Source organism: Actinoallomurus rhizosphaericola (assembly GCF_024055675.1).
GTDB classification, from domain to species: domain Bacteria; phylum Actinomycetota; class Actinomycetes; order Streptosporangiales; family Streptosporangiaceae; genus Actinoallomurus; species Actinoallomurus soli.
Genome location: NZ_JAMXMW010000008.1, coordinates 286,937 through 344,607, shown reverse-complemented (window position 1 = coordinate 344,607; position 57,671 = coordinate 286,937). Strand labels below are relative to the sequence as shown.

General features: G+C 68.6%; 44 protein-coding genes, 1 tRNA gene and 4 pseudogenes (2 of these 49 running past the window's edge). 25 read left to right on the top strand and 24 right to left on the bottom strand.

The features are described 5' to 3' along the window. Positions 1 to 679, top strand: the 3' portion of a protein-coding gene (locus tag NE234_RS20400; protein ID WP_252782056.1) for an aldo/keto reductase family protein. It extends 317 nt beyond the left edge of the window; 679 of the gene's 996 nt are visible here — the last part of the coding sequence; its start codon lies off the left edge, out of view; it ends in the stop codon at positions 677 to 679. A 297-nt stretch (positions 680 to 976) separates the two neighbouring features. Next, entirely contained in the window at positions 977 to 1,870 is an 894-nt protein-coding gene (locus NE234_RS20395; RefSeq protein WP_252782055.1) for a helix-turn-helix domain-containing protein, read from the top strand. A 55-nt stretch (positions 1,871 to 1,925) separates the two neighbouring features. On the opposite strand, the gene NE234_RS44415 is transcribed toward NE234_RS20395, so the two are convergent. The 6 genes and pseudogenes from NE234_RS44415 to NE234_RS20370 form a co-directional block, all read right to left on the bottom strand. Further along, the gene (locus NE234_RS44415) at positions 1,926 to 2,057 is read right to left on the bottom strand and encodes a hypothetical protein (RefSeq protein WP_256529039.1); all 132 of its coding nucleotides are present in this window, start codon (positions 2,055 to 2,057) and stop codon (positions 1,926 to 1,928) included. A gap of 487 nt (positions 2,058 to 2,544) precedes the next feature. After that, a complete protein-coding gene (locus NE234_RS20390) occupies positions 2,545 to 2,904 on the bottom strand; it encodes a GNAT family N-acetyltransferase (protein WP_252782054.1) in 360 nt (119 codons plus the stop codon). A 128-nt stretch (positions 2,905 to 3,032) separates the two neighbouring features. Next, a pseudogene (locus tag NE234_RS46255) lies at positions 3,033 to 3,179 on the bottom strand (IS701 family transposase); the annotation flags it as partial. A gap of 171 nt (positions 3,180 to 3,350) precedes the next feature. Beyond that, positions 3,351 to 4,007 (bottom strand): annotated as a pseudogene (locus tag NE234_RS20380) (IS701 family transposase); the annotation flags it as partial. A 277-nt stretch (positions 4,008 to 4,284) separates the two neighbouring features. After that, positions 4,285 to 5,094: pseudogene (locus tag NE234_RS20375) on the bottom strand (serine/threonine-protein kinase); the annotation flags it as partial. A 174-nt stretch (positions 5,095 to 5,268) separates the two neighbouring features. Beyond that, a pseudogene (locus tag NE234_RS20370) lies at positions 5,269 to 5,379 on the bottom strand (hypothetical protein); the annotation flags it as partial. A 192-nt stretch (positions 5,380 to 5,571) separates the two neighbouring features. On the opposite strand from NE234_RS20370, the gene NE234_RS20365 reads away from it, so the two are divergent. After that, positions 5,572 to 5,640 (top strand) — tRNA-Lys (locus NE234_RS20365). 298 nt (positions 5,641 to 5,938) lie between these two features. Here the strand turns inward: NE234_RS20365 and NE234_RS20360 are convergent. Then, a complete protein-coding gene (locus NE234_RS20360) occupies positions 5,939 to 6,844 on the bottom strand; it encodes a LysR family transcriptional regulator (RefSeq protein WP_252782052.1) in 906 nt (301 codons plus the stop codon). Positions 6,845 to 6,919: 75 nt separating this feature from the next. On the opposite strand from NE234_RS20360, the gene NE234_RS20355 reads away from it, so the two are divergent. Further along, positions 6,920 to 7,960 (top strand): DMT family transporter, encoded by a 1,041-nt coding sequence (locus NE234_RS20355; protein WP_252782051.1) that lies wholly within the window; start codon positions 6,920 to 6,922, stop codon positions 7,958 to 7,960. A 433-nt stretch (positions 7,961 to 8,393) separates the two neighbouring features. On the opposite strand, the gene NE234_RS20350 is transcribed toward NE234_RS20355, so the two are convergent. The 4 genes from NE234_RS20350 to NE234_RS20335 all read right to left on the bottom strand — a co-directional run bounded on the left by NE234_RS20350 (position 8,394) and on the right by NE234_RS20335 (position 23,416). Then, complete coding sequence (locus tag NE234_RS20350; RefSeq protein ID WP_252782050.1) at positions 8,394 to 9,245, bottom strand: hypothetical protein; 852 nt, start codon at positions 9,243 to 9,245, stop codon at positions 8,394 to 8,396. A gap of 217 nt (positions 9,246 to 9,462) precedes the next feature. Continuing rightward, a complete protein-coding gene (locus NE234_RS20345; RefSeq protein ID WP_252782049.1) occupies positions 9,463 to 18,183 on the bottom strand; it encodes a golvesin C-terminal-like domain-containing protein in 8,721 nt (2,906 codons plus the stop codon). A 1,659-nt stretch (positions 18,184 to 19,842) separates the two neighbouring features. After that, the gene (locus NE234_RS20340; protein ID WP_252782048.1) at positions 19,843 to 20,997 is read right to left on the bottom strand and encodes a glutathione-independent formaldehyde dehydrogenase; all 1,155 of its coding nucleotides are present in this window, start codon (positions 20,995 to 20,997) and stop codon (positions 19,843 to 19,845) included. A 286-nt stretch (positions 20,998 to 21,283) separates the two neighbouring features. Further along, entirely contained in the window at positions 21,284 to 23,416 is a 2,133-nt protein-coding gene (locus NE234_RS20335; protein WP_252782047.1) for an FUSC family protein, read from the bottom strand. Positions 23,417 to 23,853: 437 nt separating this feature from the next. Here NE234_RS20335 and NE234_RS20330 point away from each other — a divergent pair, with 437 nt between their 5' ends. After that, the gene (locus NE234_RS20330; protein ID WP_252782046.1) at positions 23,854 to 24,729 is read left to right on the top strand and encodes a Gfo/Idh/MocA family protein; all 876 of its coding nucleotides are present in this window, start codon (positions 23,854 to 23,856) and stop codon (positions 24,727 to 24,729) included. 29 nt (positions 24,730 to 24,758) lie between these two features. On the opposite strand, the gene NE234_RS20325 is transcribed toward NE234_RS20330, so the two are convergent. Together NE234_RS20325 and NE234_RS20320 are read right to left on the bottom strand one after the other, a co-directional pair. Then, on the bottom strand, positions 24,759 to 25,535 hold the full coding sequence (locus tag NE234_RS20325; RefSeq protein WP_252782045.1) for a DUF2267 domain-containing protein: 777 nt from the start codon (positions 25,533 to 25,535) through the stop codon (positions 24,759 to 24,761). Between the two features lie 83 nt (positions 25,536 to 25,618). Continuing rightward, on the bottom strand, positions 25,619 to 26,134 hold the full coding sequence (locus NE234_RS20320) for an Hsp20/alpha crystallin family protein (protein WP_252782044.1): 516 nt from the start codon (positions 26,132 to 26,134) through the stop codon (positions 25,619 to 25,621). Positions 26,135 to 26,557: 423 nt separating this feature from the next. Here NE234_RS20320 and NE234_RS20315 point away from each other — a divergent pair, with 423 nt between their 5' ends. Continuing rightward, on the top strand, positions 26,558 to 27,925 hold the full coding sequence (locus NE234_RS20315) for an NAD-dependent succinate-semialdehyde dehydrogenase (RefSeq protein WP_252782043.1): 1,368 nt from the start codon (positions 26,558 to 26,560) through the stop codon (positions 27,923 to 27,925). A 65-nt stretch (positions 27,926 to 27,990) separates the two neighbouring features. Beyond that, positions 27,991 to 28,134 (top strand): hypothetical protein, encoded by a 144-nt coding sequence (locus NE234_RS20310; RefSeq protein WP_252782042.1) that lies wholly within the window; start codon positions 27,991 to 27,993, stop codon positions 28,132 to 28,134. Positions 28,135 to 28,324: 190 nt separating this feature from the next. Here NE234_RS20310 and NE234_RS20305 read toward each other — a convergent pair whose 3' ends face one another. After that, on the bottom strand, positions 28,325 to 28,690 hold the full coding sequence (locus tag NE234_RS20305) for a hypothetical protein (protein ID WP_252782041.1): 366 nt from the start codon (positions 28,688 to 28,690) through the stop codon (positions 28,325 to 28,327). Between the two features lie 185 nt (positions 28,691 to 28,875). On the opposite strand from NE234_RS20305, the gene NE234_RS20300 reads away from it, so the two are divergent. The 9 genes from NE234_RS20300 (at position 28,876) to NE234_RS20260 (ending at position 38,770) form a co-directional block, all read left to right on the top strand. Further along, positions 28,876 to 29,460 carry a DsbA family protein gene (locus NE234_RS20300; RefSeq protein ID WP_252782040.1) on the top strand — a complete coding sequence of 195 codons (585 nt, stop codon included), beginning with the start codon at positions 28,876 to 28,878 and terminating at the stop codon, positions 29,458 to 29,460. Between the two features lie 305 nt (positions 29,461 to 29,765). Further along, positions 29,766 to 30,215: a DUF1931 family protein gene (locus tag NE234_RS20295; protein WP_252782039.1), complete on the top strand. Its 450-nt coding sequence runs from the start codon at positions 29,766 to 29,768 to the stop codon at positions 30,213 to 30,215. 297 nt (positions 30,216 to 30,512) lie between these two features. Beyond that, positions 30,513 to 32,438 carry a molecular chaperone DnaK gene (gene dnaK, locus NE234_RS20290; protein WP_252782038.1) on the top strand — a complete coding sequence of 642 codons (1,926 nt, stop codon included), beginning with the start codon at positions 30,513 to 30,515 and terminating at the stop codon, positions 32,436 to 32,438. Further along, positions 32,431 to 32,928 carry a nucleotide exchange factor GrpE gene (locus tag NE234_RS20285; RefSeq protein ID WP_252782037.1) on the top strand — a complete coding sequence of 166 codons (498 nt, stop codon included), beginning with the start codon at positions 32,431 to 32,433 and terminating at the stop codon, positions 32,926 to 32,928. The genes dnaK and NE234_RS20285 overlap by 8 nt, the downstream gene beginning before the upstream one ends. Continuing rightward, complete coding sequence (locus NE234_RS20280; protein ID WP_252782036.1) at positions 32,912 to 33,874, top strand: DnaJ C-terminal domain-containing protein; 963 nt, start codon at positions 32,912 to 32,914, stop codon at positions 33,872 to 33,874. The genes NE234_RS20285 and NE234_RS20280 overlap by 17 nt, the downstream gene beginning before the upstream one ends. Further along, positions 33,871 to 34,185, top strand: coding sequence for a chaperone modulator CbpM (locus NE234_RS20275; RefSeq protein ID WP_252782035.1), 315 nt, complete (start codon positions 33,871 to 33,873; stop codon positions 34,183 to 34,185). The genes NE234_RS20280 and NE234_RS20275 overlap by 4 nt, the downstream gene beginning before the upstream one ends. Next, positions 34,176 to 36,761, top strand: coding sequence for an ATP-dependent chaperone ClpB (clpB, locus tag NE234_RS20270; RefSeq protein WP_252782034.1), 2,586 nt, complete (start codon positions 34,176 to 34,178; stop codon positions 36,759 to 36,761). Before NE234_RS20275 ends, clpB begins: the two co-directional genes overlap by 10 nt. Before the next feature lie 10 nt (positions 36,762 to 36,771). Then, entirely contained in the window at positions 36,772 to 37,197 is a 426-nt protein-coding gene (gene trxA, locus NE234_RS20265; RefSeq protein WP_252782033.1) for a thioredoxin, read from the top strand. Then, complete coding sequence (locus tag NE234_RS20260; RefSeq protein WP_252782032.1) at positions 37,181 to 38,770, top strand: FAD-dependent oxidoreductase; 1,590 nt, start codon at positions 37,181 to 37,183, stop codon at positions 38,768 to 38,770. The genes trxA and NE234_RS20260 overlap by 17 nt, the downstream gene beginning before the upstream one ends. Positions 38,771 to 38,820: 50 nt before the next feature. Here NE234_RS20260 and NE234_RS20255 read toward each other — a convergent pair whose 3' ends face one another. The 3 genes from NE234_RS20255 to NE234_RS20245 form a co-directional block, all read right to left on the bottom strand. Further along, positions 38,821 to 39,183, bottom strand: coding sequence for a DUF5335 family protein (locus NE234_RS20255; RefSeq protein WP_252782031.1), 363 nt, complete (start codon positions 39,181 to 39,183; stop codon positions 38,821 to 38,823). 20 nt (positions 39,184 to 39,203) lie between these two features. Beyond that, positions 39,204 to 39,689, bottom strand: coding sequence for a general stress protein (locus NE234_RS20250; protein WP_252782030.1), 486 nt, complete (start codon positions 39,687 to 39,689; stop codon positions 39,204 to 39,206). 103 nt (positions 39,690 to 39,792) lie between these two features. After that, positions 39,793 to 39,969, bottom strand: coding sequence for a hypothetical protein (locus tag NE234_RS20245; RefSeq protein WP_252782029.1), 177 nt, complete (start codon positions 39,967 to 39,969; stop codon positions 39,793 to 39,795). 145 nt (positions 39,970 to 40,114) lie between these two features. On the opposite strand from NE234_RS20245, the gene NE234_RS20240 reads away from it, so the two are divergent. Further along, positions 40,115 to 40,969 (top strand): LLM class F420-dependent oxidoreductase, encoded by an 855-nt coding sequence (locus tag NE234_RS20240; RefSeq protein ID WP_252782028.1) that lies wholly within the window; start codon positions 40,115 to 40,117, stop codon positions 40,967 to 40,969. 10 nt (positions 40,970 to 40,979) lie between these two features. Here NE234_RS20240 and NE234_RS20235 read toward each other — a convergent pair whose 3' ends face one another. The 3 genes from NE234_RS20235 to NE234_RS20225 are packed head-to-tail and all read right to left on the bottom strand — an operon-like array spanning position 40,980 to position 44,616. Further along, positions 40,980 to 41,330 carry a hypothetical protein gene (locus NE234_RS20235; protein ID WP_252782027.1) on the bottom strand — a complete coding sequence of 117 codons (351 nt, stop codon included), beginning with the start codon at positions 41,328 to 41,330 and terminating at the stop codon, positions 40,980 to 40,982. Positions 41,331 to 41,338: 8 nt separating this feature from the next. Continuing rightward, a complete protein-coding gene (locus NE234_RS20230) occupies positions 41,339 to 44,209 on the bottom strand; it encodes a LuxR C-terminal-related transcriptional regulator (protein WP_252782026.1) in 2,871 nt (956 codons plus the stop codon). After that, positions 44,209 to 44,616 carry a DUF2267 domain-containing protein gene (locus tag NE234_RS20225; RefSeq protein WP_252782025.1) on the bottom strand — a complete coding sequence of 136 codons (408 nt, stop codon included), beginning with the start codon at positions 44,614 to 44,616 and terminating at the stop codon, positions 44,209 to 44,211. The genes NE234_RS20230 and NE234_RS20225 overlap by 1 nt, the downstream gene beginning before the upstream one ends. A 405-nt stretch (positions 44,617 to 45,021) precedes the next feature. Here NE234_RS20225 and NE234_RS20220 point away from each other — a divergent pair, with 405 nt between their 5' ends. Then, entirely contained in the window at positions 45,022 to 45,846 is an 825-nt protein-coding gene (locus NE234_RS20220; protein WP_252782024.1) for a MarR family winged helix-turn-helix transcriptional regulator, read from the top strand. A gap of 318 nt (positions 45,847 to 46,164) precedes the next feature. Here the strand turns inward: NE234_RS20220 and NE234_RS20215 are convergent, their stop codons facing one another. Genes NE234_RS20215 through NE234_RS20205 form a run of 3 tightly spaced genes read right to left on the bottom strand, consistent with a single transcriptional unit; the run spans position 46,165 to position 49,444 of the window. Further along, positions 46,165 to 46,938: an ABC transporter permease gene (locus tag NE234_RS20215; protein WP_252782023.1), complete on the bottom strand. Its 774-nt coding sequence runs from the start codon at positions 46,936 to 46,938 to the stop codon at positions 46,165 to 46,167. Then, on the bottom strand, positions 46,935 to 48,512 hold the full coding sequence (locus NE234_RS20210) for an ABC transporter permease subunit (protein ID WP_252782022.1): 1,578 nt from the start codon (positions 48,510 to 48,512) through the stop codon (positions 46,935 to 46,937). Before NE234_RS20210 ends, NE234_RS20215 begins: the two co-directional genes overlap by 4 nt. Continuing rightward, positions 48,509 to 49,444 carry an ABC transporter ATP-binding protein gene (locus tag NE234_RS20205; RefSeq protein ID WP_252782021.1) on the bottom strand — a complete coding sequence of 312 codons (936 nt, stop codon included), beginning with the start codon at positions 49,442 to 49,444 and terminating at the stop codon, positions 48,509 to 48,511. Before NE234_RS20205 ends, NE234_RS20210 begins: the two co-directional genes overlap by 4 nt. A gap of 187 nt (positions 49,445 to 49,631) precedes the next feature. Between NE234_RS20205 and NE234_RS20200 the strand changes: the two genes are divergently transcribed. The 7 genes from NE234_RS20200 to NE234_RS20170 all read left to right on the top strand — a co-directional run bounded on the left by NE234_RS20200 (position 49,632) and on the right by NE234_RS20170 (position 56,325). Next, a complete protein-coding gene (locus NE234_RS20200) occupies positions 49,632 to 50,294 on the top strand; it encodes a response regulator transcription factor (RefSeq protein ID WP_252782020.1) in 663 nt (220 codons plus the stop codon). Continuing rightward, positions 50,294 to 51,394, top strand: a complete 1,101-nt coding sequence (locus NE234_RS20195) for a sensor histidine kinase (RefSeq protein ID WP_252782019.1) — start codon at positions 50,294 to 50,296, stop codon at positions 51,392 to 51,394. Before NE234_RS20200 ends, NE234_RS20195 begins: the two co-directional genes overlap by 1 nt. 428 nt (positions 51,395 to 51,822) lie before the next feature. Continuing rightward, the gene (locus NE234_RS20190) at positions 51,823 to 52,281 is read left to right on the top strand and encodes an ATP-binding cassette domain-containing protein (RefSeq protein WP_252782018.1); all 459 of its coding nucleotides are present in this window, start codon (positions 51,823 to 51,825) and stop codon (positions 52,279 to 52,281) included. Positions 52,282 to 52,301: 20 nt separating this feature from the next. Further along, positions 52,302 to 52,913, top strand: a complete 612-nt coding sequence (locus NE234_RS20185; protein ID WP_252782017.1) for a hypothetical protein — start codon at positions 52,302 to 52,304, stop codon at positions 52,911 to 52,913. Positions 52,914 to 53,116: 203 nt separating this feature from the next. After that, positions 53,117 to 53,923 carry a COG4705 family protein gene (locus NE234_RS20180; protein ID WP_252782016.1) on the top strand — a complete coding sequence of 269 codons (807 nt, stop codon included), beginning with the start codon at positions 53,117 to 53,119 and terminating at the stop codon, positions 53,921 to 53,923. A 285-nt stretch (positions 53,924 to 54,208) separates the two neighbouring features. Beyond that, complete coding sequence (locus NE234_RS20175) at positions 54,209 to 54,886, top strand: response regulator transcription factor (RefSeq protein WP_252782015.1); 678 nt, start codon at positions 54,209 to 54,211, stop codon at positions 54,884 to 54,886. Continuing rightward, entirely contained in the window at positions 54,883 to 56,325 is a 1,443-nt protein-coding gene (locus NE234_RS20170; protein WP_252782014.1) for a sensor histidine kinase, read from the top strand. The genes NE234_RS20175 and NE234_RS20170 overlap by 4 nt, the downstream gene beginning before the upstream one ends. A 132-nt stretch (positions 56,326 to 56,457) precedes the next feature. Here NE234_RS20170 and NE234_RS20165 read toward each other — a convergent pair whose 3' ends face one another. After that, positions 56,458 to 57,671, bottom strand: the 3' portion of a protein-coding gene (locus NE234_RS20165; RefSeq protein ID WP_252782013.1) for a glycoside hydrolase family 99-like domain-containing protein. 424 nt of this gene lie beyond the right edge of the window; 1,214 of the gene's 1,638 nt are visible here — the last part of the coding sequence; its start codon lies beyond the right edge, outside the window — the gene reads right to left on this strand; it ends in the stop codon at positions 56,458 to 56,460.

Genomic DNA, 57,671 nt, shown 5'->3' with positions numbered 1-57,671 from the left:
CCGGCTGCGCACCGACTACGTCGACCTCTACCAAGCCCATCGCTTCGACACGAACGTGCCGATCGAAGAGACCATCGAGGCGCTGCAGAAGGTCGTCGCCGACGGCAAAGCCCGCTACCTCGGATTCAGCGAGTGGACCCCCGAGCAGATCCAGGCGGCGATCGACATCGCCGGGCCGGAACTGTTCGTGTCCTCCCAGCCGCAGTACTCGATGCTGTGGCAGGCCCCCGAAGCCGAGGTGTTTCCCTTGTGCGCGACGAACGGCATCTCCCAGATCGTCTGGTCTCCCCTGGCCCAGGGAGTCCTTACCGGCAAGTACCGATCCGGCCGGCCGCTGCCGCCGGATTCACGCTTCGCCAACGACGCGATGAACGTCTCGATGGACCTCGTGTACCGCGACGACGCCCTCGACGCAGTGCAGCGCCTCGCACCCATCGCCGAACAGGCCGCGATGTCCTTGCCGACCCTGGCGCTGGCTTGGGTGCTGCGCCGCCCCGAGGTGGCCTCCGCGATCACCGGCGCATCCCGGCCCGAACAGGTCCACGCCAACGCCGCTGCCGCGGGCGTCGAGCTAAGCCAGGACATCCTCGACGCCATCGACCTGGCCCTAGGTGACGCCCCGACCACCGGCCAGACCCTCGGCGTCTACGCGACCGAAGGTGTGACCTACCGCAACTGACACAACCGTCTCGGCGGAAAGCATCTGACCATGCGTGACATCGACGGTACGTCGGTACTGCTCACGCCATCCTCCCACGCACTGCGTGGCGTCCCTGGCGCGGACGACAGGCGGGCTACGCTGCAACCAACCCCGATCGGCGCACCGGCGCCGCCCTTGCGTCCTCGTGGCTGGGCTCGAAGGCAGCGATCGCCCGTGCACCTTGCAGTTGACCAAGGCTGCTCGGACACCGGTCCGGCCCAAGGTGGTCCTCGCGCGGCGAGGCTTGACCGTTCGTGGCCTCCTATCCTGAAGGGCGTGACGACCAGCGACAACCCGCTCGGGGACTTCCTCCGCGCCCGGCGCGAGCTCATCGATCCCGCGGATCTTGACTTGCCCGACTACGGCCGACGGCGTGTCAAGGGTCTGCGACGTGAGGAACTCGCGCTTCTCGCCGGCGTGAGCAGCCACTATTACGCCCGTCTGGAGCAGGGGCGCGACCGGCACCCATCCGACCACGTCCTGGACGCTTTGGCCCGCGTGCTCGGGCTCAACGACGAAGCCGCCGGCCACTTGCGCCGCTTGGCGCAACCCGTACCGCCGCGCCGCAGGCGGTCGCGCCGAGTCGAGAAGATCCGTCCCGGACTGACGCATCTGTTGCATCTGTGGGCCGGCCAACCAGCCGTGGTGGTGGGCCGCTACCGCGACGTTCTAGCCGCCACCGACCTGGCTCAAGTGGTCAACTCCGGCTTCATCCCAGGCCGTAACCTGCTGCGCCATACCTTCCTCGACCCGGAGGCCCGCGAGATCTACCTCGACTGGGAACAGATCGCCGAGGGAGCGGTCGCGGGCCTGCGCGCCTCGGCCGGCACTGAGCTGGACGACCCGCGGCTCACCGATCTCGTCGGTGAGCTGTCGCTGAAAAGCGAGGACTTTCGTCATATGTGGGCGCGCCACGACGTCCATGAACGAACACGTGGCGCCAAGCGATTCAACACCCCGTTCGTCGGTGAGATCACGCTGGACTACGAAAGCTTCAGCGTGAACGGCGCTTGTGGCCAGACGCTATTTGTGTTCTTCTCTCAGCCGGACAGCGTCAACGAGCAAGCCTTGACGCTCTTGGCTGGTATCGCCCGGCAACGCACGGTCGGCGGCCCGACCGAGGCCGCTACCGCCCACTCCAACGGTGTCGATGACTCGGCACCGGCATAGGCCACAAGTCGTCCACGACGACGGCCTCGAACCGTCAGCGCCACGCGATCGGTGCTCAACCAGCGAACAGCCAGCTGAACACTCTGGGTCGCCCCGGTCCGGCGCGGCCACCGGGGAACAGCCAGTCGGCGTCGGGGTTGGCGGCGGTGTTCATGTTGGCGCGGGTGACGGTCAGTTCCAGGAGCATCGGCGAAGGGCTCGGGTACCGGGGTGGGCGGGTTGCCCAGGCGTAGGAACACCTGGCCGTCGCGGCTGTGAACGTCCCGGATGGTGAGGCGGACCAGGCGGGCGACGGGCTGGGCATACAGCAGCACGAGGCAGGCCGCGACGCGGGTGCGCAGCGTGATGGACTCATCGGTCAGGAAGCGGCGTAGCAGGACCAGGCGGCGGTCCTGGCTGATGGGGGCGCGGTCGTTGCGCGCGGTGGGTGGCAGGTCCAGGCGGGGCATGTGGCCGCCGCCCATGGCCCACTCGGCGAAGGCGCGCAGCCGTATCGGGTCGCGGTGGTCGGTGTGCGGCCCCTGAGACTGGTGACCTCGCATAATCGATCGGCGCGTATTCGGCCGCTGGCTTGCTGGGCGGTGACGGTCGGTGGGGGCGCTCAAGGCGGCAGCGGTCCGGTTCCAAGCGTTGAGGATCTTGCCGTGGTGGAGGCCGTCTATGAGCAGGTGGTTTTAGCGCATGCCTCGAAGGTCGCGCGCCCAATCGGCTTTGGTCAGCGCGTACTCGACCATGCCGTGCTCGAAGCCTTCGACGGCGTCCAGCCCGTCGCGGTGGAAGGTGCGCACGAGTGTCAGGCCGGCCTTCTCCATCATGCGCCGCGAGCCGAGATTGACCGTCATCGTCTCGGCGACCACCCGTTCCACCCCCAACTCGGTGAAACCCTTGCGGATCAGCGTGCGCGATCCCTCGGTGGCGTAACCCTTGCTCCAGGCCGACCTGCGTAGCCGGTAGCCGAGCTCGATCTCGCCGTTCCCCGGCGCCCCGGTTCTGGCGGGTACGCGCGCCGGTCGCACGGTGCCTGTGGTCGTCACCCGCGGCGGAAGCACCACGACCGGTCATCGCGCGCGGCAGCGGCGTCGCGCGCCGACATCGCCGTGACGATCTTGTGAACCGCCTGCGCGCAGCCCGTGCGAACGGTGTTGCGTCGGCCTGATCGAGTGCCGTTCTTGCGTTCCACCGGCGCCAGCAGCCCCGTCACATACGCCCGCGCCTGCCGGCGCGGTTCCACCCGCCCGAACCGGCCCGCGACTCGTGCGAACAGCGCGTCCAGCCCCGACACCCGCACCTGCAGATCGTCAGCAGTCACCACATCCGCCACGCTTTACGCAAGGAATCACGAAATCAGGCTGTAGCAGTCTGACTTCGTGATTCTTGAGCCAGCGGCGCCAGTAATGACTGCTGCGGGCTCGGGTCTGGTGCTGGCGGCGGTGGCGTGACCAGGAGAGAGTGAAGTCCAGTGGGCGGGTGACGCCGCTGGTCAGGTGTGCCAGGAGACGACGGATCTCCGCTGGTGTGAGGCGGACCAGGCCGTTAGTGCTTTTGGGGCGTGGGCGGCGGTGACGGCCAGGTAGGCGTGGGCGAGCATGGCCAGGGTGATGTGGCGGTGCCAGGCGTCGTAGCGGCGGACCTGGTAGTGGTCGAGGCCGGTTTCGTTCTTGGCGGTCTGGAAGCACTCCTCGATGGCCCAGCGGGCCCCGGCGACGCGGATGAGTTCGTCGACGGTGGTGCCGACGGGGCCGTGGCACAGGTAGTAGGCAATCTCCAACTCACCCTTGGTGTTGGGCGTCAGAGCCCGTCGGGCGAGGAGCCATCGCTGGTAGCCGGGTTCGGCGTCGACGTGCACGGTGGCCAGTGCCCAGTCATACAGCCGTGGGCCCTTGGAGCCATCGCTGCAGGACAGGCGCTTCCAGGCCTCGGGTGGGGCGTCGGCGACCAGGGAGTCGGCGCGGGTGTCCCCGCCGGCGAGGCCCTTGGCGACGACCTGACTTTTGGGCACCGCGACCACGTAGTTCACGCCGCGTTGCTCCAGGAAGTGCCGGAATTTGTAGTCCATTCCGTAGGCTTCGTCGGCCGTCGCCCACGAGATGGGCGTCCCCGCGTCCAGGGCCCTGGCGAGCATCTGCCGGGCCAGGACCGTTGGCTTTCCTTGCGTCTTCGCTGATCGCGAAGAAGAGCAGGCCGAAAAGGCTCGAGCCGACGGACGCGAGGGCCAGCAGCGCGAGCAATGCCTTCCAGAAGAGGCGGGATCTGCCGGACTCGTGGAAGACGGCCCGGAAGGTGTGGGCGCTCTCGGCCGCCGGTTTATCGAGCCTGGGCGGCGCGGAGGGCGGAGTCGGTTCTTCGATCATGTCGGTGATCGTTGCGGGTAGCCAACCGGGGTCGGCGAGATGGTCGTTGGACAGGTCATCGAGGACCTCGTGTGCGGTGGGCCGTTCGGCTGGGTCCTTGGCCAGGCAGCGGCTGATCAGCGGCCTGATGTCCGGCGGGACCGCGGTGAGGTCCGGTTGTTCGTGGATGACCTGGTGCATGGCGGCAGAGTCGTCTGCCGCGTAGAACGGGCTCTTCCCTGTGGCGGCGAACACCAGGACGCACCCGAGAGAGAACACGTCGCTGGCCGGCCCGATCTGCGCCGAATCGCCGCGAGCCTGCTCCGGCGACATATACGCCGGGGTGCCGACGCGCTGGCCGGCCGCCGTGACCGACGTACGGTCCAGAGCGCGGGCGATCCCGAAGTCGATCATGCGTGGGCCGTTGGCCGCGAGCAGCACGTTCGCCGGTTTCAGGTCGCGATGTACCAGATCGCAGAGGTGGATCACCGCCAGCCCTTTGGCCAGACCGGCGCCGAGCCGCCGGACCGTCGCGAGCGGCAGCGCGCCATGCTCCTCCACGGCCTGACGCAACGAGGGTCCGGGCACGTATTCGGTGGCCATCCAGGGAGTCGCCGCGTCCGGATCCGCGTCGATCACCGCGGCGGTGAAGAATCTGCCGACTCGTTTCGCCGACTCGATCTCGGTGGCGAAGCGCTTACGGAAAGCCGGGTCGGTGCCGTACTGCGGGGAGATGACCTTCACTGCGACGGGCCGGTCACCGGACCAGCCGAGGAACACGGTGCCCATGCCGCCCTGGCCGAGGCGTCTGGTGAGGCGGTATGGACCAACCGTGCGCGGGTCATCGGGTAGAAGGTCGCCGAGGGTCACTCGCGCAGCCCCATCCCCGTCCATGTTCATTTCGCGCTCCGTAGCCCACCTGACCGTCGTCCCCACAAGAATGACGCTCAGCGTGCCCAGCCGGTTTCCCACCGCAGCAGCGGACACCTGGGCTCGGGCAGGTTCAGCGGTGGAACCCACCCGACCCCAGGTCGTCTCTCTAGTCGGTCCGCCGGTGAAGATCGCACCCTAGCTCCGCAGCTTGGCGGTGCAGTGCAGATCCGTGACGGGCAACTTTCCGTCGGCGAGGAACGCGACGGTGGCGGTGTCGGCGCACGTCGAGCCCACGTTGTAGACGTAGTGGCCGCCGTTGTAGCAGGGCTATGGTCGACGACCGCATCGGTGGGCGATCAAAGATCAAATAACGCGTTACCGAGGCCGTGGTTGCTCGGTGGTTGCTCGGATGCCATGAAACGGCCCGTCAGCCAGCGGCATGACCCGGCACCAGAACCGGCAGAGTCCCGGACGGACCGGCACAGACTGGCAGCCAGAGCGCCGATCTGACACGAGAGCAGCGGACTCTTAATCCGCGGGTTCGGGGTTCAAGTCCCTGGCGGCGCACCCGTCCTGACCCTGGGCGTTCTCGGTTCCACCGGGAGCGCCCAGTGTCTGTTTTAGGGCGGTCTGGCGACCACGTGTGCTCCATGTGTGCTCGCGTGCCGTGATCTTGGTAAATCCACCCGCGGGCGCCACCGGACCGCCGGGGTACGACCGCCAGCCAACTGCCGACGAACACGCACACCTTCAACACCAGCCGTGACCTGCGCGCGACGTCATGCGGCTCTTCGCGCCGAGGGTTCGCATTGCGGCCCTGTGTTGAGTGGTCCAGTGTGTCCTCCGGCGCGGTGCCCGGTCGACATCAGGCGTGCAGGGTGCTGCCGACCTCGGCCAGTGCCTCGATGGTGACCCGCACGGAGGGGCGTACCGCGGCCTCCGGACGCCACACCGCGTAGATCCTGCGGGTGAGGCTCGGTTCGACGGGCAAGGCCACCACGTCCTTCGGGAGGTGACCCAGGCCCAGGCTGGGGACCATCGCGAGGCCCACGCCGGCGGAGACCAGGGCGATCTGGGTGGGGTGTTCGGCCACCATGTGCACGATGCGTGGTTCCGCGCCCTGCTCCCGCATGGTGTGCATGAGCCATTCGTGGCAGGTCGAGCGCTGAGGTCGGCTGATCCAGGATGCGTCGGCCAACTCGCTCACACGTACGGCGGTACGGTCCGCCAGGGCGTGATCCGCGGGCAGCGCCACACATGCCGTGTCCACCATGAGCAGGCGCCTTCGCAGGTTACCGGTCCAGGAGATCGGCATGTGCTCCCAGTCCTGGGCTATACCGACATCCAGCTCGCCGCGCTCCACCTGCGCCAGAGGGGAATCATGGTCCAACTCCCGCACACGGACCTCCAGTTGCGGTGCCCGCTCGGACAGGATGCGCAAGGCCCGCGGCACCACGCCGCGTGCCGCAGTGGGGAAGGCGCCCAGGGACAGCCGGCCCACGGGATGGTCGTTGCGCGACTGGAGCTCGGCCTCGGTCTCGTCGACCAGGGCCAGGATGTGTCGCGCGCGCTCCGCCAGCAACCGTGCGTTGGGCGTGAGTTCCACTCCGCGGCCCGTCCGGGTGACCAGTTGGTGGCCGGTCTCCTGCTCAAGTTTGCGCAGGTGCTGCGACACGGCCGAGGGCGTCAGGTGCAGCACCGCTGCTGCCCCACTGACCGAGCCAAGGGCGGCCACGGCCTGCAGACTGCGAAGTCGATCCAGGTTCAGCACGTTGAACGCACGCTACAAACAGAGCTCACAAAACCTCGCTTGTCCTGGGCTTCTCTCGATCGCAAAGTGGTGGCCATGGACTCAGTCTCCTCCACGACCGAGAGCGCGACCGACAGCGGTGACGGGGTTTCGCCCTCACCTGCAGCGCCTCCCGGTCACCGCCCCAACGGCCGTTTCGGAACCGGCACTCCATCCTCGCCAGCCGAAGCGGCCGAGGGTTCGCCCTCCCGTTCCCGCCGCAGCCTCGACTGGCGCATCCGCTTTCTGCTGCTGGCCCTGGTCTGGGGCCTCAGCTTTCTCTTCGTCAAGGTCAGCGGAGAGGCTTTCGCGCCGCTCCAAGTCGCCCTGGGACGGGTGGCGCTTGGAGCCTTGGCGCTGCTGATGGTGCTCGCGGTCAAACGTGATGCGCTGCCCCGTAGGCCGGTCCTGTGGTTGCATCTCGCTGCCGCGGGCTTCCTGCTCAACGCCCTGCCGTTCACGCTCTTCGCCTACTCGGAGGAGCGCATCACCTCCGCGCTCGCCGGGATCTGCAACGCCACGACACCGCTGTTCACGCTGCTCGTGGCAATCAGCGCACTACCGAACGAGCGGCCCAACAGGAACCGGCTGGCGGGCATGGCCATCGGCTTTCTGGGCGTCCTCGTGGTCTTCGGCGTCTGGAACGGCGCCGACGTCGGCGATCCGGTGGGCGCGGGCCTCGCACTGACGGCCGCGCTGAGCATGGGCGCCGGCTGGGTGTACGTCCGTCGTTTCCTCACGGACTCCGGACACTCCAGCGTCTCCCTGTCCGCGGCTCAGCTGACGGCCGGGGCCGTCGAACTGGGCCTGGTCACACCGTTCCTCACCTCGCTGCCCCGCCAGTTCCCGCTCGCTCAGTCCCTGTCGCTCCTCACCCTCGGCACGGTGGGTACGGGCGTAGCCTTCTTGATCCAGTACGGGCTGGTGCGTGACGCGGGTGCCACGGTGGCGTCCATGGTGACGTACCTCGTGCCCATCATCTCTACCGTCGCCGGCGTCCTCGTGCTGGGCGAAATGCTGAACTGGCACCAGCCGGTAGGCGCTGTGGTTATTCTCGCCGGCGCCGCACTGTCACAGCGCCCCGTTTCTTCGCAGTAATCGCATTGAAGAGCTCCGCCGGGACCCGCGCTTCCATGCCCAAATTAATCAACGTGAGATTTCCATGGGCAGCCTCCGAAACGGTAACCCAAAGCAAGAACTTGGACAACGGAAACCCTGCCGGCATCCATTCATCCAGAAACGTCTTCACTTTCATGAACGAACGGATCATCACCCGTCAGATCCACCCCCCAATTACATGCGCCCTGATTCTCCACCAAAAACACCGGTTTACCATTGTATTCGTGCAGGCGCCCGAGAGGAAAAAAACGGTTATAGCGACAGATCAGGGCCGACCATCGACTCGTCACATGACGCGGAGGCATCGGGATTGGCTCTTGTCACTTACGCCGTTGGTGTCCCTATCAGTGGCCTCTGCCATACTCCCTGGCGCTGGTCCGGAGAAGCATACGATGTTCGGCAAATTAATGCGCTACATTCGATAACGGCCGGCGTCTTCGAATATCAGACGTGCTCGTTCTGGCGCGTCTCTGCGACTCGGGTTTCCGGACGGGAGGACCGGCGCAAGGACTTCGAAGACCCGGCGTACAGCCACGTCGTTATATTGGTCATACGACAAGGTGGACTGAAGGATCGCACTCCCATCCGGCAGGTTTTCGATCCGGCAGAAGACGTCGGAGTCGTTCAGCCGTTCAGCTCCGTTGAGGCGTCGCACGATGTCGGCCGGGCAAATCGTCACCCAGCCGTAACCGCGCAAGAATCTGCGCGCCTCCCGCATCGAGACCCGCCGTGGCCGGTTGAGCGCTACATCAAGCGTCGTCTCTCCGTAACCACGGTAATCGTTACCGACCACACCGGACGCAGGACTGACGCGATTCAGCGAGTAGGCGAGAAAGTCAACCCACCGGCGGCAGTATGCCGGATTCGCGAGGTCCTCATCACGCGCAGTGATGTCCGCCGTGAACGCCATCCATTTTCCAGATGGATTGAGATGATCCACCGAAAGAGAACCCAGAAACTTCGAATTCTTTGCGCTACCCCGAAAGATGCTTAGAGTAGTGGAAAACGGCCGTTCACTAAGACTCGAGAGCATCCTCTCCCAATTGGCGCGCGAGTACGGTTGACTCCGCGCCGAATCATCTACCGTCGACGCTCGGGTGATGGTGGCATAAATATCGGATCCCCCTTCGTCCAATTTTTCCAGGAGTTCTGGGCAGATGAACTTGAAGCCGAACGTCAACCAATCACGAGATGCTTCAATCAATTCCTCGTCGCCGGCGCAATCAAAGGACACGTCAGCTCGCAGAAAATTAGAAGACGTCATGTCAAATTCTCCGAATTGATAGCGCGATCTCCGAGTCCGCGTCGTTACCATCAGTATAGCCCGGACCAGGACTAAGGTGTCGTCCACTGGATTCGGGTCCAGGACCGAGCTCGCGACGTCAAAGGATGCTTTCGATCGATCCCGCCCGGTCGAATAAGCGACGACATGCCCGGGTGGCACTAATTGGCCGACCCGGGCAGGTCTGAGTATCAGCAGATCACCACTCGGGCAACGGGACACGGAAGCCCGGGATACGGAAGCCCGGCGCGCGAGGCACCCCTTCCCCAGGGCCCCCCGGGTACGGGTACGGTTGCGCTCCGGTAAGGCATGCAGGGTCCGGATCCCAACCACACGGCCCTGGAGCGGGATTAGGGACCGTCGCGGGCGCACGTTGCTCCGCAACGACAGGGTCCAATACCTGCCTCTTCTTGCTCTTCTCCGATCCATAGAAGCGCATGCCCGGATACTCCGCCTCATCCCAGACACGCTGCCACCCCTCTTTGGAAGGGATGGCTCCAAAACCTAGCCGCCCTCCGGCCTGAACGGCGCGCGGGTCACCGACCTTCTCGAAATAGTCATCGAGCTTGCTGATGTAGCGGGCGAGATCCTTCGGCCCATCCGTCTTTCCATAATTTTCGGTTCCGGGCTTCACCTCCCATATCAGCACACGATTCTGACCCCAGAATATGACATCGGCGGCACCATCATTTCCAGCGATCTTACCGCTAGCACCCTCAATTTTGTTGGCAAGCCTCCCACCTGTTCCGATATCGACGGTGACATACCCCGGTATTCCTTCTTTCGCCGCCCACGCTTGGGCGTGATATGCCGTTTGGCAGACGGCCGCATTGTGGCCGCTCAGCTCACCGAGGTTCGCACAGGCCGTCGAAACATTCGATTTACCGCCGTTGCGGACGACGGTCGTCCCGGCCGCCTCATTCTGATAGGCCTGCTCGCCGCGTTGAACACAGGCGGATTCTGCGGCGTCGTCGGTCGGGCGACAACCGAAGGGGTCGTGACCATCGGACTCGATACTGTTCACCGGATTTCCAGCACCGAACGCATAGCGGTTTCCGGTGAAGGGGTCGGTCGCCAGGTTCAGGTCGTCGAGGGCGCCGTTATAGGTATCGCGTGTGAGGAATTGGTTGAGGCCGGGGTCGTAGTCGCGGAATCCCATGTCGTAGGTGCCGGAGCCGGCATCCCAGCGTTTGGCCTCATACCGGTAGGCGTTGTATGGCTCCTTCGTCGGGTCCTGCGGATCCGGCTTGTCGATGCCGGTGGTCTGGGCGTCGTCGTTTTGGCCGTATGCGGTGTAGCCGTAGGTGGCCTTGGTGTCGCCGCCTGAGTCGGTGATGTCCTCGACGTCGGTGTGGTCGTTGTAGCCGTAGTAGGCGTCTTCCTTAGACCCGTCGGTGTTGGTCTTGACCTGGGACAGGCGTTCGCCCCATGGGGAGTACTGGTAGGACTTGGTGATCTCGCCGGCGACGTCCTCATTCAGGACCTGGTCAGTCAGGCCCAGGTAGCTGTAGTTGGTGGTCTTCTCGTTCACGCCCCCGGGATCGGTGGTCTTGGAGGTGGTGCGGTCGAGTGGGTCGTAGGTGTACTTGGTGGCGGTCAGGGAGCCGACGGAGTTCTGCTGCTCGTGCTGGGCGATGCGGTCGAAGCCGTCGTAGGTGTTGCGTTCGATCACCCTGCCGGCGCTGGTGACAGTGTCCAGGCGGCCGAAGGGGTCGTAGTTGTAATCGGCGGTGGAGCCACCGGTCGCCGAGGTGAGCAGGCGGTTGCGGTCGTAGTTGTAGGTCGTCGTGGTGCCCTTGACGGTCTGGGAGACGACGTTGTTGTTCGCATCGTGGACATAGGTCTCAGTTGAGGTGACGTCCCCGGCCTTGCTGACCTTCGCGATCCGATCCAGCGGATCGTAGTCCCAGGTGGTGGTGGTGTTGATGTACGCCATGTGGTTGTCGGCGTTCATCGTCTTGGCGGCGTCTTGGGTCTTGTCGCCGTTCGGGTCGTAGCTGTAGGTGTGCTCGGAGACGATCGTCCCGTTGGGTTTCTTCTCCACCTGGTGCTGGAGCGAGCCGTCGAGGTAGTAGTCGTCATCGACGGTGTTGCCGTTGTTCTTGGTCTCGATGTCGCGCTGGCCGCGGTCGGTGTAGGTGAAGGTGGTCACCTTCGGAGACGTGTCCGACGCGGAGGCCTTGTCGGTGGTCTTGGAGACCAGGTCCCGGACGTCGTAGTCGTAAGCGGCGGACTCATCGTCGTGGCCGCGGGTGGCCGGTTCGCCGTTCTCGTTGTAGGTGTAGGTGGTGGTGTGCTTGACCGTGCCGGCGGACTTCTCTTCGACCTTGGAGACCTGGTTCAGCCCGTCGTAGGTGACGGTGTAGTCGTCGATCTTTGTACCGGGGCTGTTGTCGGTGATGTCGGTCAGGTTGCCGTTCGGGTCGTAGGCGTAGGCGAAGTCGGTCTTCTCGTTGTCCGTCTCTCCGGTGTTGTCGCGCACGAGCTTGACCGCGTCGGCGAGAACGGTGCCGTTGGCGTTGTCCGAGAGGGTGATCTGCTGGCCCGTGCCGTCGCGTTCGAAGGTGTAGGAGCCGAGGGAGACCCAGGTGCCGCCGCCGGTGGACTGGTTCACGGTCTTCGCCGTCGTCCCGCCCGAACCGTCGTGGACGGTGTAGGAGGCGTTGGTCGCGGCCCCGGAGACGCCGTCGGGGTATTTCGCGTAGACCTGGTAGGTGCCGTCTTGGGGGATGGTCAGGTTCCAGACGAATGAGTCGGCCCCTGTCCCGGCGGGGTGGGTGGCGTAGTCATAGCCCTGGAACCCGGTCCCGGCCGAGGCCGACGTCCAGCCCGTGCCGGTGAAGCCGGCGTTCTGGATGTCGGAGTCATCGACGAGGGCGACCTGCAGACCGACTGGAACCCCGTCATCGCTGCGGCCCTTGAGTTTGCCGTCGGGGTAGTAGCTCCAACCCATCGTCCGCGACGACGATCCGCCGGCCGAGGTGAGGTTCCGGGAGATCTGCTGGCCCAAGTCGTTGTAGCCGTAGGTGGTGACGATGTCCCACGGGTCCGTGGAGGTCCTGGTCCAGCCGTTGTCGAAGTAGGTGTAGGTCGTGTCGTTGCGGACCGTCTGGCCGTTCGACGGCGGCGCGGACACCTTCGACAGGCGGCCGGCGTCGTCGTATTCGTAGATGGTCTTGTCGGCGTGGTTGTAGCGGGCGTCGTTCGGGTCGTAGGGGGTGAGCTTCTCCTTGACCCGGTTCAGCTCGTCATAGTTCGTCTGCTGGACGAAGTCATCGGCCACACCGGTGGTCGCCACACCGCGTGGTGTGATGACCTTGGTTCGGTTGCCGACCTGGTCGTATTCGTACTGGGTGATGTTGTCGACACCGGCCGCGTGGGGGACCTTGACCTGGGTCGGCTTGCCGCGGGCGTCCAGGGTGATGGTGGTCTTGGTGTTGTCCTGGTCGTAGGTGGCCACCGTCAGGCCGTCGCGGTCGTAGTCGGTGGAGGTGGTCTTCCCGGCGGCGTCGGTGACGGTCTTGACCCGATGGTTCAGGTCGTAGCCGTACTTGGTGGTGTAGTCGGTGGTGTCGGCGGTGGCGTTCTTGCGGGGGTCGATGATGGTGGTGACGTTGCCGACGTCATCGTAGGAGTAGGTGAGCTTGTCACCCTTCGCGTTGGTGACCGAGGTCTGCTCGTAGATCTCGTCGTAGCCGAAGTTGGTGACGTAGTCGGTGTCGTCGGTGGTGGTGAGTGTGCCCTTCGGCTGGGTGACCTTGGTGACGTTGCCGGCCTTGTCGTACTCATATGCCGTTGTCCGCGCCGGACCGGTGTCGGTGTCCTTCGGCACGTCGACCGTCGCGGCCTGATCGGCGTTGTCGTAGACGGCGGTGCTCACCGCCCCATTCGGTGCCGTCGACTGCACGACGTTGTCATTGGCGTCATACACCGGAGCCGGTGTGGTGATGTACACCGGAGGTGTCGCGGACTGGTCCTTGGCGACGGTCTTGTCCAGTGGGCGGCCGAAGACGTCGTAGTTCTGGGTGGTGTCATGGCCAAGCGGGTCGGTGACCTTCTTGACCGCACCGCGGACGTCGTAGACGTACTTAGTGGACTTGGTCAGCGGGTCGGTGATGGTCTGCGGGTAGCCGTTGTCGTCGTAGTCCAGGTACTGGGTGGCGTGGCCGTTGGCGTCGGTGGCCTTGCTCAGCTGCCCGTAGCCGTCGTAGGCGTTGGTGCTGGTGTAGTCCCCGGCGGTGGAGGTGGCGTTGCCGTCGGGGTCGGTGACCGACGTCAGGTTCCCCAGCGTGTCGTAGCCGAAGGTGTACAGCCGCCCTTCAGGGCTCTGCTTGGAAGTCAGGTCGGCGAAGTGGCCGCCCAGCCCGGTCTGGTAGCCGAACGTTGTGCCCGGGGTGCCGTTCTTGTTCGCCTCGGCGTCCTTCTGGCTGGTGGGGTAGCCCGTCAGCGGGTCGTACGTCCAGGTCGAGACCGCGCCGTTGTCTTCTTCCAGGCGGGTGACGTTGTTGTCGGCGTCCCAGCCGAGCTTGGTCACCTGGTTCTTGGCGTTGGTCAGCTGGGTGGGGCGTCCGTACCCGTCCATCAGGTACGTGGAGGCGTGGGTTTCGGGGTCGGTGACGGTGGCCTGAATGTTGGACCCGGAGGTGCCGTCGGGGTCGGTGTAGGCGAACCCGGTGTCGTAGCCGAGCCGGTCGGTGACGGTCTTCAAATTCCAGTGGAACTTCGGGTCATCCCCGGTCTGCGGGTAGTAGTAGTCCAGCTTGGTGTCGTGACCTCGCGGGTCGGTGACCTTCACGAGCTTGACGTTCTTGTTCCCCTGGGTGGCGTCGTAGGTGAAGCGGAACGTCTTGGCCTGCGGGTCGCCGGCGCCGTCGACCATCTTGGCCATCAGGCCCTGGGTGGTGTAGGTGAAGGTGATCGTGCGGCCGGAGATGTCGGTGACCGACTTGACGTGGTCGATGATGTGCGGGTTCGACAGCTTCGTGTCGGCGACCTCATTGCCCGCGTCGTCGATGTAGTTGTAGTCGTCGCCCTTGGCGTAGTAGGTGAGGGTGAGGGACTGCCGGCCGGCCGGGTCGGTGATGTAGGTCAGGAACTTGATCGGTTTGTTGTTCGATTTGCGGGCCGCGTAGGTGTAGGTCTGGGTGTTGCCGTTCTTGTCGACGATCGCCGACAGGTAGCCGTCGCAGTCGTAGAAGAACTGCGTACGATCCGGGCGGGTCATCACCCAGGCGCGGGATTCTTCGGTCTTGTTGTCGCAGACGACCTGGCGTTGCAGGTAGTAGTGCACGCCGGCTGGGGCCTTCCACTCCCCTGCCCCGCCGTTGGCGGATGCGTCCCAGGTGAAGGTGTGGCTGGTGCCGTCCCCGTCGGTCATCGTGACCGTGGTCGGATCGGGGTTGGGGTGGAAGTCCAGCGGCGACCCGAGCCGGGCCGGGGCGGCGGCCTGCAGCGACCAGCCGGACCCCATCGACGAATCAGAGGTGTCCTGGGAGTTGTAGGCCATCCGGACGAAGGTGGAGATCCCGCGGCCGGGGTTGTTGATCGGGTTGTAGGACCAGACCGCGTTCCCGGCGTACAGGTTGTCCATCACGGTGCCGCCGGCACCGGTGTTCTTGCCCGCGTACTGGTAGAACTTCTCCAACCCCAGCTGATCCGAGGTCGGGTCCTCCACCGCGACCGCCTGATCCAGGGACCCGATGCCATCGGAGGCCGACAGCCACTGCCCGCTGGTCTTGTCGTACAGGTCCCAGTGCAGGACGTAATCGGTCCGCTTGTTCCCCGAATCCGACTGGATGGGGGTCTTCAGCTGCGCGGCGACGGTGACGGTATCGCCGGGGACGACGTCCTTGGGCAGCGCCGTCTGCAGTTGGTTGCCGCCGTTGGTGACGTCGGTGCCGTCGGGGAGCGTCCAGCGGTAGGACAGGACGTAGTCGGCCTTGGTCCACGTCGTGGCGGTGGTGTCGGACAGGTCGACGTTGATCGTGTACTGGTCGCCGGGGATCATCCGCGACGGCGTGTACGGGGCGTAGTACGTCGAGTCGGTGCCGGTGTCGAGATAGGTGACGAACAACTGCGGCCGCAGATCCGGCTCATCCGCCTCACGCGACAGGAATGTGGCGTGTTCGGCTGGGCTGGTGTCATTCGCCAGCCGGAACAACACCCCATGATTCGATGACGGCGTGGAAACCCAGGACTGGGTGAGCGAGGTGATGGGGAAGGTCCGTCGGGCCGGGTCGTTGGTGATCGGGCCGAAGCTTCCCGCGACCGTGCTGTTGTAGTCCCCGCCCGCCGTCGTCCACGCCGTCGTCGACGTCGCGTTCTTCCACGTCGCGCTGGTCTCGCTGAAATCACGGGTCAGGCCGTGCACGTCGTAGGTGGCTTGGGCGTTGCCGGTCATCCCGGCCGACCACAACGCCACCCGGCCGTCGACGACCTTCGCGCTGGTGGGGATGTCGGTCATCGCCGGGAACTTGATGACCGAATGCGTCACCCCGTAGGTGCCCGAGTCGTTGCCCACCGACAGCCACGCCTGCCCGGCCAGCTTGTCCTCATTCGTCGTCGACTGCGTCGACGACAGCGTCGTATCCGCGGACGCCGGGTAGACCTTCACGGTGCGGCCGGCCTTGGGCAGCCGCACGATCTGCGTCGGCCCGGGGATGACCTGCCCGTCTTTGGTCTTGACCGCGACCATGTAGTAGTACAGGTTCCCGTACGGATCACTCGAGTCCGCCGGTGTCGGCGTCGCGGTGGTGTCGCTGAAGGCGGTGGTGTTCTTGTCCACCGGCGCCACCAGGGTCGCCGCCGACGGGGTGAAGTCCTGGTAGATGCTGCGGTGCACCTGGTACTCGACGATGTCATCCGCACTGCTGCTGGACGGGTCGGTGTAGGCCGGCCAGGTCAAATCCGCACCCGTCGCGTGAATCGTCGTGGGTTCGTTGACCGCCACGCCGTTGCGGCCGTAGGTGATGACCAGCTTCGGGTACTGCGCCGTCTCACCGTTGTAGGCGTAGACGCTGCCCTCATACCGCGGCCCGCCCATCCCGAGCGTCGCCTCATCGGCGGCCTTGAGCACGAACCCGTAGTTGGGATTGGTGCCATCCACCCACGACTGCACGATGTTACGGACCGCGAAGGAGTGCCAGTGACTGCCCTGATCCCCCGCCGGGCGAACCACGCTGCCGTTCTTGGTCCACCGCACCGCGTCCGCGATCACCGAGGTCGACGACGACGCCGGGCCATCGCCCAGGACCACCTTCCCCGCCGACCCGGCCGCGAACGGGTGCGTGCCCAGAGACGCCCACACCCCATTCGTCCCCGACTGCTGATTCACCGCGTATGAAGCGGTCTTGCCACCGTCGTAGGTCACCGTGTACGGCGCGTTCGTCGCTCGGTCGTTCGCCGCCACATAATGCGTCTCGACCTGGTAGTCGCCGTCTTCGGCCAGCGTCGGCCACCAGGTATAGGTGTCCCCGGCGACGTCGTCCTTGTTGTACAGGTAGTCACCGTTGTAGCCGTACTGCGCCAGCGTGCTCGTCGAGGCCGGCCAGGAACCCCTCGCCGCCGTGTGCCCCGACACGCCATTGTCGACGTAGACCCGGTAATAACCCAGCTCACCGACGTTGTTACTCGCGCTGCTCCACGTCGCGGTCGTCTCATCCCACGGCGCGGTGGCCCGGTGCGCCTCGACCGTGACGGCGGAGCTGTTGCTGGTGTGGGTCTGGTCGTAATACATCTGCAGATCTGCCGACAGGACGTGCGTGCCGGCCGGAATCCCGGTCATCGGGAACTTCACCAAAGACCGCGCCACACCCCCCGGCGTGGTCCCCACCGACAACCGCCAGGAGCTCTCATAGTTCGACGCCGGCGTGTCGGACTCGATCATCACGTCCTGGGAGTCTTCGGGCAGCGGCTGCAACACGACCGTCGGATCGATCACCACCGGGTAGACACGCTTCGGATCGTTCAGCCACTTCTGGTCGGCGGTCACGGTGATGTGCAGCAGACCGGCCTTGCCGTCCCAGCGCATCGACTGCGACACCTTCGGGCTCCACGCCTTCCCGTACGGGGAAGAGGCATCGTTGCGCGCGTCGGTCATGAACGGCGTGGGCATCACCAGCACCGGAGGCCCATCGAACCCACCCCGGTAGAACGCGATCGCCCCATCCGGCCGCTGCCAGGCCCGCAACCCCGCCGCCTGCACCGCGAACGACCACGACGCCACCCCCGACGGGGCCTTCGCCAAAACGATGCTCTCCTTCAACGCGTTCGGCTGCACCGCGTAGGTCAGATCCGCACCAGCGGCCGCACCCGCGTAGGTGACCGTGTTGCGATCCGCCTTCGGCATGACCGAACCCGCGCCCTCGGGGCCGAACGTCAACGACGCACCGCCACCAGCGTCGAACCGCACCAGCCGCCCGGCCTTCGAACCGAACAGGCTGCGGAAACTGTTGGTGGCGTTGCCGTAGGAGAACCCGCTCGCATCACTCTTGATGACCTTCGTGTCGATCGGCTTCCACCCATGACCGGCCCGGTAGTTCACCGGCTGCGCAGAGATCTCCGCCTGAACCGAACCGTCCGACAGCTTGTAGTAACGGGCATTGGCGGTCCGCCGGCCCGTCAACTCCCCCACCCGCTTGGCCGGCGGCACCTTCTGCCCCTTGGGCACCGGATCCCGGCGCGGCACCCCACCGACCTTCAAATCCCGCTGCTTGGGCGCCTTCTTGCCCTCGTGCAGGCCCCACAGCCGATCCCACCAGTTCCGCTTACTCGCCGGCTTCCAATCCCCACCCGCCTGCGCCCCCGGCGGGCGTGCCGTCTCCGCCCGCGCCGGCAACGCCGGGGCCAACGCCACCACCAGCGCGAGGACCAGCACCCGCGCCAGCCAGTTCCACCGCTTCGTCCACAGCAACCGGCTCACCGAAGAACTCCACTCTCGCCAGGGCAGGCGAAAACAGGCACGCCAAAATGACGCACCGGAATCCGAACACGGAATAGGGTGAAAATTGAGAAGGGCTGACAGGTCAAAGGAGATGGCGGTGCTTCAACGCCGCCGGTTCACGTCGGACCACGCGCAGGCGGAACAACCCTGACCACCAGACCCTCCCAACGACCGAGCCGCGCGGGACAGGCCAGGCGGCGATCAACAAACGAGCGGATCATCACCCGTCAGCAAAGAACCAGTCAAGACCAGTCAAAGCGGGCAAACAGCAGCGCGTCAGCCCCTTTGGAAAAAGGCATGAAAATCCCCCGCTTTAAGCGCGCCGCCTCGACGGCATGTCACACCGTCGGGCAGTAATGGCAGGATCCGGCCAAACACCACCTCAAAGATCAACAGAGCGCGCGCAAAGCCATGCGATCCGTGACGGAACAGCGGACGGACAGCGGCCACGAACGGCCACATCTGGACGGCCCACCCTCAGCATCACAGCCGGTCCGCATCACATACCGAAGAAGCCGGTCGCTCACCGGTTGCCCTCATCCGGCGGTCAGCGGGCACTTTCGACGGCACCCGCGAACGTGTGTACGGGGCCCTCTCATACCGAGCCTGAGCCGCCCTCGGGAACGCCGTGCATTGGCACATGCTGGGCGTATCCGCACACCACGCCTACCCGGGGGCAATCATGGACACGAGAGGATCGATCTACAAGCGATGCGGGTGTCGCACCGGCGCAGGAACCCAGCTCGGCCGACGATGCCCGAAGCTGCACCGGCGGGGACATGGAAGCTGGTACTACGCCCTGGACATCCCCGCCGGGCTGAGCGTCGGCCGGCGCCGTATCCGGCGAGGCGGCTTCACCAGCCGCGCAGCGGCCACCCAGGCACTGCAACAGCTGACCGCGCCGGAATCAGGTGATCCGCGCGGACGGTTGCTGACCACCGGGCACTGGCTGCACATGTGGCTGACCACATCTCACTACGACCATCGACACTGCGCGGGTACGCCAGCCACATCAACGACTACCTTCATCCCCATCTCGGCATCATCCCGCTCCAGGACTTGGACATCCGGGGCTGCTCACCGGATCACCCCCACATGCGTCGGGAGCACGGGTACTTCTCCGCCAAGGCCCGGGTGACCTTCGGATCACCCCCACATGCGTGGGAAGCACACCCAGAGCTCTATCTCGAGCTCGGGGTCTGCCGGATCACCCCCACGTGGGGGTGTTCCGTGAGAGCCGGGCCAGGCGCCCGGCTCGACTCGGTCCTCCCACGCACGTGGGGGTGCAGTGGAGATGATCCGGCGTTACAAAAGTCCGGGACGCACGAAGCAGCACCGCGATCAACGCCACATCACCGCACCAGCAGGTACGTGTGCTTGTGCAACACCGCCGCCGCGACGCCAGCGAGTACGACGACGCTAGGCCACTCGAGACGGTCGCCACGGCGGCGCCGAACGCGCGAACCAGGCGTATGCCGATGGACTGCCTACGATCTGCCCACGCCAACAACCTTGAGCAGCGACCGGAGATCACGGCTTGCCGCTCCCGGCGCACACCTTCGACAGCAGTGATGACCTGCGACTTTCGAATGCCCCTCCGCCGGCCTTGGCCCGGCGGTCGATGACATGGCGGGCGGCTCAGCGCGGCTGCCCGTTCGGATGCAGAACGACCTTCGTCCAGCCGGGGTCCCGATGGTCGAAGTGCTCATAGCCCTCCGGCGCCTGCCCCAGCGGGAGCTCGTGCGAGACGACCCACGACGGCCGCGCCCGGCCCGTATGAATGAGGCGCATGAGTTCGCGGTTGTAGGCCTTGACGTTGCACTGGCCGTTTCCGATGCTCTGGCCCTTGAACCAGAACAGGCCATAGTCGAAGGCGACCTCGCCCTCCTTGTAGAGCGGGTCGGGACTCTTCGGGTCCTGCGGCAGGTACACGCCGACGACGCCGATGGAACCGGCGAAGCGTACGGACCTGACCAGGTTGTTCAGCGTCAGGTTCGGGTGCTCATGTCCCTCCGGGTCATGGGCCTGGTAGCCGACGCACTCGCAGCCACGGTCGGCGCCCATGCCTTCGGTCTGATCCATGATCGCCTCGACGGGGGCCACCTTCGAGTCGTCGATCGCGATGGCGCCGATCTCCTCGGCGAGCTTGAGCCGGTCCGGATGCCGGTCGACGACGAAGATCTTGCTCGCGCTCTTGAGCGTCGATGACAGGGCCGCCATCAGGCCGACCGGCCCGGCGCCGTAGATGGCGACCGTCTCGCCGGCCCGTACGTGGGCGAGCTCGGTGGCGTGCCAGCCCGTCGGGAAGATGTCGGCCAGCATGACGTAGTCCGTCTGCCGTTCCTCCGCCTCCGGCGGCAGGATGAGGCAGTTGAAGTCGGCGTAGGGAACGCGGAGCAGTTCGGCCTGGCCGCCGTTGTAGGGCCCCATGTCCGCGAAGCCGTACGCGGCTCCCGCTACGTTCGGATCCGGGTTCGCGATGAGACAGAAGGCGGTGAGCCCCTTCTCACAGTTCTCGCAGAAGCCACAGCTGACGTTGAAGGGCATGCACACCAGATCGCCGACCTTGACCCGGTCCACGGCCTCGCCGACCTCCACCACCTCACCGAGGTTCTCGTGGCCGAGCACGCGACCGGTCTCCAGGTCCGTACGACCCTCGTACATGTGCAGGTCCGAACCGCAGATGTTGGTCGTCGTAATCCTCACCAGCGCGTCTGTGGCCCGTTCGATCCTCGCGTCCGGCACCTCCTCGACCCCGACCGTACGCGGTCCCTCGTAGACAACGGCTCTCATGGCGAATACCTCGATCTAGTCGATCAATGGAATAGCGGCCGCCAAGTAATGTCGCTGTCAGCGACCCCCAACAATCACCCAACGCCTGTCGGAGATAGGGATATCCGCAGGCCAGTGCCCCTATTTCGAGCTTCCCACCTTTCGCACCGGTGTCAACGGAGACGAAAAAGCTTTACTCCGGCATGGCTCCGGTGATCGATTCGCGCCTCGGCGGCGAACCCGCGGGCGGCGGCGCGGGCCGTGCCAAGCCGCCATCGACGCGACCGAAGCCGCCCATGCGTCGTGGTCACCCTCCGCCGGGCCGGCCGGTCACCGTCGCGCGGCTGAGTTCCCTGAGTCGCTCGGCATCAGCGATCAGCCCGTACACCATGTCGCGAGTGCCTGCAGCACCCGCAGGCTCCGCCGAAGTTGCACCGGGGGCGAGGTGGCCGACGAGTCCGGCCCGGCGCCGGCCGGGCGGCTCCGGTGAGCGTTGATCGCGGATGCCGACTTCGGCCTGCGGCGTTGCCGAACCCGGGTAGGGAAAGGCGAGAACCTCGTCGGCGCCCTGGTCAAGATGGTCGGCGACTTCACGCGCGGCGGTAGCGATGGCACCGACCGGGACGGCGGCGAAGGACGCCGGCGATGTCAGGCGTTCTCGTAGCCGCCGCGCGGCTCTGCCCGTCTCACCGATGCGCGAGATCTGTTCGTCGGGTGACGCGGCCTTCCGCCTGAGCCTGGTGCCGGCCGCTTCGAGCGTGGCGGCGGCCGACGTTGCCTTCCGGAACGCGCCGCGGATCCGGGCCTCGCGCCCCCTGGACGATTCGGCGACCGCACGCGCGAGAACGGCATGGGTGTGCAGCAACCGGGCCAGCCGCTCGGCTATCCGCCGCTGTATCCCGGCCGGGAACAGCAGTTGTGCGAAGAGCATCGCGAGCAGGGCGCCCGCGAGACTGAGTACGACGCGCAGGATCCCGGCCCGCCAATTCAGCGGCGCGGTGAAGTCGATGAGGAGCATGGTCATCGGCGTGCCGAGCGTGATCCAATAGCCCGTGTTCACCGGTTTGAGCGTGAACCCGAGCGCGCCGCTGATGAAGATCAGGGCGAGGAGGGTGATCCGCCCGGGCGCGAGTGCCAGGGCGACGGCGGCGGCCATGGCGCCGACCGTGGTGCCGACGGCCTGCTGCAGGACCATCCGCACCGTGTCGGTGTACGAGTCGCGCAGGCTGAACAGTACGGTCACGATCAGCCAGTGCGGGTGAGACAGGTGCAGTCCGACGGCCAGGATCATTGTCAGCGCCAGCGCCGTACCCATGCGCGCGGCGTGCCGGAACCGGGGTGATCGGGTCCTGACCGCTTCGACGCACCGGGCCCACCAGGCACGGATCCCGGGCAGTCGTCGCCCGGCGATGCGCCGCTCTTGCGCTAGGACCCGGCACACCGTGTCGGCCGACGCGTTCATCCGGCCGATGATCCGGTCGGCGTGGAGGCGCAGCGCGACGGTAGGCGGGCCGGCCCGCCCGGCGATACCCCGGCTGTCGTGTTCGCCCAACCGGCGCATCGGGACCGAGCCCGCCGCCACGGTGTCGGGCGGCACGTCCGTGTCCGTCTCGATCGCCATGCCGAGCGTACGCAACCGGACGGCGACGGCGGTGAGGGCGCCTCCGAATTCGGCCTGCCATTCCATCGGATACGGCCGGCTTTCCAGGCGCAGCGCGCCGAGGACGGCTGCCTCACCCATCACCTGGTCGATCGCCGCAATGATCCGAGCCGGTCGCCGCTGTTCCTCAAAGCCGCCCGAGCGGTAAAGGCCGTAGACGATCCGGGCGGAACGAAGGTCCGAATAAGCCGTGGCGCGCCGACGAGACCACTCGTCCGGGTCCAGGTCAGGGGCCGCCAGATCGTCGAGCGTGTCGGCGACCGAACATGCAGCGGCGGCGATACCAGCGCGCAGCGGCCGGAGCCTCCGCACGACCCACGGCGCCAACAGCAGCGCGCAGATCCACGCACCGCCCAGCGTCTCCAGCAGTCCGTTGTACAGCACCGGGCTGGTCGCCGGTCGCAGCGCCGCGACCAGCGTGCACAGCGCCGCCATCGGTCCCAGCTCGGGAATCGCCGCGCCGAACGCCGCGACCGCGGATGTGACCACCACCATCAGCCAGTCATGGCTGCTGACCAGGCCGCCGAGCCAGGAGAACAGCGTGACGACGGCGACCCTGATGATCATCGAGCGGGCACGGGCGCCCTGGGGCCCCTGCGGTGCGATGACCCCGACGTAGAAGGCCCCCAGGGCGACGAGCTGGCTCTCGGCGACACGCCCGGTGATCAGGCCCGCCACCAGCGGGACGCACACGCCGGCGGCGGTCACCAGCCCATAGACCGGCGCCGCGCCGCCCTCGAACGTGGCGAACGCCCGACGCAGCCACAACAGCGATGACACGGTCTGCTCCCCCGGCGACGTGGCAGCGGTCTCCGCCCCTTACCCCACGTCGTTCACGCCTACCCACCACGGTGCCGGAGCTGCGGTCGGCTAAGGCACACGGCCCGCGTAGCCGGGGACGGGGGCCCAGGGAATGAAGCGACCATCAGGCCCCTAGCCAGCCGACACGTTCGGCTGACAGACCACGCCGCCGATCACGACCCGCACCGGCACGGAGATCATGAGCGTCTTCGGCGGCCTGGAGCTGCTCGACCCGGCTCTGGTCTCCTGTTGGCGCTGACGGCCGGAGTTCGCCGATATCGACGGACCGGCACCTCACGTCCCCCAGTACGGCGCTGCCGGCCGCGAACCCTGACGCCTCGAGTTCCCGCCTGGGTGAAGGACACAAGCCTTCCCGCCTCCTACTGCGCGACGAGTCGGGCGATTACGGTGGGTATATGGCGATATCGGTGGGGCTGGCCGGCGCGGGCCGCTCGGCAGCCGAGTTGTTCGCACCCTCGCTGGTGTCCGCCCCGGCGATCCGATTCGCGGGCGTGTGGTCGAGGTCGCCGGAAGCCGCACAGGGCCTCGCCACGCGATGTTCGGTCCCCGCCTTCGGCGGCTTCGCCGAGATGCTCGACCACTGCGACGCCGTCGCGTTCGCCGTGCCGCCCGCCGCGCAGCCGTCCCTCGCCGCCAGGGCGGCGGGACGGCACGTGGCCCTACTGCTGAGCAGGCCGATCGCCGACGACCTGGCCGGGGCGGAGGAACTGGCCGAGGCCGTCGCCGACGACGTGGTCTCCCAGGTGGCGTTGACGTGGCGCTATGCGCCCGCCGTTCGAACCTACCTCGACACGCAGGTCAGGCGGGCGCAGCCGGTCGGCGGCACCGCCCGCCTGATCTCCGCGGCGCTGGCCTCGGACGCGCCGGCGTGGCGGGCCGGGCGGGGCGTGCTCATGGACGTAGGGGTTGATGTCCTGGACCTCCTCGACGCCGCCCTCGGCCACACGGCGCTGGTCCGCGCGCACGGCGATCCGCGCGGCTGGATCGGCCTGCTGCTGGAACATGAGGGCGGCCGGTACAGCGAGGCCTCGCTGCTGGCCACCGCACCGGCCGACCTACCCGCCCGCGCGGAGATCGAGGTCTTCGGGCCGGGCGGCTCCGCCATGATCGACTGCATCGACGCGACCGGGCCCGAGGCACTCGGGACGATGGTCGAGGAGTTCGCGGACGCGGTCGAGCACCGCAGGCCGCACCCCTTGGACGTCCGGCACGGCCTTCACCTCCAGCGGCTGCTCGACGCCGCGGAGACCGACCTGCTCGCCGGCCGCTGACCAGCAAGGCGCGCGGACGCACCCGGACCTCACGGCACGGGCAGCAGCACCGAGTACTCCGTCGGCAACTGGACGGTCACGTCGAAGTACTCCTCGTCGCCGACCGCCTCGCGCAAGGTGGCGAAGACCGCCCGGGCGTGCTCGCTCGCCGTGAACCGGTCGGTTCCCTCCCGCTCGGCGATGATCTGGAGGAACCTGTCCAGGCTCATCCGCCGCGCCGTGCCGCCGGTCACCGCCCTGCCGCGCCGGAGTGGATCGTGCAGCGACAGTGGGAGCCGCGGAATGAGGTCGTCGACCTCGCCGCCCGCGATGCGCTGGGCGAGCGCCGTCAAGACGGCCTCGGTGGCGCGTCGCGCTCCATCGATGTCGAGATCGGTTCGCTCCGCCACCCGGGACAGGAACTCCTCGCCCGGCATCACCGTGAAGAACCGATGCCGGGCCTCGGCGATGAGGGGTTCGAAGTCCTGGGGCAACTCCGCCGCGATGTCGTCGATCTCGTCGGCGCGTACGGCCCGCCCCAGTGCGAAGAAGACGGCGCGTGCATGCCGCTCGGCGGTCTCGACATCCACGCGGGCCCGTTCGGCCACGCGGCGCAGGAACTCATCCATGTCGAAGCGTTCGGCGGCGGACTCGGTGTAGACCCACGGTTTCATCTCGGCCGGAAGTTCTTCCAGAAGATCCCGCGCCTCCCCTGGGGAAAGCCGCTCGGCCAACGTCGTGAGCGTCGCCCGTGCCGCACGTTCAGCCGCGTCAGCGTCGAGACCGGCGCCGCTCTGCACCGTGTGGATGAACTCGCGAAATTCCATAAGGTTGCTCCGCCACTTGATCAGCCGGACGTCGAGACCGGCCCGCCGCCGGCGCGCCGCGTCACCGGCGTCATGGCGCCCCGTTACGTCCCACGCTGAGCGCCCTTAACCTGCGACTGCTCGTCCGTCGACTCGGTTTGCGTGATCTTGATGTGATGGCTCTGCGCCCGCTGTGCCTTAGGGATGACCAGCGCCAGAACCCCATCGTTCATGGACGCCCTCACGTTGTCCGCGTCGACGTCGGAGGGCAACGAGGTGTGGTAATGGAAGCGTCCGAACCGCACGCGCAGCGCGTGCGAGCGCTCCTCACGCTCCTCCTCACGAACCTCGCCGCTCACACAGAGCTCGCGGTCCCGGATGGAGACGTCGACTTCCTCAGGCGAGATCCCGGGCAGCTCAAGACGGACGATGTAGCTCTGGTCGTTCTCGTCGATCTCCGCGATCGGAGTCCAGGGCCGGTCGGCCTCCGTCTCGACGGCCGGCTGGATCAGACCTGTCATGCGGCTGAGCAGTTCCTGTACATCGGCGAACGGATCCCGCCGCAGCACCACGGCGGTCGGTTCCACTTCGTGCAGCCGGCCGCCCCTGGTGCGCCTCATCGGCGATGTCATGGCTTCCCCGATCTTCCGTACGTGTGTCTTCTTCCACCGGACCTTTCCGGAGGTCTCGGGTGAAAGGGACGGGTATCAGAGTTGAGCGCGGTCTGGAGAATCGTGGCCGTCTCTTGACCCGGGGTCCCGGAGCTTTCGCTCTCGGAGCCGCGCGCCGCGCACCTCCCGGCACGATGGCCCGGCGGTTTGACATGCGACCGCGCCGGGGATGCCACGTTGGAACAGCTGATTCAGGGTCGCCGCCAGACGGCGGCCCCACGCCCGCGTCGACGACGACCAGGCTTCCGGCGCCGCCGAGAAAGGCGCGCCATATCCCTACGCCCTGATCGGGCTCGCACACGTCGTGGCTCAATCCGTCCGCAGCACGGTGAGCCGTCGGCGAAAGGGTTGAGAGAGATGCCCTACCAATCGGTGAATCCTTACAACGATGAGGTGCTCGCCACCTTCGACGAACTCGACGCAGCGGAGCTGGAGAGCGCTCTGGCGCGTGCCCGGTCGAGGTACGAGACCTGGCGCGAACGCGGCTTCGACGAGCGCGCGGCCGTCACCCGGCGCGCCGCAGGCATCCTGCGCGAACGGCGGGAGGAGTTCGCCCGCCTCATGACCCTGGAGATGGGCAAGGTGATCGGCGAGAGCATCGAGGAGGTCCTCCTGACGGCCGACATCTTCGACTACTACGCCGACAACGCGGAGGACTTCCTGAGACCGGTCCACCTCGACGCGCGTACGGGAGACGCCGTCGTCGTCAACAGCCCGATGGGGGTGCTGTTCGGGGTGCAGCCGTGGAACTTCCCGTACTACCAGCTGGTCCGCTTCGCGGCCCCGAACGTGATGGCGGGCAACGTCGTCATGGTCAAGCACTCGTCGAGCGTGCCCCAGTCCGCGCTGGCCTTCGAACGGCTGTACCGCGAGGCGGGCGCGCCCGAGGGCGTCTACACCAACCTGTTCATCACCAAGGAGCAGGCCGCGACGGTGATCGACGACCCACGCGTCAGGGGCGTGGCGCTGACCGGCAGCACGGAGGCGGGCGCCGCCGTCGCGACGCGCGCCGGCAAGGTGGTGAAGAAGACCACCCTGGAACTGGGCGGCAGCGACCCGCTGATCGTCCTGCCCGACGCCGACCTGGGCGCGACGGTGCACTGGGCCGTGTGGGGACGGATGCACAACTGCGGCCAGAGCTGCGTGGCAAGCAAGCGACTGCTCGTCCACGAGCAGATCGCCGACAAGTTCCTCGAGGAGTTCACGGCGGCGCTCGGCACGCTGACCCCGGGCGACCCGATGGACGAGCGGACCACGCTGCCGCCGCTGTCGTCTCGAACCGCCGCCGAGAAACTCCGGGTGCAGGTCTCCGAGGCGGTCGAGCACGGCGCGCGGGCGACCGAGGTCGGCGATCCCGTGCCCACGACCGGAGCGTTCGTGCAGCCGACGATCCTCACCGGGGTGGCGAAGGACAACCCGATCTACGGTGAGGAGCTGTTCGGCCCGGTCGCAATGTTCTTCCGGGTCGGGGACGAGGCCGAGGCGATCGCCGTCGCCAACGACACCCGCTATGGGCTCGGGGCTTCGGTGTTCACCGGCGACGAGGAACACGGCCGGGAGATCGCCCGGCACATCGACAGCGGGATGGTGTTCGTCAACCATCCGACCTGGACCTCGCCCGAGCTGCCGTTCGGCGGCGCCAAGGACTCCGGCTACGGCCGGGAGCTGTCCGCGCTCGGCATACAGGAGTTCGTCAACAAGAAGCTCATCGACGTCGTCCCGATCGACGCGCCCCCGTGAACGACGCGGACGGCCGACCGCAGACCGATCCGGGCCGCGCACCGGGTAGGCCCGACGGTGTCGTGGTGCTGTTGTCCCGCGCGCTGTCCGCCAGGCTGGGCACCCTCGGCCTGCGCCACGAGCTGGTACGGGCCCAGCGCGAGAAGCTGCGGCGGCTCTACCACAAGGGCAGGACCAGCGCGGAGGTCCTGCGGGCCGTGGACCGCTGACTCGACCTCGACGACCCGGGCGTCCACGGCGAGATCGGCTGACCGGCGAGATCGGCTGACCGGCGAGGCCGGCTGACCGGCACGGGTACGGACGGGTCCCCGCGGACCCTCCACCGGACACTCGGTACCCCACCGGGCATGCGGCACCCTGCCGGGCGCCGATCGCCCTGGCGACCGGCCCGACGGCCCGCTACGACCGACCGCCGGCCCGCCCCTCCCTCTCGCCCACGAGCCCCGGCAGGTGCGGAACGGACGCCCGGCGTTGCTCGGCGGTGGTGGTGACGCGCTCGCGAGGCTCGTCGCTGTCCAGGCGCGCGGGCGGACTGTCGCGCCGCCCCTCGGGAATCACGGCGACGCCCATGGCGCCGCAGTTCGGGCAGGTCACCTCCCCTCCGGTCGGCGGCGGCACCGGCACGCCGTCGAGCCGATAGAACGCGAACGTGGCGCCGACGTCGTCGGTCACGTACTGCACGTCGTAGTCGGCGGTCCAGGTGCGGCCGCAGCGCCCGCAGACGAACCTGTAGCGCTCGACGGCGACGTCGGCCAACATCGTCATGACAACCCCCTGTTCTCCGACCGGCTCTGCAGGCTTGATGCCTCATGGGTGCCGGCACGGCCCGGCAGAGGCGCCGCCGGTGTTTAGGTCACGCCGTCAGGGCAGGGTCAGGCCATTATGGGCCTTTGACCAGGTGCGATGCCAGAACACCGGTCGGCCCGCCCGAATCGGACTTAGGAGGCCTCGTGACCACATGGATGCCCACGGCCCCCGCACCGGACCGCGTTCCGGCCGGTGCGGCGGCCGGCGGAGACGGCGTCGTCGTCGGCGCCGGTCCCGTCACCGTCGACGCCTACATCGACTTCCAGTGCCCGTACTGCAAGCGGTTCGAAGAGGTCGCCGGGCCGACCCTGGACCGGCTCGTAGCCGACCAGCTGATCAACATCGACTACCACCCGATGTCGTTCCTGGACCGCCTGTCGACCAATCACTACTCGTCGCGCGCCGCGTCGTCGTCGGGCTGTGCGGCCGACGGCGGACGGTTCCGGGAGTACGCCCGGGCGCTGTTCGCGGTGCAGCCGCCCGAGGGCGGGCCCGGCCTGACCGACGAGGAGCTCATCGAGAGAGGCCGGTCCGTGGGGCTGACCGATCCCGGCTTCGCCCGCTGCGTGTTCGGCGGCGCCTACCTGGGCTGGGCGGCCTACGTGACCTTCGCCGCCGGCCGGCGCGGCGTCGGTGCGACGCCGACCGTCCTGGTCGACGGGGTGCCCGTGCCCGCCGACCCCCGGGCCGTGGCCGCGGCCGTGGCGGCGGTCCTCGAGGAGGCGTGACCGGCGGCCGTACGCCGCATCGGCCCGGTCCGTCGCAACGCGGGACGGCTCACACGTCCCCCTTCCGGCCGGTGCGGGCCGGCCGGAAGGCCCCCACCGGCGGAGCGTTCAGGTGACGCTCACGGTGGCCCGCACAATGACGGTCCGGCGCCGAGGTACTGCGCGCCGACCCCGCCCGTCGGGCGGCGGAAGCGCGCCGAGGACCGCTGCGCCCGGACCGTGCCGCCGGGGCGGCTCAGACCCGTCCGGTCGTGGGATGCCGGAGGCGGACCACCGGACGATGCTGGGGGCAGGAGGTGGTACCCATGCCCCCGACCGGCATCCCGCAGTTTCAGCGCCTGTTCCGTGCCGCCGCGAGCCTGGACGTCGACAAGGACGACCTCAAGCGCTACGACGACTTCGTCGACGGCAAGATCTACGACCTGATCCTCATCGGCCAGGCACACGCCAAGGCCAACGCCCGCGACATCATCGAGCCGCACGATCTACCCGTGACCAAGGGCTTGCAGGAGTGCATCCACGAGTTCCGCAAGCTCGACGAGGAGGTCGAGCTCGAGTCGCTCCTCGAGCGGCTCGCCAAGCACCCGCCGCTCGATCTGATGGTCGCGGATGAGACCGAGGCCGGCCTGCCACAGATCGCCGGAGGACTGACCGTCGCGCTCGCCCGCGCGTTCAAACTGATCGATCCGAAGCTGAAGAATCCGCACACCGAGCACTGGGAACGCGTCGCCCGCGTGTTCGACCTCCTGCTGTAGGCCACCACGAGACCACCCGACGGCGGCTGCACCACACGATCGAGGACGTCACTCGAGGGGCCGCCGGGGCGGAGTTCGTCCGGCGTCGATCCCGACCCTCGGCACCGCCCGGAGGACCGCGCGCCACCGCCGGGACGCGGACGCCATGTCTACCAAGGCTGAGGATGCGAGCGGCCATGCGAAGGGCGAGCGTTGGATGGTGTAACGCCATCTTGATGCAGGAGCTCCGAGCGTCCAGCCGATCATGCTGTTCTCCGTCGAAGGCCGGGGCTCCGTCGGTTCGGCTAGGAGGAGAGCATGGCCAAGGCAGTCGGAATCGATCTCGGAACCACGAACTCCGTGATCGCTACCACCGAGGACGGTCATCCCACGGTGATCCCCAACAGCGAGGGATCGCGCACGACGCCGTCCGTGGTGGCCTTCACCGAGCAGGGTGAGCGCCTGGTCGGGCAGCTCGCCCGACGGCAGGCGATCCTCAACCCCAAGGGCACCATCTACTCGGCCAAACGCTTCATCGGCCGCCGGTACGACGAGGTGGCCAGCGAGATCAACGCGGTCTCGTTCGACGTGGTGTCCGGTCCGGACGGCGCGGTGCGCTTCGACGTCCGCGGCAAGCAGTACGCTCCGGAGGAGATCTCCGCGCTCGTGCTGCGCAAACTCGCCGACGACGCCGGCAAGTTCCTCGGTGAGCGGGTGACCGAGGCCGTCATCACGGTCCCCGCCTACTTCAACGACGCCCAGCGCCAGGCCACGCGGGACGCCGGGAAGATCGCCGGCCTGGAGGTCCTGCGGATCATCAACGAGCCGACCGCCGCGGCGCTGGCCTACGGCCTGGACAAGGGCGCGAACGAGACGGTGCTCATCTTCGACCTCGGTGGCGGCACGTTCGACGTGAGCCTGCTCAGCATCGGCGAAGGCGTAGTGGAGGTCCTCTCGACCGCCGGTGACGGGCACCTCGGCGGCGACGACTTCGACCGCCGCATCGTCGATCACATCGCCGATGAGTTCCAGCGGGACACCGGCATCGACCTGCGCCGCGACCCCCAGGCGCTGCAGCGCCTGTTCGAGGCCGCGGAGAAGGCCAAGGTCGAGCTGTCCTCGGTGACCCAGACGACGATCAACCTGCCGTTCGTCACCGCGGACGCGACCGGCCCCAAGCACCTGAACACCACCCTGATGCGCTCGACCTTCGAGCAGATCACCGGCGACCTCATCGAACGTACCAAGGGCCCGGTGCAGACGGCGATGGCCGACGCGAAGACCACCGCGAACGACATCGACGAGGTCATCCTCGTCGGCGGGTCCACCCGCATCCCGGCCGTGCAGGAGCTCGTCCGCAGGATGACCGGCGGCAAGGACCCCAACATGACGGTCAACCCGGACGAGGTCGTCGCCCTCGGCGCGGCCGCCCAGGCCGGCGTCATCAAGGGCGAGGTCGAGAACGTCGTCCTGCTGGACGTCACCCCGCTGTCGCTCGGCCTGGAGACGCTCGGCGGCGTCATGACCAAGATCATCGAGCGGAACACCACCATCCCGGCCCGCCGCACGGAGACCTTCAGCACCGCCGAGGACAACCAGACCGCGGTGGACGTCGTCGTCCTGCAGGGCGAACGCGAACGCGCCGCCGACAACCGGGTCCTCGCGCGGTTCCGGCTGGAGAACATCCGGCCCGCCCCACGCGGCGTACCGCAGATCGAGGTGACCTTCGACATCGACGCCAACGGAATCCTCAACGTCTCCGCGCGGGACAAGGACACCGGCGTCGAGCAGACGGTCACCATCAGCGAGACCACCAACCTCGACCAGTCCGAGATCGAGCGGATGATCCAGGACGCCGAGCAGCACCGCTCCGAGGACGAGCGGCTGCGCGAGATGATCGACGCCCGCAACCAGCTCGACTCCATCGCCTACCAGGTCGAAAAGCGGGTCCAGGAGCTCGGGGAGGGCGTGCCGACGCACGAGAAGGCGCGCGCCGAGATGCTCGTCGGCGACGCCCGCCAGGCGATGAAGGAAGAGGCGCCGGTCGAGCGGCTCCGGAACCTGACCGCCGAGCTCCAGCAGGTCTACTACGGGCTCGGCACCGTGACGGCCGGCACCGGACCGGGTGCGACAGGACCGGGAGGCCCCGGCGGTCCCGGCGGTCCCGGCGGTCCGGGCACCGGTGGCGGAGCCGCCGGAGGCGACGAGGACGTGATCGACGCGGAGTTCACGACCGATGAGTGACATGCGGCCGGAAGAACCGGCAGAAGAGGACGGCGGCCTGGCGACGAAGCTCGCCGAGCTGGAGGACAGGTGGAAGCGCGCGCTCGCCGACCTGGAGAACTACCGTAAGCGTGCCACCCGCGACGCCGAGCGTTCGCGGTCCGATGAGCGGGCCAGGACCGCCGCCGAGTGGCTGCCCGTCGTGGACAACCTCGAACGGGCCATCGAGCACGCCGGCGCCGAGCCCGACGTCCTCCTCGATGGTGTACGCGCCGTCCGCGACCAGGCGCTCACGGTGCTCGCCCGGCTCGGCTATCCACGCCAGGACGACACGGGGCGCCTGTTCGACCCGACCCGGCACGAGGCGGTCGCCGCCGTTCCCGACGCCGATGCCCCCGAGGGGACGATCGTGCAGGTCACCAGGCCCGGATACGGCCACGGCGAGAACCAGCTGCGTCCGGCGCAGGTGGTGGTCTCGAAGGGGCGGCAGGCCGATGGCTCCGGCCCGTGACTTCTACGAGATCCTCGGCGTGCCCAGAACGGCCGGGCAGGACGAGATCCAGCGCGCGTACCGCAAGCTCGCGCGTAAATACCACCCGGACGTCAACAAGGCCCCCGACGCGGAGGACCGCTTCAAGGAGGCGGCCGAGGCGTACGCCGTGCTGTCCGACCCCGAACAACGCAAGCGCTACGACGCCTTCGGCGAGGACTTCCGGCGCGTGCCGCCGGACGTCGACCCGGAGACCTGGGCGCGGGCCCGCGCCGGCGCCGGGAGGCGGACGCGTGCGGGCGCCGGGGCCGGCGGCTTCGGCGGGTTCGGTACGGGTGGCGAGGAGGTCGACCTCGAGGATCTGCTCGGCGGCATCTTCGGAGGACGCACCGGCCGCGCCGGGCGGGGTCGCCGTCCCGGCGGTTTCGGGTGGGGACCGGTGCCCGGCGCCGACCAGGAGGCCGAACTGGAGATCGGTCTCGACGAGGCGTACCGCGGCGGGCATCGCACGATCGGCCTCGATGGCCGGACGATCGACGTCGACATCCCCGCCGGGGTCACCGACGGCCAGCGGATCCGGCTCGCCGGGCAGGGCGGCCACGGCGGCGACGGCGGGCAGTCGGGCGACCTGTACCTGATCGTACGCATCAGGCCGGACCCGAGGTACCGCGTCGACGGCCGTGACGTCACGGTACGGCTGCCGCTCGCCCCCTGGGAGGCGGCGCTCGGCACCAGGGCCCCGGTCGAGACGCCGGCCGGCGAGGCGAAGGTGAAGGTTCCGCCCGGTTCGTCCTGCGGCAGGCGGCTGCGGCTGCGCGGCCGCGGCCTGCCCAACCCCCGCGGTACCCCCGGGGACCTGTACGCCGAGGTCCAGATCAAGGTGCCGCCCGAGCCCGGCCCCGAGGAGAGACGGCTCTTCGAGGAGCTGGCCGCCACATCGTCGTTCGATCCGAGGAGGCGACCGTGAGGTACGCGCTCATGCGGCCGGTACGGGTCGACCTGGAGACCTTCGCACGCGACGCCCACGTCCACCCGGAGCTGATCCGCCGGTTCGTCGCACTGGGCATCATCGACGCCGACCGTGACGTCTCCGGCGGGCTCTGGTTCTCCCGCGAGCAGCTCGCGGTCCTCGCGCGCGTGCAGCGGCTCCGCGCCGGGTTCTCGCTCAACTACGCGGCGGTCGGCCTGGTGTGCGACCTGCTCGACCGCATCGCCGCCCTGGAGGCGGCCCAGAGACATCGCGCTCACCAACGCTCCGGAGGTCGATCATGGACCTGAACCGACTGACCGAGAAGTCCCAGGAGGCCCTGCACGACGCGCAGACCAAGGCCCTGCGCTTCGGGCACACCGAGGTCGACGCCGAGCACCTCCTGCTCGCCCTGCTCGACCAGCCGGAGGGCTTGGCCCCCCGGCTGCTGGCGGGGGCCGGCGTCAACACCGACCTGCTGCGCAAGGAGACCGAGTCCCGGCTCGAGCGGCGTCCGCGGGTCACCGGCCCGGGCGCGGCGCCCGGTCAGGTGTACGTGACCCAGCGGCTGTCCCGGCTGTTCGACACGGCCGAGCGCGAGGCGAAACGGCTGAAGGACGAGTACGTCTCGGTCGAGCACCTCGTGCTGGCCCTCATCGAGGACGGGCTGATCCAGGGGGTCACGCGGAACCGGTTCCTCGAGGAGCTGACGAAGGTCCGCGGCAACCAGCGGGTGACCTCGTCGATGCCGGAGGCCGCCTACGAGGCGCTGGAGAAGTACGGCCGGGACCTGGTCACCGAGGCACGGACCGGGAAACTCGATCCGGTCATCGGCCGGGACACCGAGATTCGCCGCGTCGTCCAGATCCTGTCCCGCAAGACGAAGAACAACCCGGTGCTCGTCGGCGACCCGGGCGTCGGCAAGACCGCGATCGTCGAAGGGCTCGCCCAGCGCATCGACCAGGGCGACGTGCCGGAAGGGCTGCGGGACAAGACCGTCTGGGCTCTCGACATGGGCTCGCTGGTCGCGGGCGCGAAGTACCGCGGCGAATTCGAGGAACGCCTCAAGGCGGTGCTCAACGAGGTCAAGGCCGCCGAAGGGCGGATCCTGCTGTTCGTCGACGAGCTGCACACGGTCGTCGGTGCGGGCGCGGCCGAGGGCGCGATGGACGCCGGCAACATGCTCAAGCCCATGCTCGCCCGCGGTGAACTCCACATGATCGGCGCCACCACGCTGCAGGAGTACCGCAAGCACATCGAGAAGGACGCCGCCCTCGAACGCCGGTTCCAGCCCGTCATGGTCGACGAGCCCTCCGTCGAGGACGCCATCTCGATCCTCCGTGGCCTGCGTGAGCGCCTGGAGGTCTTCCACGGCGTGAAGATCCAGGACTCCGCGATCGTCGCCGCGGTAACGCTCAGCCACCGCTACATCTCCGACCGATACCTACCGGACAAGGCCATCGACCTAGTCGACGAGGCGGCGGCGAAACTGCGCACCGAGATCGACTCGATGCCCGCCGAACTCGACGAGCTCACCCGACGGGTGACGCGCCTGGAGATCGAGGAGGCGGCGCTGTCCAAGGAGGAGGACCCGGCCAGCCAGGCGCGCCTGGAGGATCTGCGCAAGGAGCTGGCCGACCTCAAGGCCGAGGCCGACGCCATGCGCGCCCAGTGGGAGGCCGAACGGCAGGCGCTCCGTAAGGTGCAGGACCTGCGCCAGGAGATCGAACGCGTCCGCCGGGAGGCCGACCAGGCAGAACGCGACTACGACCTCAACCGCGCCGCCGAACTGCGCCACGGCCTCCTGCCGGAACTGCAACGCAGGCTGCAGGCCGAGGAGGAGCGGCTGTCCGACAAGCAGGGCGGGCGGCGGCTGCTGCGCGAGGTCGTGACCGAGGACGAGATCGCCGACATCGTGTCCCGCTGGACCGGCATCCCGATGAGCCGCCTCAAGGAGGGCGAACGCGAGAAGCTGCTCCGGCTCGACGAGGTGCTGCATGAACGCGTCGTCGGCCAGGACGAGGCCGTGCGGCTCGTCACCGACGCCATCATCCGGGCCCGGGCCGGGATCAAGGACCCGCGCCGCCCGATCGGCTCGTTCATCTTCCTCGGCCCGACCGGCGTCGGCAAGACGGAGCTGGCCAAGGCGCTGGCCGCGGCGCTGTTCGACACCGAGGAGAACATCATCCGGCTGGACATGAGCGAATACCAGGAGCGGCACACCGTCAGCCGCCTGGTCGGCGCCCCGCCCGGCTACGTCGGCTACGAAGAGGGCGGCCAGCTCACCGAGGCCGTCCGGCGCAAGCCGTACTCCGTCGTGCTGCTCGACGAGATCGAAAAGGCCCACACCGACGTGTTCAACACGCTGCTGCAAGTCCTTGACGACGGCCGGCTCACCGACGCCCAGGGCCGTACCGTCGACTTCCGCAACACCGTGCTGATCATGACGTCCAACATCGGCTCGGACTACCTGCTGGTCGGCGTCACCTCCGACGGCGAGATCAAACCCGACGCGCGCGATGCCGTCATGGACGCGCTGCGCACCCACTTCCGGCCCGAGTTCCTCAACCGTGTCGACGACGTCGTGCTGTTCAAGCCGCTGACGCAGCGCGAGATCGAGCAGATCGTCGACCTGATGTTCAACGACCTGCGGGGCCGCCTCGCGGATCGCCGGATGACGCTGGAGGTCACGCCGGAGGCGTGCGCCTACATCGCCCGCCAGGGCTTCGACCCGGTGTACGGCGCCCGGCCGCTGCGCCGGTTCATCGCCCGCGAGGTCGAGACCCGGATCGGCCGCGCGCTGCTGTCCGGGGAGATCCTGGACGGCGCGGTCATCCGCGTGGTCCTGGAGGACGGCGAACTCAAGGTCTCCCACCAGAACCCATGAGGGGGCATCGATGACCGTCCAATGCCCGCACTGCGGCAAGCGCAACCGCGTGCCGGCGGTGGCCGACGGTACGCCGCGCTGCGGGAACTGCCACCGGCCGCTTCCGTGGATCGCCGACGCCGGCGACGACGACTTCGCCGACGTGGCCGAGCGCGCCTCCGTGCCGGTCGTGGTCGACCTGTGGGCGACCTGGTGCGGCCCGTGCCGCATGGTCAGCCCGGCGCTCGAACAGCTCGCCCGCGAGATGGCCGGCCGGATCAAGCTCGTGAAGGTCGACGTCGACCGGGCGCCGAAGATCCAGGAGCGGTTCGCCGTCCAGGCGGTGCCGACCCTGCTCCTCATGCGGGACGGCAAGGTGATCGATCGGCAGGCCGGCGCCGCGCCCGCTCCCGTCCTGCGCGCATGGGTGGAGAAGAACATTGCAAGAGACACCTGACCTGCACGGCGCGTGGCCGCGGCTGGACCCCGAGCAGATCCAGCGCCTGTCCGCGCACGGCGAGCGGATCCCGACCCGGCAGGGCGACGTCCTGTTCCGGCAGGGCGAGCCGGACTACGACTTCTTCGTGGTCCTGGAGGGCTCGGTCGCGATGGTCGACGCCGACGAGGTCATCCGGGTGCACGGCCCGGGCCGGTTCCTCGGTGAGCTCGGCCTGCTCACCGGGCAGGCGGCGCTGGTCGGAGCCGTGGTCGACGAGCCGGGAGCGGTCCTGCGGATCCCGGCGGAGCACCTGCGCCTGCTGATCGCCCGGGACCCCGTGCTCGGGGACCTCGTCCTGCGTGCCTATTTCATCCGGCGCTCCCTGCTGATCGAGCTCGGTGCCGGGCTGCGGATCATCGGCTCCCGGTTCTCCCCCGACACCCGCCGGCTGCGGGACTTCGCGGCGCGCAACCGGCTCCCGCACCGGTGGATCGACCTGGAACAGGACACGCAGGCCGAACAGGCACTGCGGCGGCTGTGCGTCCGGCCCGAGGACACACCACTGGTGATCCTCAACGGCGACCGGATCCTGCGCAACCCGAGCAACGCCGAGCTGGCCCACGCGATCGGCCTGCCGACGCCGGCCGCCCACGGCGACGTCGCCGACCTCGTGATCGTCGGTGCGGGGCCGGCCGGGCTGGCCGCGGCCGTCTACGGCGCGTCCGAGGGCCTGAACACGGTCGTCGTCGACGCGGTCGCCACCGGCGGCCAGGCCGGCACGTCCTCCCGCATCGAGAACTACCTGGGGTTCCCCTCGGGAATCTCCGGCGCCGAGCTCGCCGAGCGCGCGGTCATCCAGGCCGAGAAGTTCGGCGCGCGGCTCGGTGTCCCCGCGGAGGCCACCGCGCTGGAGGTCGAGAACGCCGGCTACGGCGTCGCCCTCGGCGACGGCGGCCGGATCAGCGCCCGCACGGTGGTGCTCGCCACCGGCGCCCGCTACCGGTCGCTCGACGTCCCCGGCCTCGAACGGTTCCAGGGGTGCGGCGTCTACTACGCCGCCACCGAGGTCGAGGCGCTACAGTGCGTCCACCTGCCCGTCGCGGTCGTCGGCGGCGGCAACTCGGCCGGCCAGGCCGCCCTTTATCTCGCTGAGCGCGCGAAGCGGGTCAGGCTGTTCGTCCGGGGCGGTGACCTGGGCAAGAGCATGTCCCGCTACCTGATCGACCAGATCGAGCGCTCTCCGGGCATCGAGGTCCACCTGCGCACCGAGGTGCGCGAGCTGGTCGGCGACGAGACGCTGGAGGCGGTCGTCGTCGAGGACGGCCGCACCGGCGAACGGCGCGTCCACGAGGCCCGGAACCTGTTCATCTTCATCGGCGCCGACCCCTGTGTCGGCTGGCTGGCCGGCCAGGTGGAGCTGGACGGGAAAGGCTTCATTCGCACCGGTGACGACGCGCTGCCCCTGGAGACCAGCCTCCCGGGCGTGTTCGCGGTCGGCGACGTCAGGAGCGGGTCCATCAAGCGGGTCGCGTCGGCCGTGGGCGAAGGCGCGATGGCCGTCCGGCTGGTCCACGAGCGCCTCAGCGGGTGATGCGGACGGTGCGGCGGAGACCGCCCGCCACACGGCGTCCACCGGCGGGCTCAGGGAGCAGGCAGGGCGGGTTCCGGACGCAGGCGCAGCAGGGTCGCGGTCCCGTCACCGCCGACGATCCGGACGTCGGTCTCGCCCGGGGCGAGGACCGTGAAGTCGATCTCCGTGGGATGGTCGATCATGTGGCGGAGCAGAACCGGGAATCGCGCCGAACTCCCCCCGACTCCGATGACGACCACGTCGTCGCGGGGATCGTAGGAGGCGTACGCGAACGGCAGCCGCTCGGTCTCGAACTGGTCGCCCAAGTCGGCGTCGAGCAGTTCGATGGCGGCGCTGTGACCGGCGTGATCCGCGCTCAGCGTGTCGAAGAACTCCGCCCACTTGCCGCGGTCGACCGTCGTTGCCTGGCTCATCTCGATCTCCTCCCGAAGGGTCACACCAGCCGGCTCGCGTCGCCGGCCGGAGCCACCCTGGCCGCGGCCAGTACGCGCCGCGCCTCCTCGGCGAACGGTGCGTCGACCAGCACTTGGTAACGCTCGGCGACGACGGCGGGCACCGCGACGAACGACGACCGCTGCCACACGTGTGCGACCCCCGCCCAGATGAGACCGAACACGATGCCGATCACGACCGCGGAGATCACTGGTGCCGCCGCCCACGGGCTGACGATCAGGAACACGAGCCCGACGAGAAGCCCGATCCAGCCACCGGTGAGTGCGCCGGAGGCCAGAGCCCGGCCCAGGGTGAGGCGGCCGAGTACGGCCTCCTGCAGCTTGAGGCCCGTGCCCACGATGCTCACGTGCTCCACCGGGAACTTGTGCTGGGCGAGAACGTCCACAATGTGCTGAGCCGTCTCATGGCTGCCGTACGTACCCAGCACGACCTTGTGCGGGCCTTCCTCGGCCCTGCCGGTTGACATGTGCCCTCGGCTTCCTCTCTCGGTTGATGCCGTGATGCCCCGTCGAATGCGGCACCCCGGCCTCGCCGGTGAGACCGCTCCCACCGGCCCCGTGTCTACGCCGTCACGCGCCCCTGCCGTCCCGGACCGCCGCCGCCACGCCGTCCAGCGCCGACGCGATCGCGAGTGCGGCCTCGGCCTGAGCGGCCATGAGCTTCTCGTGGCTCATCCTGGGATCCATGGTGAGCGCCTCCGTGATGAAGAGACGAGCGGCGCTCACGTGGTCCTGAACGGTTTCCATGCCCTTGACGCTATGCACCGCGACTTCGAGCGGCATCCCCTAATCGGCTAGGTGCTATGGGCGGTCCCATGCGGCTGGATGGTGTCGCGTTTGCCGGGACGCCCGCTTTGGGGAAGGAATCAGGAGGGAGATTCGGGGGGCACGTATGAGATTCGGCATCGCTACGTTCGTCACGGACGAGGGCATTCATCCTGCGCGGCTGGGCGGCGAGCTCGAGCGGCGCGGGTTCGAGTCGGTGTTCATCGCCGAGCACACGCACATCCCGGTGAAGCGGGAGTCGCCGTGGCCCGAGGGGGGCGAGGGGGGCGAGCTTCCGCGGAAGTACTACCGGACGCTCGATCCGTTCGTGACCCTCACCGCGATGGCCGGGACGACCGAACGGCTCCTGCTCGGCACCGGGATCCTCCTCCTCATCGAGCGGGACCCCATCATCGCGGCCAAGGAGATCGCCAGCCTCGATTACGTCTCCGGCGGACGGGTCGTCGTGGGCATAGGCGCCGGCTGGAACCGCGAGGAGATGCGCGATCACGGCACCGATCCGAAGACCCGCATGAGCCTGCTGCGCGAACGGGTCCTCGCGATGAAGGAGATATGGACAAAGGAACAGGCCGAGTTCCACGGCGACTTCGTGGACTTCGACCCGATCTTCTCCTGGCCCAAACCCGTACAACGCCCGAATCCCCCGATCCTCGTCGGCGGTTCCGGGCCGAGAACGCTCGATCGCGTGCTGGAGTACGGCGACGGCTGGATGCCGACCTACGGGTTGGGCGTCGAGGAGATCGCCCGCAGGATCGCCGACCTGCGGCGGCGGGCCTCCGACGCCGGGCGCGGGCCGATCCCCGTGACCGTCTACGCCGTGCCCGGCGATCGTGACATCGTCTCCCGGCTGGCGGATGCGGGCGTGGACCGGGTGCTGTTCGACCTGCCCACGCTCCCCGCGGACGAGACCGCGCGGGCGCTCGACGAGTTCGCTGCGGTCGCCCGGAACGCGCAGCGATAGACCTCGGGCCCTACTTCAGCGCGTCGAGCATGCCGTGCAGGTGGGCCGCGGCGACCTCGATGTCGTCGTACTTCCGCTGCGCCGCCCGCACCTCCGCGGCGATCACACCGCACCGGTGGGCCCTCTCGAAGTCCCCGTAGGGAAACTTGTACCTGGATTTCTCGTCCTCGGAGTAGTCGTCATCTTCGCCGAGGTACCACCTGCCGTAATCGTCGAATCCGAACGTCTCGATGAACTCGTTCTCCTGCTTCGTGGACGGCTGGTGTTCGCTCCATTCGCCCATCGCGTCGACGACGGCTCTCCCCTCGTCGATCAGTTTCTTCGCGTACGCGAAGGACCGCTCACTCAGCTTCACTGCCATGGCTCCCCCTAACCCGGCCAGGGAGGTGTGCTGACCGGTGTCGCCGCGCCGAGACGTGCGTCGGACGGCGTCCGTTGCCCGTTCTTCTCCATGACCCGCCGGGCCAGCTCGAAGCGCGAGCCGATTTCGAGCTTGCGGAAGATGTGACGGAGGTGGAAGGCGGTCGTGTGCACGCTGATGAACAGCTGGTCGGCCACCTGCCGGTTGGTCAGTCCCTGGGCGACCAACTCGGCGATCCGGCGCTCGGTGTCGGTGAGGCTGCCCCAGCCCGAGACGGGACGGTCGCCCTGTGTCCAGTGGCGGCGCCGCACGCCCAGCCGGCGAAGCCGGCGGCGCACCCGAGCGGCGTCCCAGGCCGCGCCGATGCCGTCGTAGCCGGCCAGCGCCTGGTCCAGGCTGGCGATGGCCGACTGCCGTGACCCGGTGCCCCGGCTCGCGGCCAGTGCGCCGAGATCCTCTGCCGCGGACGCGCGTGCCCACGGATCGGCGTGGTCCAGGGACGCGCGGTCCAGCGCGCACTCGTCCCCATCCAGCAGCCCGCGGGCGTGTTCGGCGGCCGCCGCGACGGTGGGAAAGCCCGGGTTCTCGCGGGCGAGCCGTTCCGCGGCGCGGACCACGCTTTCGGCTCGCACGCGATCGTCCAGGGCGAGTGCGGTGCGTACCAGCCAGGCCGCCGCGGTGGGGTCGCTGACCAGCGCCCAGGAGTGCTCCGGCACCTGCTCGCACAGCTCCGCGAACGCCGTCGCCACGGCACCGGCACCATCGCGCGCCATCGTGATCTGGTTCGTCACGAGCGCGAAGCGGGCCTCTGCGTGCGGCGATCCGTACTGCGACAGCCCCGGCCGTAGCCGGTCGACGTACCCCTGTGCGGCGTTCGGGTCCCCGGACCGCAGCGCGGCGACGGCGAGCACCGCCAGCGCGGACGACGTCAGCACATGCGGGCCCGACCCGCTGGTGGCCGCCAGGCCCGCCTCGGCCTCGGCGATCGCGTCGTCGAAACGGCCCGCGGCCAGATGCAGGCGGGCGCGGAGCACGGCGGGCGCCGCCGCCCACACGAGACGTCCGCGCACCTTGATGTCGTCGCCCGCGCTCGCCATCACCGAACATGCCTCGTCCAGCCGCCGGACGTCGGTCAGGAGCATCGCCAAGATCATCCGGGGATGCAGGCACCAGGCGTCGATGGACACCGCCCGGCTGACGGCCTCGCGGGCGAGCCGCAGGCCCTCGGCCAGGTCGTCCGTGTCCCACGCGGCCAGCGCGAGCGTGATGAACGCCCCGGTGACGAGGGCGTCGCCGTGCTCGCCGGCAGCCTCGACGATCGCCTGCGCGTGCCGACGCGCGAGCATACCGTCACGGGCAGCGGCCTGCGCGTTGAGTAGCGCGAGTTCAGCGGCGTCGCGGAGCCGGTCCGGTACGCCCGGTTCGGCCAGCACGGTCGCGGCGTCCGCCGCGGCCTCGGCCGACCGGCCCTGCATGTGCAGGATCTCCGACCGGAGGCAGCACAGGCGCGCGTGGGCGACGGCGGTCAGCGGCCGGGTGAGGGCCGATTCGGTGAAACCGGCGGCCTCGTCCAGCCGGCCCGCCTCGATGAGCGTGCGGACGGCGGTCAGCGTGCGATCGGTCCGGGCCGGTTCGGCGGGACCGGTGAGGCGCACTACCCGCAGCGCGATGTCCGCCGCGGTCTGCGGTGAGACCGGCAGGATGTCGTCGACCAGCCGGTCCAGCTCGGCGAGGCCACGTGGATCGCCCGTGCGGACACCCTGTATCAGGTGCGCCGCGGCCGCCGTCGCAGACCCGCCCCGGTCGAACAGGACCTCGCCGATCTGCTGGTGCAGCGCCTTCCGGATGGGAAGCGGAACGGCGTCGGTGACCGCCTGCCACAGCAGGCCGTGCCGGAAGGTCAGCTCCTCCCCCGCGACGGCGAGCACGCCCGCCGACAGTGCCTCGTCGAGCTGCGGGACGATCGCGGTCGGAGTCGTGCCGAGCACCGCGGCGGCGGCGTCCGGCGAGAACGAGCGTGCCAGGACCGCGGTCACGGTCAGCAGATGGCGCGTCCGCGGGCTCACCTGGTCGAGCAGGTGCCGTGCCGCCGCCTGGGACCGCCGCGGCAGGCCGGTCGCGACGAGACGTGCGCTGCCGTCGCGAATCTGGATCCCATTCTCGCCGCGCAGTCCGGCGATGAGGGCGGTGAGGAGGTACGGGTTGCCGCCTGACTGGCCGGCGAGCGCCGCCAGCCCGGGGTCGGGCACGGCACCGAGCATGTCGATGACGACCCTGGTCAGCGCATCGTCGTCGAGGGGCGGCAGGGTGATCCTCTGCACGCCGTCGTATTCGAGGAGGCCGAAGAGACGGCCGGCGGCCTTCCCCGCCTTCACCGTGCTGCGGGCCAGCAGCCAGGCGACGGGCCGGCCGGCGAGCTGTGACATCCAGGCCCGCAGCGTCGCGAGGGCCGTCGGCGTCACCAGCTGAAGGTCGTCGAGGCCGACCAGCACGGGGCCGGCTCCGGCTCGTTCGTCGAGACCGGCGCGGATCCTCTCGATCCGCCACATGTGCCGGTCCTGCTCGGCGGACGGTCCCTCGCCGTCGGCGATCACGTCCTCGCCGAGCGCCGAGAGCAGCGACTCCACGAGCGGCATCCGGCCGAGTTCGGAGGCGCCGACCGTCACCGACAAGACGCCGCGCGCGCGGGCCGTTCGCGTCGCCTCGCGGAGGAGGAGGCTCTTGCCGATGCCGGGCTCGCCCTCGACGAGCAGGACTCCAGAGCGCCCTTCCTGCGCCGCGGCCAGCAGATCGAGGACGGCGCTCCATTCGGCCGCACGGCCGCGCATCGTCACCGGCCCGTGAGCATCCTCGGTGCAGTGCGTCGAAACGGTGGACATCATGGCTCCGGCAGCAGCGCGTGGTGGTCCATCGGCAGCTGGACGGTGACGTCGACGTACTCGTCGTCCCGTACTGCCTCGCGCAACGTGGCGAAGACCGTACGGGCGTACTCGCGCGCCTCGAACGGGTATACGCCCGCCGGCTCGGCGATGCGGTTCACGAGCCGGTTCAGCGGCATCAGTCGAGGCGTCCCCCCGCTCGCGCCCCGGCCGCGTCTGAGCGGACCGTGCAGCGTGAGGGGAAGCCGCAGGAGCAGGTCGTCGACCTCGCCACCGGCGATGCGTTCGGCGGCCTTGGCCAGGAATTCGGCCGGCGTCGCCAGGGTCGCCCGTGCGGCGCGTTCGGCCAGGTCGCCGTCGAGGCCGCCCTTGCGCTGCCTGAACTGGATGAACTCACGGTAGTCCACGATCGCTCCTCCCCCGCTCAGGAGCCGGTCTCGGCGGCGTGCGGCGAACGCGACCCCACACCCGCGAGCGTTTTTCGGGCAACCGGTCAGGGACGGCGCGGAGACCTCGATGGCCGAGCGGCCCGCATCGGCCAGACCGACCGATACGGCATTACTCCACCGTAGTCGCCGCCCGGCCGCCCCGCATCCTGCGGTAGGTCACCCTGCGAAGGCGGCCCCCGCGGAGATGATCTTCAGATGCAGTTCCTGGTTTTGTCCGCGAGGTGGTCACCCGGGCCCACCATGAGGACCCGAAAACCGCACGGCAGAATCGGCCGGAGTTGTCGGATCCGGGCCGCGTCGTTCGTAGCAAGGGTGAGAGGCCGCCCATCAGGGGCGCTGCCGCGACCACAGAAGAGGCGACCGATGCCGCACCCACGGGCCAAGGTCCACCGCATGTTCGAACTCGTCGAGCCGATCGCCACCGTCACCTTCTCCGAGGTGCCCAACGAGGCGTTCCTGGCCCTCGGCATGCGCAACTACTGGGACGGATACTTCGCGGGCCGGGCCGCGCCGCTGGGGCCGGCACCGGCCGAGGTGGTGCACGCGGTCTTCTACAACTTCGCCGACGGCGAGGTGGCGCGCCACATCCCGTGGGTCTGGGGGAAGATCACCCCGCAAGAGGCGATCGCCGTGCGCGAGCGGGGCAGCGCCGCCGCGCTGCGGCAGATGATCGGGGGGCTCGCCGACTCCCCCGACGTGGTACGGGTCGCCGACCTCGCCACCCGAGCAGCGGTCAGCGCGCCGATCGAGGGCCGAGCACTGTACGCCGGGCTCCGGGCGCTCGACGTGCCCGAGGAGCCGGTGGCCCGGCTCTGGCACGCGGCGACGCTGCTGCGCGAACACCGCGGGGACGGCCACAACGCCGCCCTCCTCGCCCACGGCATCGGCGGCACCGAAGCCCACGTCCTCCTCGCTCTCTCCCTCGGAATGAGGGCGGAGGAATTCGGCCGGATCCATCACCTGCCCAAGGCACAGCTTGCCGCCGTCGTCGACGGGCTACGCGGCCGCGGCCTCGTGGACGCCGCCGGCGGGTTCACCGACGCCGGCCGGGAGACCAAGGAGAGGATCGAGACCCTCACCGACGAGCTGGCGGCGCCGGCGTACGACGTGCTCAGCGCGGACGAACTCGACGAGCTGGTCTCCGGGCTCGAGCCGATCGCCGCCGCGGTAGAGGCCGCCGACGACTGAGCGGGCGCATGCGGGCGACGGCCACGACCCCGGCTCGGCCACCGAGATGAGCAGGTCATTGCACGGGTCACCCGCACGGTGCAGCCGCCGGCGCCGCGGTAAAGGTCGATGGGCCCATCGAAGCGGTATCGACCGGCGTCGTAGCTCTCAAAACTCAACGTCCAGGGCCCAAGAGTGCTCACCCGCCGGCGGCTACCCGCCAGGAGTACGCCGGATGGCAGCTCCCAGAGCACCCACAGAGCACCCAGGAGCTGATTGATCTTCGGTGCGTGAGAAGGGCGAGCAGCCACCGTGGATCGTGCGGGCCGCTGATGGTGGTCATGCGTCGCGCAGTCGCAGTAGGAGTGCGGCGATCAGGAGGGATACGGCTGCCCATGCGGTGAGGACGCCGAGGCCGGCCCAGGGGGCGATGGGTTGGGAGTGGAGGTCGGTGGTGGCTTGGATGGCGAGTCCGGCGGTCATGGGGGCGATTTGTTCAATGTGGCGCCGTAGTGGGTCGGTGAAGGCTTGTGCGAGGAGTGGGGGTAGGTAGAGCAGGCCGAGCACGACGGCGATGGACGGGGCGGTGTCGCGGATGGCGGTGGCGACGCCGAGGGCGAGCAGGGCGATGAGGACGAGGTAGCAGACGCTGCCGGAGGCGGCGCGCAGGGTCGGGCTGTGGCTGATCGAGATGAGTGGGTAGCCGTGGGCTGGGTCGAGGCCGGCGTCTGGGAGCATGAGGCGGCCGACGAGCAGGCAGCCGGTGACGGCGAGGATGCCGGCGGCGAGGGCGAGTGCTGTCGTGGTGGCGGCTTTGGCGGTGAGGAGGATAAGGCGATGCGGCATGGCGGCGAGGCTGACGCGGATCATGCCGGTGTCGTATTCCTCGGCGATGGTCAGGACAGCGAATACCGCGATGACCGCTTGGCCGAGGTAGATGCCGGCCAGGGCGAGCTTGGTGGGATCCTCCTGGCCACTTTGTGGGGAGACGTGGGTGGCGGCGGCGACGCCGGCGCTGACCGCGATGGTCACGGCGACGGCTCCGGTGAGGAGCCAGGCGGTGCCGCCTGTGGTGCGCGTCTTGGTCCATTCGGCTCGTAGCGCTTCGATCATGCGTCTCTCCGGCGCAGTACGACGGCGGCGATGCCGAGGGCGAGCGCTGCCCATGCGGTGAGGACGCCGAGGCCGGCCCAGGGGGCGAGCGGGTAGTAGCCGTTGGCGAAGGTGTAGGGGTAGTCGACTTGCGCCGATCGGGGCAGGGCTTGCAGCACCGACAGGCCGGCGGCCGGGGTGAGGCGATACAGCCACTGCACGGCGCCACCGGAGCTGATTGAGCCGATGATCGAGGGGAGGACGAATACCACGATGCCCGTGGCGACCGCGGCGGCGCTCTTGCGTGTGATGGTGCCGACGGCGAGCACGGCGACAGCGGTGACGGTGGCCAGGGCTGCGGAGCCGGCGATGATGCGCACTACGGTGGAGGCGCCGGCCGGGAAGACGTAGGCGCCGTTCGCGTGCAGAATGCGCTCGCCGAGGGAGATGGCGACCGTCGCGGCCACGGCTGCGGTCACGAAGGCGACCGCTCCGATGACGGCGGCCTTGGCCGCGAGCACGCGGCGCCGACCGGGGATGGCCGCAAAGGTGATGCGGATCAAGCCGCGGCGGTATTCGGTGGTGATGAACATGGTCGCCACCACGATGATCACGATCAGCGCGACGGTGAGCCCGAAGGGCAGGCTGCTGGCGGCCGTGTCCGCGCCAAGAAGCCCTTGGACGACGGCGGGGGCGATGTCTCCGGAGCCGCTGATGACAAGGGAACTGTCGGCGCGTTGGTAGCTGCCGGCTCGCAGCGTCGGGTAGAAGTCCTGCCGGCGGGCTCCGACGCTCTGACCGTGCCAGGCGCTGGGCGTGGCGTGGCCGTCGATGATGGTGTGGTCGAAGGTGGCGGTGGCGAGGGTGCGTGAGCCGCTGGCCGATGTCTGGAAGGAGACCGGCGAGGTGACGAACAGCCCGACGTGGACGGTGACCGGTAGCCCGCTCAGGTGGGCGGCGCCGATCCGGGTCCACGTGGTGCCGTTGGTCGAGTCGTAGCCGGTAAGGGTGTCGCCGGTGCGGGTCAGGCGCAGCCAGCGCGGTGAGCTGGTGGACACCGGTCCGGGCCGGCCGGGATTGTCGTGGCTGTAGTTGTACTGGAAACGGTCGCCGTGGCCGCCGGTGGCCATCACCGCGGCGTAGGCCGATCCTTGCCGGGTGCTCGGCCGCGCGAGGATCCCGGCCTTGGCCCAGGCCGCCAGGCCGGGACGGGTTTGCTGCGCCTGGGACGGGGCGACATTGGTCGTGGCGGTCGAGATGACGCCGGTCAGCGAGGTGACCTGGGTGGTGATGGTGCCGTCGCCTGTCAGCTGCCGGCCGACGGTGTAGTAGCTGTCGGCGACCGCTTGGCCGTTCGGTCCGGTCGGCACGAAGGGATGACCGGCCTTGCAGTTGCCGGCGCCGGTGCAGAAGTCGGTGTGGGTACCGTTGGCGACCAAGAAGGCGAACACGATGCACAGCAGGGCGGCTATGACTGGGGCGATCGCCCAGCCGCGGACCGTGCGGAACTTGGTCCACTCGGCCCGCAGTACGGCCGTGAAGCGCGCCCGCTCGGGTGTGCCGGCCGATAGCGGTGACGCGCTGGTCGTGGTCATCGCTGTGCTCCCTGTCCCGTCTCGGTCCGGAACTCCGCCTCGCCGCTGGTGAGTTGGAAGTAGACGTCCTCCAGCGTCGCCCGCTGGGTGGTGACCTCGGAGAAGACCACGCCCGACTGCCCAAGAGCTTCCACGACCTGGCGGGCCGCGAGCCCGGAGACGCTCAGGGTGCTGTCGTCGAGGATCGTCGTCGCGGCCCCGGCACGATGCAGCACCCGGGCCGCCTCGGCCGGCGTCGGCGTCTGCAGCAGAACCTGCTCACCGGCGGCGCGCGCGAGGAGCTCATCGATGCCGGCATCGGCGAGGACCTTGCCGCGGCCGATCACCACGATGTGGTCGGCGATGCCCTGCAGCTCGCTCATCAGGTGGCTGGAGACGAGCAGGGCCCGGCCCTCGGCGGCGAGGGTGCGCAGCAGCTTGCGCATCCAGACGATCCCCTCCGGGTCCATGCCGTTGAACGGCTCGTCCAAGATGACGACCGGTGGGTCGCCGAGCATCGCCGCCGCAATGCCGAGGCGTTGGCGCATGCCCAGCGAGAAGCCGCCCGCCTTGCGGCGGGCCGCCGCGGCGAGGCCGACCAGCTCGAGCACGGCGTCGACCCGGCCGGCTTCCAGGGCCTGGGAACGGGCCAGCCACAGCAGGTGGTTGCGGGCGGTGCGGCTGGGTTGGACAGCGGCGGCATCGATCAGAGCCCCGACGTGGCGCAGCGGGTTCCGCAAATCCTGGTAGGGGCGTCCACCGACCCTGGCGCGGCCCTCGTCGGGAGCGTCGAGACCGAGGATCACCCGGATGGTGGTGGACTTCCCCGCCCCGTTCGGGCCGATGAAGCCGGTCACCTTGCCGGGCGGGGCGGTGAAGGTCACGCCGCCGAGGGCCAGTGTGGGCCCGAACCGTTTGCGTAGACCGGTGACTTCGATGACTGCGTCGTTCACGTGCTCGTCCGTCCTTGTCTTGACGACTGCGCTCGACGTAGATCTACGACACGCCCGGTGTCGGCCCGGTGTCGGCCACCGACACCGCGCTGACACCTGGGCCCTGGCATCGTTGCGGTGATGGGATCCCGCCCCCGACCCGAGCGGGCGTGGCCGCCACCTTGGGGCAGCGGAACGGAGAACGTTCGTGAGAGTGCTAGTCGTCGAGGATTTCGAGATCCTGGCCCGCTCGATCGGCACCGGCCTTCGCCGCGAGGGCATGGCGGTGGACGTGGTCCTCGACGGCAACGACGCGCTGGAGCATCTGGCGGTCATCCGCTACGACGTCGTGATCCTGGACCGGGACCTGCCCGGAGTCCACGGCGACGAGGTGTGCAAGAGCATCGTGGCCGAGCGCTGCGGAAGCCGCGTACTGATGCTCACCGCAGCGAGCACCGTCAAAGACCGCGTCGACGGCCTCGACCTGGGCGCCGACGACTACCTGCCCAAGCCGTTCGACTTCTCCGAACTCGTCGCCCGCGTCCGCGCCCTGGGCCGCCGCTCCACGCCGGCAACGCCACCCACACTGAGCGAAGCGGACCTCACGCTGGATCCGAGCCGCCGAGTCGCCTTCCGCGCCGGGCGGCGCCTGGAGCTCAGCCCGAAGGAGTTCTCCGTCCTCGAATGCCTCCTCGCCTCCACCGGCCGGGTGGTCTCCGCCGAAGAGCTCCTCGAACGGGTCTGGGACGAAGCGGCCGACCCTTTCACCACCGCGGTCAAGACGACGATCCGCCGGCTGCGCGTCAAGCTCGGCGACCCACCGGTCATCCACACCGTCCGCGAAGGCGGCTACCGAATCGGAGATCTATGATGCGCGCACGTGAGAAGGTCGTGTCCCGACTCCGCCGCAGGCGGCGGCCCATGCTCCGGGCACAGCTCACCTTGCTGTACTCAGGATTCTTCCTCGGCCTGCTCGCCGCCGTGCTCCTCGCCACCAACCTGCTGTACGGCCACACGGCAGCGCGGGCCCCGGCGAACGCCGGCCCCGGCGCCGACCGGGTCGGCGGAAGCCATCAGTTCGAATTCGCTCCAGCCGCCATCGGCCTGGCCGCCGCGATCGTCGCGCTCACCGGAGCCTGGTGGCTGGCCGGACGATTTCTGCGCCCCCTGCGCGCCATCAACACCACCGCCCAGGAGATCTCCGCCACGAACCTCAACCGCCGGCTCGACCTCGACGGCCCCAACGACGAGCTCACCGAACTCGGCAAGACCCTCAACGACCTCTTCGCGCGACTCGAGGCCTCCTTCGAGGCCCAACGCCACTTCGTGGCCAACGCCTCACACGAACTGCGCACCCCCCTCGCAGGACAACGAACCCTCCTGCAAGTCGCCCTCGCCGACCCCGAGGCCGGCACCGAAGCCCTGCGGACGGCCTGCGAACAGGCTCTACAACTCGGCGATCAACAAGAACGCCTGATCGAGGCGCTACTCACCCTGGCGACCAGCGAGCACGGCGTCGAACAGTGGGAGCCGGTCGATCTCGACCAGATCACCGAAACCGTCATCGCCGGCCGCAGACAACAAGCCGAACACCGCGGCATCACCATCGATGCCGCATTCGGCCCGGCACCGACCACGGGCGACCCCAGACTCATCGAGCGGCTGGTGACCAACCTCGTCGACAACGCACTGCGCCACAACACGCCCGGAGGACACGTCAAGATCACCACGAACTTGGTCCGCGACAGGGCCTACATCGCAGTCAGCAACACCGGCCCGGCGATCTCCCCCGCCGAGGTCGAGCGGCTCTTCCAGCCATTCCAACAGATCGGCGGCCAACGCGCCCGCCACACCGACGGCCACGGACTCGGCCTCACCATCGTCCGCGCCATCGCCCACGCCCACAGCGCCACGCTGACCGCACGACCCGACCTCAATGGAGGCCTCCACGTCGAAGTGACCTTCCACTGACCATGTGCTGCGTTGGCACCGCGGCCTGATTTCGCGTCGGCACGCTGCCCGGTCCAAGCCCAGAGGGCGGGGCCGGCCGCCGACGGTGCGTTCGATCCGTGTCCTGGTGCTGCGCCTGATCCGGGAGAAACCCGGGTGGAATATCGCCGCGTGCACCGGTGCACACCACCCATGCCGCCCGAGCCACTCACGGTTGCCGGGGCGTCGCCACCGTGCGCCGGCGTCGTTCTCGAAGCTGGCGGCGACCGACTGGGTCGCCCACGACGTGTTCATCGATGTCTCGGCCGGGCTCGATGAGGAGCGGGCTACCGCCTTTCTTTCCGCGCTGCGGCGAAAGGGAACTGTAAGGAGCCGCCGACCACGATGGTCCCTGCCAGGCGAGGCACCAGGTCGACCCACAGCGGGCGACGATCCGGAAGGGACCAGTCGTGATCGACGTTCGAGAGCTCACCGAACGCTATGGGAGCCGATATGAGGTGCGGGACCTCAGTTTCATCGTGGAACCGGGAAAGGTCACCGGCTTCCTCGGATCGAACGGGTCGGGCAGGTCGACGACGATGCGCACGATCATGGGGCTCGGCACTCTCCCGTCGGGCCCCGCTCTGATCAACGGGCAGCCGTACGGCCAACTGCGCTGGCCGCTGCGCGGAGTCGGCGCGCTGCTGAAGGCCAAGGCGATCCGTCCCAGCCGCAGTGCCGACAACCACCTGTGGATGCGCGCCCAGACCAACGGGGCGGCGCGCCGCCGCGTCGGCGAGGTCATCGACATGGTCGGACACCACCGACCCGGTTCGGGCCTGACGATGCTCGCCCTCTACGCCGCCGTCACGCTCCGGGCCGGCCCCTGCTGCTGCGACGCCGGGACGTCTGAGAGCGAAGAGCAATGAAACGGATAGGTACCACCACCATGCTTCCTGGCGAGGCTGCGGCCGGCGCCCGCGTGGCCGGCAATTCCCGGCTGACGGCGATCACCGGTGTCTGCCTGCTCGCTCTGTTCGCAGCCCAGATCGTCACGGTCGTACTCGGGGTGACCAGCGTGCTCGCCGCGCATGTGGTCATCGGCACCGTGCTCATGCCCGTCGTCGGCGTGAAGATCCTGAGCACCGGATGGCGGATCGTGCACTACTACCGGGGGGATCGTGATGTCAGAAGGGCCGGACCACCGCGAATGTACTTTCGCATCCTGGGCCCGCTGCTCACCATTCTGACGGTGGTCCTTCTCGCCAGTGGCTCAACGGCCTTCCTGGGGACCGGCGTTTGGGCGTCAGCCGCACTGTTGGCGCACAAGGCGACGTTCTACCTCTGGCTGATCGCCGTCAGCATGCACGCCGTTCCTCACTACTCGCGAGCGGTACGACTTGCCGTGGCGGACACCTTCCGCCGGACCGGCCTGAGGGTCTCCGGGGTACGCACCCGGCGGGGAGTTCTGCTCGCGGCACTGGCCACAGGCGCGGGTCTGGCTCCCCTGATGGCCCGGCACTGCGCAGAATTCCTCCTCCGCTACTCGGGTCACCTCTGAACGGCCACGGCCGCTTCTGACCGAAGGCACGTTGTGGGCCGGGGGCGAAGCTCTCCGCGTACACGGAACACCGGCCTCTCGTCACCTCTTTCACCGAAGCTCCATGGGCTGGCCGGTACGTGCCGCACGGGCGTTCCAGGACGCACCGCACCATCCGCGCGTCGCGTGTCGGCGACGCCGTCCTCACTCCAAGGAATCACACCATGCCGTCTCTTCCACGTCGTTCCGAATCCGTCCGGGAACCGCTTGCGGCCAAAGTGCCGGAGGCCATCGCCCTCTTCTGGGTGATCAAGATCGTGACGACTTTCATGGGCGAAGCGACATCCGACTTCCTCCTGAAGGGCGTCAACATGGCGGTCGGCGCGGTCGTCGAGGTCCTCCTCTTCGTCATCGCGCTGTGGCTGCAGTTCCGCACCCGTCACTACGTGGCCGCCGCCTACTGGTTCCTGGCCATGGCCATCGCCATCTTCGGCACCGGCATAGCCGACGCGTTGCACGTCCTGGTAGGTATCCCGTACGCAGGAACCGCTGCGCTGTGGGCCGGGATTCTCGCGCTCATCTTCTGGCGGTGGCACCACACCGAGGGCACCCTCTCGATCCACAGCATCACCACCCGGCGTCGCGAGAAGTACTACTGGGCCACGGTCTTCGCCACCTTCGCCTTCGGCACCGCCTTGGGCGACCTCACCGGTAGCGCCCTCCATTGGGGTTTCCTGACCTCCGGCATCATCTTCACCGGGATCATCCTCGTCCCCGCCGTGGCCCGATCGCGCTTCAACCTCAACCCGATCGTCGCCTTCTGGTCCGCCTACGTGGTCACCCGTCCCCTGGGGGCATCCTTCGCGGACTACTTCAAGGGGATCAGTTCCGCCGCTACGACTTTCATCTCGGCAGCCGTCCTGGTCGTTCTGGTCGCCTTCGTCGCCCGCACTCGCAAGGACATTCAGCAGTCCCCACCCGCCCGAGGCCAACGGCAGGCACCGGAACCCGACTCCAACCTCCTTGTCTGACCGGGCCGGATCGTCGATGAGATTCTGCTGGCCCGTTCATCCCCTCTACCGCGACCATGGGCACGCTTACGCTGCTGCTCGCCGTCCCATCCAAGCTCGGCTCCCGGGTGGGCCGGCCGCGTCGCTGTCGACCGCGAACGACGTCACCGTCCGGGAGACCGCGGCGGGCCCGGCCGCAGGAGTGCTGGTGGACGCCGTGGTGGTGCGTATGCTGCTGGTTTCGGCGCTGGTGTCGTTGTTCAGCGGCTGGAACGCATCCCGTTGCCGATCGGGGACGCATGAGTCATGAGGGTACTGGTAGTAGAGGACGAAGCGGATTTCGCCGAGGCTCTGACCTGGGGACTACGGGCCGAAGGCTACGTCGTGGACGTGGCGGGCAATGGTGAGGAAGGGCTGTGGAAGGCGCGGGAGAGCCCGCACGACGTCATCATCCTCGACGTGATGCTCCCGGGCATCGACGGCTATCAGGTGTGCCGCAAGCTCCGCGAGCAGGGTCTGTGGACCCCGATCCTGATGCTGACGGCGATGGACGAGGACCTCGACCACGCCGAGGGGCTGGACAGCGGCGCCGATGACTATCTGGCCAAGCCGTTCTCCTACCCGGTCCTGCTCGCGCACCTGCGCTCGCTCACCCGCCGGACTCTCGGTGCCAGGCCGGCGGTGCTCACTGCGGCCGGCCTGACTTTGGATCCGGCCAGCCGTACGGTGACCCGCGACGGAGTGGCGCTGGACCTGACCGGCCGCGAGGTTGCCGTCCTGGAGCACCTGATGCGGCACAGAGGGCGCGTGGTGTCCAAGACCGAGTTGCTCGACCACTGCTGGGACGTCGCGTACGACGGCGGCCCCGCCGTAGTCGAGGTGCACGTCCACCGGCTGCGCCGCAAGATCGATTCACCCACCGGCGAACCGGTGATCGTGACCGTCCGCGGCGAGGGCTACCTGATCCGGGACGACGTCGCATGACCGCAACCGGAACGTCTGCGCGCGGGCCCTGGCGGGCGAGGCCCCGCACTCTGCGGACCAGGGTCACCGCCGTCGCGGGGCTGGCGCTGACCGCTGCCGTGGTGCTGGGACTGATGATCATGTACCTGGTGCAAAGAGAGTCGGCGCGCAGGACCGTCGACGGGGAACTGCGCACGTACGCGACGCAGCTCGCGCAGTCGGTGCAGGGCGCTGGTCTGTGGCCTCGGCCGCTACCGCCCTCCACGCTCGACCCGAATGCCCAGGCGCAGGTCCTCGCCGCAGATGGCAGCGTGCTTGCCGCCACCCGCTCCCTACAGGGCCTGCCCGCCGTCTACGCGGAGCCCGCAGGGTCGAGCGCCCCCGTACGGCAGAAGGCCGCCGACGGTGTCATTCCCAGCGAGGTACGGGTCACCGCGTTGCGCATCTCCGTCGCCGGGAGCCCGGTCACGATCATCACCGTGACATCGACTGGCCTGTCCGGCCAGGTCAACGAGACCTTCGCCCGGCTGCTGCTCGTCGGCGTGCCGGGGATCCTGGTCCTGGCCGCGGGCACGGTGTGGCTGGTCGTGGGTTGGGCGCTGCGCCCGGTGGAGAAGATCCGGCATGCGGTCACCGAGATCACCGCGGCCGATCTGTCCCGGCGGGTGCCCGAGCCCGGCACGGGTGACGAGATCGGGAACCTCGCCCAGACGATGAACGACATGCTGGCCCGGCTCGAGGACTCCGCGCTCCGGCAGCGCCGGTTCGTCGCGGACGCCTCGCATGAGCTGCGCAGTCCGTTGGCCGCCATCCGCACCACTCTCGAGGTCGGCATCGTGCACCCCGACCGGGCGCCCTGGCCGGATATCGCGCAGCGCGCGGTGCGCCAGTCGGCGCGCCTTGAAGACCTCGTCCAGCAGTTGCTGCTGCTGGCGAAGGCCGACGACCGGCAGTTGGCGGCGCAGCGGCGGCCCGTCGCACTCGGAGCGCTGCTGGAGGAGGTCCGTGCCACGACCGTGACCCGCCACATCGACGTCGAGATCACCGCGACACCGGACGCGGTCACGATCGGCAATCCCGAGCACCTGTCCCGGATGTTCCGCAACGTTCTGGACAACGCGATCCGCCACGCCGAGCACAGAGTGCTGATCACGGCCGCCGCCACAGCCGAGACGGTCCGGATCGAGATCAGCGACGATGGTCCCGGCATCCCGGTCGAGGAGCGCGAGCGGGTCTTCGACCGCTTCGTGCGCCTGGACGCCAGCCGCCAGCGCGCGAGCGGCTCCACCGGCCTGGGCCTGGCGATCGCGAGGGAGATCGCCGCGGCGCACGACGGACACATCGTCATCACCGATGCCCTGGGCGGCGGCGCCCGCGTCGTCATCACCTTGTCGCCGGCCAGTGACGGTCTGCAGGAGAACCATCGAACCGTCGGTGCCGACGAGGCGGAGGGCACCTGACCCGATTGCAGGAGACGCTGGAACGGCGGTCAAGCAATGGGCGATGGGCCTGCGCGCCCGCTACAGCATCCGCGGCAGCGTCACCCTCATGTCGCTGCTCAGGGTGTCCACACCTCGGGCGGATGGCCCGCATCAACTGATCGCGCAGCCGGCACCGCCCGTGAGCGCAAGCTGCTGGCGGATAGTGTTCAGATAGGCGCAGCCATCGCGAACGTTAGGCTCGATGTGGCCCCCTTCATGCCATTCGTTCCAGGCGTAGATCAGCACGAGATTGTCCGTGGCGGGCGGCCTGGTCGATGCCTGGATGTCGGATCGCAGGTTGGCCAGCAGCGTGCCGAACCGGGCGATCGAGTGGTCGTCGTACCAAGAGAACGCGGCCTCCAACTGCTGCTCCGTGGCGTTCGGGCCCGGGTCGGCGATGCCGACGCCGTCCCAGGGCCGGTTGTCGAAGCCGGAGGTGGCACCGCGGATCAGGATGCCGGGGTAGTTCGCGATGCGGCCGCGCTCGGTGTCGACGTACCGCTGGTACGAGCGGCTGGCGTCGTAACGACCCTGGACCTGCGTGCCATCGAAGCCGCTGTCTGCGGACGGCACGCCCAGCTGGTCGTTGAGCGTGATCAGTACGTCCTCGCCGTACTTGACCTTGGCCTCCGCGCGGAGCGCGTCGGTGAACCGCCGGACGGCGGCGGTGTCGACCGCGTTCGCGGTACCGCTGCCGATACCGCGGTCATCGCACACCTCGATGATCGGCCGCCCGTCGTTGGCGCGCAGGTAGTTCGGCTGCCCGAGGTAGGTGTCGACGATCGTGTCGGCGGCCTTGGTGATCTGGTCGGCAGGCAGCCGCAGCGAGACGTTGCCGTTGCTCCACGGATGGATGCACGTCATGACGTTGAAATCCATGTCGGCGCGGTTGGCGGCCTGCAGGAACGACCGTAGGCCGCCGATGAGCTGCTCGCCGCCGCCGTTCGCCGGGTTCCAGTACCAGTAGAAGGTGAAGTAGCGGAGGCCGGCGCTCGACGCCTGCTCGATCTGCCGCTCCAGAGTGGCCGGCTGTTCGTCGTCGTAGTAACCGATCGACGGCTTCAGGTCCGAGAAGTCGGTATTCGGCCAGTGCCAGGCGTTCTGCGGCGCATCGTAGCCGGCGAAGTCTTTGACGCCGCCCCACCAGTCGTTGTCACGGCCGTAGACGCTCTTGACATTGTCCATGAACGCCCGGTTCCCGTCCGCGTCGAAGGTGCCGAAGTAGATGGCGCCGACGCGGTTGTACACGGGGTACACATACCCGAGCGGCCCGTCGTCGGTGTAGCCGTTCTGGGCGAACCTGGCGACGTCGGCGTCGGGCACCA

Bases quoted from the DNA above. Each gene is read 5' to 3' on its own strand.
- NE234_RS20210 (WP_252782022.1), bottom strand. From the start codon at position 48,512: ATGACCACGACCAGCGCGTCACCGCTATCGGCCGGCACACCCGAGCGG.
- NE234_RS20305 (WP_252782041.1), bottom strand. From the start codon at position 28,690: ATGACGATGTTGGCCGACGTCGCCGTCGAGCGCTACAGGTTCGTCTGC.
- clpB (WP_252782034.1), top strand. From the start codon at position 34,176: ATGGACCTGAACCGACTGACCGAGAAGTCCCAGGAGGCCCTGCACGAC.
- NE234_RS20285 (WP_252782037.1), top strand. From the start codon at position 32,431: ATGAGTGACATGCGGCCGGAAGAACCGGCAGAAGAGGACGGCGGCCTG.
- NE234_RS20170 (WP_252782014.1), top strand. From the start codon at position 54,883: ATGACCGCAACCGGAACGTCTGCGCGCGGGCCCTGGCGGGCGAGGCCC.
- NE234_RS20230 (WP_252782026.1), bottom strand. From the start codon at position 44,209: ATGTCCACCGTTTCGACGCACTGCACCGAGGATGCTCACGGGCCGGTG.
- NE234_RS20180 (WP_252782016.1), top strand. From the start codon at position 53,117: ATGCCGTCTCTTCCACGTCGTTCCGAATCCGTCCGGGAACCGCTTGCG.
- NE234_RS20235 (WP_252782027.1), bottom strand. From the start codon at position 41,330: ATGGCAGTGAAGCTGAGTGAGCGGTCCTTCGCGTACGCGAAGAAACTG.
- NE234_RS20355 (WP_252782051.1), top strand. From the start codon at position 6,920: ATGGACTCAGTCTCCTCCACGACCGAGAGCGCGACCGACAGCGGTGAC.
- NE234_RS44415 (WP_256529039.1), bottom strand. From the start codon at position 2,057: ATGCTCCTGGAACTGACCGTCACCCGCGCCAACATGAACACCGCCGCC.
- NE234_RS20340 (WP_252782048.1), bottom strand. From the start codon at position 20,997: ATGAGAGCCGTTGTCTACGAGGGACCGCGTACGGTCGGGGTCGAGGAG.
- NE234_RS20240 (WP_252782028.1), top strand. From the start codon at position 40,115: ATGAGATTCGGCATCGCTACGTTCGTCACGGACGAGGGCATTCATCCT.
- NE234_RS20250 (WP_252782030.1), bottom strand. From the start codon at position 39,689: ATGTCAACCGGCAGGGCCGAGGAAGGCCCGCACAAGGTCGTGCTGGGT.
- NE234_RS20325 (WP_252782045.1), bottom strand. From the start codon at position 25,535: ATGGAATTTCGCGAGTTCATCCACACGGTGCAGAGCGGCGCCGGTCTC.
- NE234_RS20185 (WP_252782017.1), top strand. From the start codon at position 52,302: ATGCTTCCTGGCGAGGCTGCGGCCGGCGCCCGCGTGGCCGGCAATTCC.
- NE234_RS20350 (WP_252782050.1), bottom strand. From the start codon at position 9,245: ATGACGTCTTCTAATTTTCTGCGAGCTGACGTGTCCTTTGATTGCGCC.
- NE234_RS20215 (WP_252782023.1), bottom strand. From the start codon at position 46,938: ATGATCGAAGCGCTACGAGCCGAATGGACCAAGACGCGCACCACAGGC.
- NE234_RS20175 (WP_252782015.1), top strand. From the start codon at position 54,209: ATGAGGGTACTGGTAGTAGAGGACGAAGCGGATTTCGCCGAGGCTCTG.
- NE234_RS20220 (WP_252782024.1), top strand. From the start codon at position 45,022: ATGCCGCACCCACGGGCCAAGGTCCACCGCATGTTCGAACTCGTCGAG.
- NE234_RS20320 (WP_252782044.1), bottom strand. From the start codon at position 26,134: ATGAGGCGCACCAGGGGCGGCCGGCTGCACGAAGTGGAACCGACCGCC.
- NE234_RS20295 (WP_252782039.1), top strand. From the start codon at position 29,766: ATGCCCCCGACCGGCATCCCGCAGTTTCAGCGCCTGTTCCGTGCCGCC.
- NE234_RS20280 (WP_252782036.1), top strand. From the start codon at position 32,912: ATGGCTCCGGCCCGTGACTTCTACGAGATCCTCGGCGTGCCCAGAACG.
- NE234_RS20245 (WP_252782029.1), bottom strand. From the start codon at position 39,969: ATGGAAACCGTTCAGGACCACGTGAGCGCCGCTCGTCTCTTCATCACG.
- trxA (WP_252782033.1), top strand. From the start codon at position 36,772: ATGACCGTCCAATGCCCGCACTGCGGCAAGCGCAACCGCGTGCCGGCG.
- dnaK (WP_252782038.1), top strand. From the start codon at position 30,513: ATGGCCAAGGCAGTCGGAATCGATCTCGGAACCACGAACTCCGTGATC.
- NE234_RS20195 (WP_252782019.1), top strand. From the start codon at position 50,294: ATGCGCGCACGTGAGAAGGTCGTGTCCCGACTCCGCCGCAGGCGGCGG.
- NE234_RS20330 (WP_252782046.1), top strand. From the start codon at position 23,854: ATGGCGATATCGGTGGGGCTGGCCGGCGCGGGCCGCTCGGCAGCCGAG.
- NE234_RS20255 (WP_252782031.1), bottom strand. From the start codon at position 39,183: ATGAGCCAGGCAACGACGGTCGACCGCGGCAAGTGGGCGGAGTTCTTC.